The 56,002-nt window shown below is 60.7% G+C and carries 55 protein-coding genes (1 of these 55 cut by a window edge); 22 read left to right on the top strand and 33 right to left on the bottom strand.

What is annotated here, in order from left to right:
* The 6 genes from AB4Z20_RS11035 to rplM form a co-directional block, all read right to left on the bottom strand.
* Positions 1-350, bottom strand: the 5' portion of a protein-coding gene (locus AB4Z20_RS11035; protein WP_003178195.1) for a glutathione S-transferase N-terminal domain-containing protein. It extends 268 nt beyond the left edge of the window; only the first 350 of its 618 coding nucleotides appear in the window; it begins with the start codon at positions 348-350; the stop codon falls past the left edge of the window.
* A gap of 148 nt (positions 351-498) precedes the next feature.
* The gene (locus AB4Z20_RS11030; RefSeq protein WP_253477913.1) at positions 499-1,281 is read right to left on the bottom strand and encodes a cytochrome c1; all 783 of its coding nucleotides are present in this window, start codon (positions 1,279-1,281) and stop codon (positions 499-501) included.
* Positions 1,281-2,492: a cytochrome b gene (locus tag AB4Z20_RS11025; RefSeq protein ID WP_003205362.1), complete on the bottom strand. Its 1,212-nt coding sequence runs from the start codon at positions 2,490-2,492 to the stop codon at positions 1,281-1,283. Before AB4Z20_RS11025 ends, AB4Z20_RS11030 begins: the two co-directional genes overlap by 1 nt.
* Positions 2,492-3,085: a ubiquinol-cytochrome c reductase iron-sulfur subunit gene (gene petA, locus AB4Z20_RS11020; RefSeq protein ID WP_003205363.1), complete on the bottom strand. Its 594-nt coding sequence runs from the start codon at positions 3,083-3,085 to the stop codon at positions 2,492-2,494. Before petA ends, AB4Z20_RS11025 begins: the two co-directional genes overlap by 1 nt.
* Positions 3,086-3,341: 256 nt before the next feature.
* Positions 3,342-3,734 carry a 30S ribosomal protein S9 gene (gene rpsI / locus AB4Z20_RS11015; RefSeq protein WP_003205364.1) on the bottom strand — a complete coding sequence of 131 codons (393 nt, stop codon included), beginning with the start codon at positions 3,732-3,734 and terminating at the stop codon, positions 3,342-3,344.
* 14 nt (positions 3,735-3,748) lie between these two features.
* Complete coding sequence (gene rplM, locus AB4Z20_RS11010; protein ID WP_003178186.1) at positions 3,749-4,177, bottom strand: 50S ribosomal protein L13; 429 nt, start codon at positions 4,175-4,177, stop codon at positions 3,749-3,751.
* 245 nt (positions 4,178-4,422) lie between these two features.
* On the opposite strand from rplM, the gene AB4Z20_RS11005 reads away from it, so the two are divergent.
* Positions 4,423-5,463 carry an NADP(H)-dependent aldo-keto reductase gene (locus AB4Z20_RS11005; protein ID WP_442089878.1) on the top strand — a complete coding sequence of 347 codons (1,041 nt, stop codon included), beginning with the start codon at positions 4,423-4,425 and terminating at the stop codon, positions 5,461-5,463.
* 132 nt (positions 5,464-5,595) lie between these two features.
* On the opposite strand, the gene AB4Z20_RS11000 is transcribed toward AB4Z20_RS11005, so the two are convergent.
* Positions 5,596-6,732, bottom strand: coding sequence for an acyl-CoA dehydrogenase family protein (locus AB4Z20_RS11000; protein WP_442089877.1), 1,137 nt, complete (start codon positions 6,730-6,732; stop codon positions 5,596-5,598).
* 244 nt (positions 6,733-6,976) lie between these two features.
* On the opposite strand from AB4Z20_RS11000, the gene AB4Z20_RS10995 reads away from it, so the two are divergent.
* Positions 6,977-7,873, top strand: a complete 897-nt coding sequence (locus AB4Z20_RS10995; protein WP_172681420.1) for a GlxA family transcriptional regulator — start codon at positions 6,977-6,979, stop codon at positions 7,871-7,873.
* A 187-nt stretch (positions 7,874-8,060) separates the two neighbouring features.
* Here AB4Z20_RS10995 and zapE read toward each other — a convergent pair whose 3' ends face one another.
* From zapE to AB4Z20_RS10980, 3 genes are all read right to left on the bottom strand, one after another.
* Positions 8,061-9,155 (bottom strand): cell division protein ZapE, encoded by a 1,095-nt coding sequence (zapE, locus tag AB4Z20_RS10990; protein WP_041476132.1) that lies wholly within the window; start codon positions 9,153-9,155, stop codon positions 8,061-8,063.
* Between the two features lie 102 nt (positions 9,156-9,257).
* A complete protein-coding gene (locus tag AB4Z20_RS10985; RefSeq protein ID WP_214513013.1) occupies positions 9,258-10,613 on the bottom strand; it encodes a tryptophan--tRNA ligase in 1,356 nt (451 codons plus the stop codon).
* A gap of 24 nt (positions 10,614-10,637) precedes the next feature.
* On the bottom strand, positions 10,638-11,267 hold the full coding sequence (locus tag AB4Z20_RS10980) for an alpha/beta hydrolase (RefSeq protein ID WP_253478669.1): 630 nt from the start codon (positions 11,265-11,267) through the stop codon (positions 10,638-10,640).
* Positions 11,268-11,414: 147 nt separating this feature from the next.
* Between AB4Z20_RS10980 and AB4Z20_RS10975 the strand changes: the two genes are divergently transcribed.
* Positions 11,415-11,849 (top strand): YhcB family protein, encoded by a 435-nt coding sequence (locus AB4Z20_RS10975; protein WP_014340085.1) that lies wholly within the window; start codon positions 11,415-11,417, stop codon positions 11,847-11,849.
* A gap of 258 nt (positions 11,850-12,107) precedes the next feature.
* Here AB4Z20_RS10975 and AB4Z20_RS10970 read toward each other — a convergent pair whose 3' ends face one another.
* From AB4Z20_RS10970 to ehuR, 8 genes are all read right to left on the bottom strand, one after another.
* Positions 12,108-13,493: an aspartate aminotransferase family protein gene (locus AB4Z20_RS10970; RefSeq protein WP_442089876.1), complete on the bottom strand. Its 1,386-nt coding sequence runs from the start codon at positions 13,491-13,493 to the stop codon at positions 12,108-12,110.
* The gene (locus tag AB4Z20_RS10965) at positions 13,490-14,977 is read right to left on the bottom strand and encodes an NAD-dependent succinate-semialdehyde dehydrogenase (protein ID WP_253477927.1); all 1,488 of its coding nucleotides are present in this window, start codon (positions 14,975-14,977) and stop codon (positions 13,490-13,492) included. The genes AB4Z20_RS10970 and AB4Z20_RS10965 overlap by 4 nt, the downstream gene beginning before the upstream one ends.
* A gap of 130 nt (positions 14,978-15,107) precedes the next feature.
* The gene (locus AB4Z20_RS10960; protein WP_024616385.1) at positions 15,108-15,587 is read right to left on the bottom strand and encodes an Lrp/AsnC family transcriptional regulator; all 480 of its coding nucleotides are present in this window, start codon (positions 15,585-15,587) and stop codon (positions 15,108-15,110) included.
* A gap of 237 nt (positions 15,588-15,824) precedes the next feature.
* Positions 15,825-16,826 carry a N(2)-acetyl-L-2,4-diaminobutanoate deacetylase DoeB gene (gene doeB / locus AB4Z20_RS10955; RefSeq protein ID WP_320389412.1) on the bottom strand — a complete coding sequence of 334 codons (1,002 nt, stop codon included), beginning with the start codon at positions 16,824-16,826 and terminating at the stop codon, positions 15,825-15,827.
* Positions 16,827-16,829: 3 nt separating this feature from the next.
* Entirely contained in the window at positions 16,830-18,020 is a 1,191-nt protein-coding gene (gene doeA, locus AB4Z20_RS10950) for an ectoine hydrolase DoeA (protein WP_442089875.1), read from the bottom strand.
* Positions 18,021-18,059: 39 nt separating this feature from the next.
* Entirely contained in the window at positions 18,060-19,052 is a 993-nt protein-coding gene (locus tag AB4Z20_RS10945) for a cyclodeaminase (RefSeq protein WP_442089874.1), read from the bottom strand.
* A gap of 20 nt (positions 19,053-19,072) precedes the next feature.
* The gene (eutB, locus tag AB4Z20_RS10940; protein ID WP_258689310.1) at positions 19,073-20,044 is read right to left on the bottom strand and encodes a hydroxyectoine utilization dehydratase EutB; all 972 of its coding nucleotides are present in this window, start codon (positions 20,042-20,044) and stop codon (positions 19,073-19,075) included.
* A gap of 294 nt (positions 20,045-20,338) precedes the next feature.
* The gene (ehuR, locus tag AB4Z20_RS10935) at positions 20,339-21,733 is read right to left on the bottom strand and encodes a MocR-like ectoine utilization transcription factor EhuR (protein WP_258689312.1); all 1,395 of its coding nucleotides are present in this window, start codon (positions 21,731-21,733) and stop codon (positions 20,339-20,341) included.
* Between the two features lie 290 nt (positions 21,734-22,023).
* Between ehuR and ehuB the strand changes: the two genes are divergently transcribed.
* The 4 genes from ehuB (at position 22,024) to ehuA (ending at position 25,143) form a co-directional block, all read left to right on the top strand.
* Positions 22,024-22,878, top strand: a complete 855-nt coding sequence (gene ehuB / locus AB4Z20_RS10930) for an ectoine/hydroxyectoine ABC transporter substrate-binding protein EhuB (RefSeq protein WP_253477946.1) — start codon at positions 22,024-22,026, stop codon at positions 22,876-22,878.
* Between the two features lie 83 nt (positions 22,879-22,961).
* Positions 22,962-23,621 carry an ectoine/hydroxyectoine ABC transporter permease subunit EhuC gene (gene ehuC, locus AB4Z20_RS10925; protein WP_204127525.1) on the top strand — a complete coding sequence of 220 codons (660 nt, stop codon included), beginning with the start codon at positions 22,962-22,964 and terminating at the stop codon, positions 23,619-23,621.
* Positions 23,618-24,274: an ectoine/hydroxyectoine ABC transporter permease subunit EhuD gene (gene ehuD, locus AB4Z20_RS10920; protein ID WP_253477950.1), complete on the top strand. Its 657-nt coding sequence runs from the start codon at positions 23,618-23,620 to the stop codon at positions 24,272-24,274. The genes ehuC and ehuD overlap by 4 nt, the downstream gene beginning before the upstream one ends.
* 74 nt (positions 24,275-24,348) lie before the next feature.
* The gene (ehuA, locus tag AB4Z20_RS10915; protein ID WP_024616393.1) at positions 24,349-25,143 is read left to right on the top strand and encodes an ectoine/hydroxyectoine ABC transporter ATP-binding protein EhuA; all 795 of its coding nucleotides are present in this window, start codon (positions 24,349-24,351) and stop codon (positions 25,141-25,143) included.
* Between the two features lie 224 nt (positions 25,144-25,367).
* Here ehuA and AB4Z20_RS10910 read toward each other — a convergent pair whose 3' ends face one another.
* Together AB4Z20_RS10910 and AB4Z20_RS10905 are read right to left on the bottom strand one after the other, a co-directional pair.
* Complete coding sequence (locus AB4Z20_RS10910; RefSeq protein WP_253477953.1) at positions 25,368-26,102, bottom strand: OmpA family protein; 735 nt, start codon at positions 26,100-26,102, stop codon at positions 25,368-25,370.
* A gap of 152 nt (positions 26,103-26,254) precedes the next feature.
* The gene (locus AB4Z20_RS10905; protein ID WP_442089872.1) at positions 26,255-27,430 is read right to left on the bottom strand and encodes an aspartate aminotransferase family protein; all 1,176 of its coding nucleotides are present in this window, start codon (positions 27,428-27,430) and stop codon (positions 26,255-26,257) included.
* A gap of 99 nt (positions 27,431-27,529) precedes the next feature.
* On the opposite strand from AB4Z20_RS10905, the gene AB4Z20_RS10900 reads away from it, so the two are divergent.
* From AB4Z20_RS10900 to AB4Z20_RS10890, 3 genes are all read left to right on the top strand, one after another.
* Positions 27,530-28,432: a LysR family transcriptional regulator gene (locus AB4Z20_RS10900; RefSeq protein WP_442089871.1), complete on the top strand. Its 903-nt coding sequence runs from the start codon at positions 27,530-27,532 to the stop codon at positions 28,430-28,432.
* 235 nt (positions 28,433-28,667) lie between these two features.
* A complete protein-coding gene (locus AB4Z20_RS10895) occupies positions 28,668-29,681 on the top strand; it encodes a GGDEF domain-containing protein (protein ID WP_258689317.1) in 1,014 nt (337 codons plus the stop codon).
* Between the two features lie 104 nt (positions 29,682-29,785).
* Positions 29,786-30,490 carry a hypothetical protein gene (locus tag AB4Z20_RS10890; RefSeq protein ID WP_442089870.1) on the top strand — a complete coding sequence of 235 codons (705 nt, stop codon included), beginning with the start codon at positions 29,786-29,788 and terminating at the stop codon, positions 30,488-30,490.
* A gap of 199 nt (positions 30,491-30,689) precedes the next feature.
* On the opposite strand, the gene AB4Z20_RS10885 is transcribed toward AB4Z20_RS10890, so the two are convergent.
* The 9 genes from AB4Z20_RS10885 to hmpA all read right to left on the bottom strand — a co-directional run bounded on the left by AB4Z20_RS10885 (position 30,690) and on the right by hmpA (position 39,116).
* On the bottom strand, positions 30,690-31,004 hold the full coding sequence (locus AB4Z20_RS10885) for a helix-turn-helix domain-containing protein (RefSeq protein ID WP_442089869.1): 315 nt from the start codon (positions 31,002-31,004) through the stop codon (positions 30,690-30,692).
* Entirely contained in the window at positions 31,001-31,345 is a 345-nt protein-coding gene (locus AB4Z20_RS10880) for a toxin (protein ID WP_442089868.1), read from the bottom strand. The genes AB4Z20_RS10885 and AB4Z20_RS10880 overlap by 4 nt, the downstream gene beginning before the upstream one ends.
* Positions 31,346-31,484: 139 nt before the next feature.
* Positions 31,485-32,372, bottom strand: a complete 888-nt coding sequence (cyoE, locus tag AB4Z20_RS10875; protein ID WP_003178131.1) for a heme o synthase — start codon at positions 32,370-32,372, stop codon at positions 31,485-31,487.
* An 11-nt stretch (positions 32,373-32,383) separates the two neighbouring features.
* On the bottom strand, positions 32,384-32,719 hold the full coding sequence (gene cyoD / locus AB4Z20_RS10870) for a cytochrome o ubiquinol oxidase subunit IV (RefSeq protein WP_003205394.1): 336 nt from the start codon (positions 32,717-32,719) through the stop codon (positions 32,384-32,386).
* Complete coding sequence (locus AB4Z20_RS10865) at positions 32,720-33,346, bottom strand: cytochrome o ubiquinol oxidase subunit III (RefSeq protein WP_003205395.1); 627 nt, start codon at positions 33,344-33,346, stop codon at positions 32,720-32,722.
* A 3-nt stretch (positions 33,347-33,349) separates the two neighbouring features.
* Complete coding sequence (gene cyoB, locus AB4Z20_RS10860) at positions 33,350-35,380, bottom strand: cytochrome o ubiquinol oxidase subunit I (protein ID WP_003205396.1); 2,031 nt, start codon at positions 35,378-35,380, stop codon at positions 33,350-33,352.
* 3 nt (positions 35,381-35,383) lie between these two features.
* A complete protein-coding gene (cyoA, locus tag AB4Z20_RS10855) occupies positions 35,384-36,331 on the bottom strand; it encodes a ubiquinol oxidase subunit II (protein WP_253477985.1) in 948 nt (315 codons plus the stop codon).
* Positions 36,332-37,106: 775 nt separating this feature from the next.
* Positions 37,107-37,616 (bottom strand): disulfide bond formation protein B, encoded by a 510-nt coding sequence (locus AB4Z20_RS10850; protein ID WP_003205398.1) that lies wholly within the window; start codon positions 37,614-37,616, stop codon positions 37,107-37,109.
* 318 nt (positions 37,617-37,934) lie between these two features.
* The gene (gene hmpA / locus AB4Z20_RS10845) at positions 37,935-39,116 is read right to left on the bottom strand and encodes an NO-inducible flavohemoprotein (RefSeq protein ID WP_214512513.1); all 1,182 of its coding nucleotides are present in this window, start codon (positions 39,114-39,116) and stop codon (positions 37,935-37,937) included.
* Between the two features lie 152 nt (positions 39,117-39,268).
* Between hmpA and norR the strand changes: the two genes are divergently transcribed.
* The 4 genes from norR to AB4Z20_RS10825 all read left to right on the top strand — a co-directional run bounded on the left by norR (position 39,269) and on the right by AB4Z20_RS10825 (position 44,120).
* Complete coding sequence (gene norR, locus AB4Z20_RS10840; protein WP_442089867.1) at positions 39,269-40,825, top strand: nitric oxide reductase transcriptional regulator NorR; 1,557 nt, start codon at positions 39,269-39,271, stop codon at positions 40,823-40,825.
* Between the two features lie 198 nt (positions 40,826-41,023).
* Positions 41,024-41,926 carry a chemotaxis protein CheV gene (locus tag AB4Z20_RS10835; protein ID WP_014340109.1) on the top strand — a complete coding sequence of 301 codons (903 nt, stop codon included), beginning with the start codon at positions 41,024-41,026 and terminating at the stop codon, positions 41,924-41,926.
* Between the two features lie 261 nt (positions 41,927-42,187).
* Positions 42,188-42,937: a YkgJ family cysteine cluster protein gene (locus AB4Z20_RS10830; RefSeq protein ID WP_442089866.1), complete on the top strand. Its 750-nt coding sequence runs from the start codon at positions 42,188-42,190 to the stop codon at positions 42,935-42,937.
* Positions 42,938-43,148: 211 nt separating this feature from the next.
* Positions 43,149-44,120, top strand: coding sequence for a 2-hydroxyacid dehydrogenase (locus AB4Z20_RS10825; RefSeq protein ID WP_253477994.1), 972 nt, complete (start codon positions 43,149-43,151; stop codon positions 44,118-44,120).
* A gap of 53 nt (positions 44,121-44,173) precedes the next feature.
* On the opposite strand, the gene AB4Z20_RS10820 is transcribed toward AB4Z20_RS10825, so the two are convergent.
* Positions 44,174-45,070: a DMT family transporter gene (locus tag AB4Z20_RS10820; RefSeq protein WP_258689322.1), complete on the bottom strand. Its 897-nt coding sequence runs from the start codon at positions 45,068-45,070 to the stop codon at positions 44,174-44,176.
* A 136-nt stretch (positions 45,071-45,206) separates the two neighbouring features.
* On the opposite strand from AB4Z20_RS10820, the gene AB4Z20_RS10815 reads away from it, so the two are divergent.
* Positions 45,207-46,082: a helix-turn-helix domain-containing protein gene (locus AB4Z20_RS10815; RefSeq protein WP_253478001.1), complete on the top strand. Its 876-nt coding sequence runs from the start codon at positions 45,207-45,209 to the stop codon at positions 46,080-46,082.
* Between the two features lie 149 nt (positions 46,083-46,231).
* Here the strand turns inward: AB4Z20_RS10815 and AB4Z20_RS10810 are convergent, their stop codons facing one another.
* On the bottom strand, positions 46,232-46,642 hold the full coding sequence (locus tag AB4Z20_RS10810) for an HPF/RaiA family ribosome-associated protein (protein WP_253478003.1): 411 nt from the start codon (positions 46,640-46,642) through the stop codon (positions 46,232-46,234).
* A 507-nt stretch (positions 46,643-47,149) separates the two neighbouring features.
* On the opposite strand from AB4Z20_RS10810, the gene AB4Z20_RS10805 reads away from it, so the two are divergent.
* On the top strand, positions 47,150-47,467 hold the full coding sequence (locus AB4Z20_RS10805; protein ID WP_214512505.1) for a DUF3509 domain-containing protein: 318 nt from the start codon (positions 47,150-47,152) through the stop codon (positions 47,465-47,467).
* Here AB4Z20_RS10805 and AB4Z20_RS10800 read toward each other — a convergent pair.
* On the bottom strand, positions 47,464-47,964 hold the full coding sequence (locus tag AB4Z20_RS10800) for a phosphate-starvation-inducible protein PsiE (RefSeq protein ID WP_047699631.1): 501 nt from the start codon (positions 47,962-47,964) through the stop codon (positions 47,464-47,466). The genes AB4Z20_RS10805 and AB4Z20_RS10800 overlap by 4 nt on opposite strands.
* Positions 47,965-48,298: 334 nt before the next feature.
* On the opposite strand from AB4Z20_RS10800, the gene AB4Z20_RS10795 reads away from it, so the two are divergent.
* Positions 48,299-48,559, top strand: coding sequence for a YebG family protein (locus tag AB4Z20_RS10795; protein WP_003205410.1), 261 nt, complete (start codon positions 48,299-48,301; stop codon positions 48,557-48,559).
* Between the two features lie 75 nt (positions 48,560-48,634).
* On the opposite strand, the gene AB4Z20_RS10790 is transcribed toward AB4Z20_RS10795, so the two are convergent.
* Complete coding sequence (locus tag AB4Z20_RS10790; RefSeq protein WP_058543599.1) at positions 48,635-50,026, bottom strand: aminotransferase-like domain-containing protein; 1,392 nt, start codon at positions 50,024-50,026, stop codon at positions 48,635-48,637.
* Between the two features lie 342 nt (positions 50,027-50,368).
* Between AB4Z20_RS10790 and AB4Z20_RS10785 the strand changes: the two genes are divergently transcribed.
* The 5 genes from AB4Z20_RS10785 (at position 50,369) to glyA (ending at position 55,801) form a co-directional block, all read left to right on the top strand.
* Entirely contained in the window at positions 50,369-51,574 is a 1,206-nt protein-coding gene (locus tag AB4Z20_RS10785; protein WP_214512504.1) for a benzoate/H(+) symporter BenE family transporter, read from the top strand.
* Positions 51,571-52,743 (top strand): NAD(P)/FAD-dependent oxidoreductase, encoded by a 1,173-nt coding sequence (locus tag AB4Z20_RS10780; RefSeq protein ID WP_214512503.1) that lies wholly within the window; start codon positions 51,571-51,573, stop codon positions 52,741-52,743. The genes AB4Z20_RS10785 and AB4Z20_RS10780 overlap by 4 nt, the downstream gene beginning before the upstream one ends.
* 29 nt (positions 52,744-52,772) lie before the next feature.
* The gene (locus AB4Z20_RS10775) at positions 52,773-53,204 is read left to right on the top strand and encodes a Rid family detoxifying hydrolase (protein WP_003205417.1); all 432 of its coding nucleotides are present in this window, start codon (positions 52,773-52,775) and stop codon (positions 53,202-53,204) included.
* Positions 53,205-53,297: 93 nt separating this feature from the next.
* On the top strand, positions 53,298-54,551 hold the full coding sequence (thrC, locus tag AB4Z20_RS10770; RefSeq protein ID WP_253478006.1) for a threonine synthase: 1,254 nt from the start codon (positions 53,298-53,300) through the stop codon (positions 54,549-54,551).
* Between the two features lie 11 nt (positions 54,552-54,562).
* Complete coding sequence (glyA, locus tag AB4Z20_RS10765; RefSeq protein WP_214512501.1) at positions 54,563-55,801, top strand: serine hydroxymethyltransferase; 1,239 nt, start codon at positions 54,563-54,565, stop codon at positions 55,799-55,801.
* Positions 55,802-56,002 lie beyond the last annotated feature (201 nt).

Genomic DNA, 56,002 nt, shown 5'->3' with positions numbered 1-56,002 from the left:
CGAGAATCCAGGATCAGATCCACCAACCCGCACCAGTCACGCTGGATGCGATGGATCAGCAAACGGCTGTTGGCACGCGCGACAGGGTACACCGGCAGTAAAGGTGGATGCGGATAACGCTCATCCAGATATTCCATCACCACGGTCGACTCCCACAACGCCAGGTCACGATCGACCAGTGTGGGCAGGCTACCGTAAGGGTTCACCTCGATCAGCTTCGGCGGCTGACGGCCCGCTTCGACGTAAATGATCTCGGCGCTGACACCCTTCTCTGCCAGTACGATGCGTACCCGGTGGGAATAGTGGTCGGCGGGGTCGGAGTAACAGGCCAACCGATTGGTCACGCCCATGGCGATCCTCCTCGCTTGTTGAAATTATCGAAAAACGGAAAAACGAGCGCGCCCAGAGGGCGTCTCCCGTAACACCTGGCTGGCCAGGCTCGTTACATTAGAGACGCCCTTGGGCGCGCACGATTAACAGCAACGGCTTACAGCTTTATCAATGCACGTCTTTCCAGTATTCACGCTTGAGCAGGTAAGCGAATACGAAGAAGAACGCCAGGTACAGCAATACATAGGTACCGATGCGCTGATGCTCCAGCTTCACCGGGTTGGCCGAGTAGGCCAGGAAGGTCACAAGGTTCTTGACCTTCTCGTCGAACTGCTCCGGCGTCAGGCTGCCGGTGTTCGGCAATACAGTCAGCTGGTCGCAGGCTTCATGAGTCAAAGCGGTGCCGGTCAGCGGATCGAATTGCTTTTTGCCGCCCTCAACGATCTGAATCTGTTTGCAGCCTACCACCTGGCGCCCCTGGAGGCCGACCAGTACGTTAGGCATGCCGACGTTCGGGAAGACCTTGTTGTTCACGCCCCATGGACGTGCAGGATCTTCGTAGAACGAACGCAGGTAACCATAAAGCCAGTCAGTCCCACGCACACGAGCAACCAGGGTCAGATCCGGCGGCGCGGCGCCGAACCAGGTCTTGGCATCCGCAGGTTGCATACCGACGGTCATGTGATCGCCCAGCTTGGCACCGGTGAACACCAACTTCTCGAGCATCGTTTCATGAGGAATGCCCAGGTCATCGGCAACACGCTCGTAGCGCTGGAACTTGGCACTGTGGCAACCCATGCAGTAGTTCGCAAACGTACGTGCGCCGTCCTGCATGGCAGCTTTGTCGGAAACGTCGATGTCGACTTTTTCCAGCTCCGGACCACCGTGTTCAGCCGCGAAGGACAGTACAGGCATAGCAGCAAGAATCAGTACAGCAAATAGCTTTTTCATCAGCCAGTCACCCTTTCCGGAACCGGTTTGGTCTTCTCGAGCCTGGTGTAGAACGGCATCAGAATGAAGTAGGCGAAGTACAGGAAGGTGCAAACCTGCGACAGCAACGTACGCTCCGGTGTCGGGGCCAGTACGCCCAGCACGCCCAGGATCACGAACGAGATGCAGAACACCACGAGCCAGATTTTGCTCAGCCAGCCTTTGTAGCGCATCGACTTGACGGGGCTGCGGTCCAGCCACGGCAGGACGAACAGCACTGCGATGGCCGCGCCCATGGCGATAACGCCCATCAGCTTGTCCGGGATCGCCCGCAAAATCGCGTAGAACGGTGTGAAGTACCAGACCGGAGCAATGTGCTCAGGGGTCTTGAACGCGTTCGCCTGCTCGAAGTTCGGCTTCTCTAGGAAGTAACCACCCATTTCCGGGAAGAAGAACACGATGGAGCAGAAGATGAACAGGAAGACCACCACGCCGACGATATCTTTCACGGTGTAGTACGGGTGGAAGGCGATGCCATCCAGCGGTACGCCGTTCTCGTCCTTGTGCTTCTTGATGTCCACGCCATCCGGGTTGTTCGAGCCGACTTCGTGCAAGGCCAGGATGTGCAACACCACCAGGCCGAGGATCACGATCGGCAGGGCGACCACGTGCAGGGCGAAGAAGCGGTTCAGGGTAATGCCCGAGATCAGGTAGTCACCACGAATCCACTGGGTCAGGTCGTCACCGATGACCGGGATCGCACCGAACAGCGAGATGATCACCTGGGCACCCCAGTAGGACATCTGGCCCCACGGCAGCAGGTAGCCCATGAAGGCCTCGGCCATCAGCGCCAGGTAGATCAGCATGCCGAAGACCCACACCAGCTCACGAGGCTTCTGGTACGAACCGTAGAGCAGGCCACGGAACATGTGCAGGTAGACCACGATGAAGAACGCCGAAGCGCCGGTGGAGTGCAGCAGACGCAGGATCGAGCCGTACTCGACGTCGCGCATGATGTATTCGACGGAAGCAAACGCTTCTTCCGCCGACGGGGTGTAGCTCATGGTCAGCCAGACGCCGGTAACGATCTGGTTGACCAGAACGAGCAGCGCCAGGGAGCCAAAGAAGTAGAAGAAGTTGAAGTTCTTCGGAGCGTAATACTTGCTGAGATGGTCTTCCCACATTTTGGTCGCGGGAAAGCGCGCATCAACCCAATCCATGAATTTGCTCATCACGCTTTCTCCGTATCGACGCCGATGACAATGATGTCGTCGGTCTCATAGGAATGCGGGGGAACTGGCAGGTTCAGAGGTGCAGGCTGCGACTTGTAGACGCGACCAGCCAGGTCGTAGTGGGAGCCGTGGCAAGGGCAGAAATAACCACCGACCCAGTCCTTGCCCAGATCGGCAGGGGCCACTTCAGGACGGAACGTTGGCGAGCAACCCAGGTGCGTACAGATCCCGATCAGCAGCAAAACCTCTGGCTTGATCGAACGCGTTTCAGGATTGACGTATTCCGGTTGGACCGAGTTCTTGGAGGACGGGTCGGACAACTGACCCTCGATCTTTTTCAGATTCCCCAGGATTTCCTCTGTACGGCGGACGATGAACACCGGCTGGCCGCGCCACTCAGCAATCATCTGCTGGCCTGGCTCGATCTTGCTGACATTCACTTTCACCGGTGCACCTGCGGCTTTCGCCTTGGCACTGGGAAACCATGACCCCACGAACGGGACCGCAGCCCCCACCGCTCCTGCAGCACCCACCACGGATGTGGCTGCTACCAGGAAGCGACGCCGGCCTGCATTCACGCCGTCATTGCTCATTCAGTCCTCTCCCATCAGCTTTGTGGCCTGTTAGATCAGGCGTCTACTAAGTAAAAATCTGAACTTATAAAAATTTTGCCGAATGGTAATGAAAAGCCCCAATTCTGACAAGGTAATTACCAAGCGGCCAAACCGCCAAGCCTTGTAGTATAGGGGCTCTACGAATGTGGCAAGTTGTCACAGAGCAATTCTTTTGCCCATAAAAAAACGCCCAGCTCCGTGAGGAACTGGGCGCCTTTTGAAAGCGGAAGCGAAATTAACGCTTCGAGTACTGCGGACGCTTACGCGCTTTACGCAGACCGACTTTCTTACGTTCAACTTCGCGAGCATCGCGAGTTACGAAGCCGGCTTTGCGCAGAGCACCACGCAGAGTCTCGTCGTAATCCATCAGGGCGCGAGTGATACCGTGGCGGATTGCGCCAGCTTGACCACTTACACCACCACCGATAACGGTGACGTAGATGTCGAATTTTTCGACGGTCTCGGTCAGTTCCAGCGGCTGACGAACTACCATGCGGGCAGTTTCGCGGCCGAAGAAGTTATCCAGGGAGCGGTTGTTGATGGAGATGTTACCAGTGCCCGGACGCAGGAAAACGCGTGCGGTTGCAGTCTTGCGACGGCCAGTGCCGTAATTTTGAGTCGCCGACATAATGAACTATTCCGTTAAAACTTCAGTTCTTGGGGCTGCTGAGCAGTATGAGGGTGAGCAGCGCCCGCATAAACCTTCAGCTTACGATACATGTCGCGACCCAGTGGGTTTTTAGGCAGCATGCCTTTAACCGCGGTCTCGAGCACGCGCTCAGGGGCTTTGGCGATCAGCTTTTCGAAGTTGATCGACTTGATGCCGCCAGGAAAACCGGAGTGGGAGTAGTACATTTTGTCAGTGGTTTTAGCGCCAGTAACACGTACTTGCTCAGCGTTGATCACGACGATGTAGTCACCGGTGTCAACGTGAGGGGTGTACTCAGGCTTGTGCTTGCCACGCAGACGGCTCGCGATTTCGGTGGCCAGACGACCCAGGGTCTGACCAGCAGCGTCGACGACAAACCAGTCGCGCTTTACTGTTTCCGGTTTAGCAGTAAAAGTTTTCATTCTTTATAGCCTCAGGGGCCGCCCTGTAAATTAGACGGCGGATCTTACTGAATAGTGCGTACTTTGACAAGTCAAAGGCAGCCGGATACAGACGCTTTCGGGGGCTCGGGTCGGCGCGTCCGTTCAACGGCAAGATTCTTCGGCGGCGGCGCATCACTTCCACTGCAGAAAGAGGTGCGCAATTATGCAGATTGCGAAAAATATTTCAACCTGCTTTTATGATTGTTTTGCCCAAGGAGTACCCGATGGACTATCGCCCGCTAGGCCGTACCGACCTGAACGTGAGTGCCCTGTGCCTCGGAACCATGACCTGGGGTGAGCAGAACAGCGAGGCCGAGGCCTTCGCCCAGATCGAACGCGCCAAGGCTGCCGGCATCAATTTCATCGACACCGCCGAGATGTACCCGGTGCCACCCAAGGCCGAAACCTACGCCACCACCGAGCGTTACATCGGCAATTATTTCAAGAGTCGCGGCGATCGTGCCGACTGGATCCTGGCGAGCAAGATCGCCGGCCCCGGCAACACCATCGACTACATCCGCGACAAGAACCTCAAGCACAACCGCCGCCACATCGTCGAAGCCGTGGACGCCAGCCTCAAGCGCCTGCAGACCGACTGGATCGATCTCTACCAGCTGCATTGGCCCGAGCGCAGCACCAACTTCTTTGGTCAACTGGGCTACCAGCACAAGGCCGACGAAACGTTCACCCCGCTGGAGGAAACCCTCGAAGCCCTGGACGAACAGGTTCGCGCCGGCAAGATCCGCCACATCGGCCTGTCCAACGAAACGCCGTGGGGCACCATGAAGTTCCTTGCCCTGGCCGAGGCCCGTGGCTGGCCGCGGGCGGTGTCGATCCAGAACCCGTACAACCTGCTCAACCGCAGCTTCGAGATAGGCCTGTCGGAAATCGCCATTCGCGAGCAATGCGGCCTGCTGGCTTACTCGCCACTGGCGTTCGGCTTTCTGTCGGGCAAATACGAAAACGGCGCACGGCCAGCCAAGGGCCGCCTGACGCTGTACAGCCGCTTCATGCGTTACTTCAACCCGCAATCGGAAGCGGCGTGCAGCCGTTATGTGGCCCTGGCCCGCGAACATGGCCTGGACCCGGCGCAGATGGCCCTGGCGTTCGTCACCCGGCAGCCGTTCGTGACCAGCAACATCATTGGCGCCACCACGCTGGAGCAACTGGACAGCAACATCGCCAGCCTCGACCTGAAACTGTCGGATGAAGTGCTGACGGGGATCGAGGCGATTCACAAGGATCAGCCGAACCCGGCGCCTTGATTGATTCATAGCCCCCATCGCGAGCAAGCTCGCTCCCACAGGGGTTCGATGCTGATCACAAAATAGCGATCAAACACGAATCCATGTGGGAGCGAGCTTGCTCGCGATAGCGGACCCAAGCTCACCACTGCATCAAAGCGACCGCGCAATGATCTCCTTCATGATCTCATTGGTCCCGGCATAGATCCGCTGCACCCGCGCATCCGCCCACGCCCGGGCAATCGGGTATTCCCACATGAAGCCGTAGCCGCCATGCAACTGCACGCATTCGTCGAGCACCTTGCATTGCAGGTCGGTGCCCCAGTACTTGGCCATCGCCGCCGTCGGCACGTCCAGCTTCCCTTGCAGGTGCAATTCCAGGCAGCGGTCGACGAAGACCCGGCCGATCTGGATTTCGGTGGCCATTTCCGCGAGCTTGAAACGGGTGTTCTGGAAGTCCGCGATGGATTTGCCGAACGCCTTGCGCTCGCGGGTGTAGTCCAGGGTCCATTGCAGCGCCGCTTCGGCCGACGCCAGGCCGCCTATGGCGACGGTCAGGCGCTCCTGGGGTAGCTCCTGCATCAAGTAGGCGAAGCCCATGCCGGCCTGCCCGAGCAGGTTCTCCTTTGGCACACGGACATCCTGGAAGAACAATTCCGATGTGTCCTGGGCCTTCATGCCGACTTTTTCCAGGCGCTTGCCCTTTTCAAAGCCCGGTGTACCCGCCTCCACCAGGAACAGGCTGGTGCCCTTGGCGCCGGCCTTCGGATCGGTCTTGGCGACCACGATCACCAGGTCTGCCAGGAAGCCGTTGGTGATGAAGGTCTTCGAGCCATTGATGACATATTCATCACCGTCCAGCACCGCCGTGGTCTTCACCCCTTGCAGGTCGGAACCGGCGCCCGGCTCGGTCATGGCGATGGCCGTAACCATTTCGCCAGACACCAGCTTCGGCAGGTACTTGTGTTTCAGCGCTTCGCTGCCGTAATGCAGGATGTACGGTGCGACGATGTCGGAATGCAACGAAAACCCGATCCCCGTCAGCCCCAGGCGGCCGATCTCCTCGATCACCACCGTACTGTAGAGAAAATCTGCGTCCAGCCCCCCATAGGCTTCCGGGAGGTGCGAGCACAACACGCCCGCCTCCCCTGCCTTGTTCCAGAGCTGGCGATCGACATGTCCCTGTTTTTCCCACTGGCTGTGGTACGGCACCGCTTCTTTTTCAAGGAAGGTTCGTACGCTGTCGCGAAACAATTCGTGCTCGGGACTGAACAGTGTTCTTGGGATCATGGCGCACCTTTGGTTATTGTCGGGCGTGGTTATCCGACAGAGCCTAAGCCTGCGGGGTACGACAGGACACTGGACACATCCGACAAAAAATAAGACGATCCAGCCGTCTGATGACCACTTTCCCCTATAAAAATAAAGATGAATTATGTCTATGCACGCCTCCACGCCCTTGCGGCGCGTCAGCATCCTGGCAATCGACCGGGTCTTCGCCTCCACCCTCATGCAAGCCAAGGATTTTTTCCACCTGGCCAGCCTGCGCTATGGCAAACAACTGGGCCACGGCCTGACGCCGGCCTTTGAAACCCGGCTGGTCAGCCCCGATGGCAAACCGGTGAACAGCTTCAGCGATGTGATCATGCCGGTGGACGGTGGCCTGGAAAACACCGATGTCATCATCCTGCCGGCCTTCTGGGATGATTTCGCCACCCTCTGCCAACGTTATCCCCAGGTCCTGCCTTGGCTGCGCGAACAACACGCGCGCGGAGCGGTACTCTGCGGCGAAGCCACCGGGGTGTTCTGGCTGGCTGAGGCCGGGCTGCTCGACGGCAAGGAAGCCACCACCTACTGGCGTTTCTTCAATGCCTTCAAGGAACGCTTCCCCCAGGTATACCTGAACCAGGACAAGCACCTGACCGACGCCGACAACCTGTTCTGCGCCGGCGGCACGACCTCAGCCTGCGATCTCTACATTTACCTCATTGAACGCTTCTGTGGCGCCAACGTCGCCCAGGCCGTGGCGCGGGACATCTTGTATGAGGTGCAACGCAGCTATTCACCAGGGCGGATCGGCTTCGGCGGGCAGAAACTGCACCAGGACGTGATCATCCTGCAGATCCAGCAATGGCTCGAAGAGCACTTCGCCGATAAATTCCGCTTCGAGGACGTTGCCCGGGAACATGGCATGAGCATCCGCAATTTCATGCGCCGCTTCCAGACCGCCACGGGCGACAAACCGCTGCATTACCTGCAACGGCTGCGGATCGAAACCGCCAAGGGCCTGCTCTCCGGCAGCCGCAAGAGCATCAAGACCATCAGCTATGAAGTCGGCTACGACGACGCGAGCTTTTTCGCCCGGCTGTTCCGGCAACATACCGACCTGTCGCCGAACCAGTATCGGCAGCAGTTTCAGCAGGCGGCGTAGCCCGAGGACTTGGCAACGATCCACTGTGGGAGCGAGCTTGCTCGCGATGGCGGCTTATCAGCCGATATTTGTGCTGGCTGACACACCGCCATCGCGAGCAGGCTCGCTCCCACAGGGGTTAAGTGGGGAATCTGCACATACAAAAAAGGCCCGCAATCGCAGGCCTTTTTTGGTGTTGCGAATATCCCTACGGCTTATGCGCCCGCGCCAGGAATTCGTGGGACTGCATCTCCAGCAAGCGACTCAAGGTCCGCTGGAATTCGAAGGTCAAGCGACCGCCGGTGTAGAGGTCCTTGAGTTCGACTTCGGCTGAAATGATCAGCTTCACGTTACGGTCGTAGAACTCGTCGACCATGTTGATGAAGCGACGGGCGATGTCGTCGGTGGTGACGCTCATCTGCTCGACATTGCTCAGCAGCACGGCGTGGAAGATCTTGCCCAGTTCGATGTAGTCGTTCTGGCTGCGGGGGCCATCGCACAGTTCGCGGAAGTCGAACCAGGCCACGTCATCGCACGTACGCACGGCGCGGATTTCGCGATTTTCGATGACCAACACATCATTTTCCACGGCCTGGGTGCATTCCGGCGTCAGGGCGCGGAAGCTCTTGCGCAGGCTCTCCTGGGCAGCGGCATCCAACGGAAAGTGGAACAGCTCCGCTTGTTCGAGGTGACGCAGGCGGTAGTCGACGCCGCTGTCGACGTTGACGATTTCAGTGTGTTCCTTGATCAGCGCGATGGCCGGCAGGAAACGTGCCCGCTGCAGGCCGTCCTTGTACAGGCCGTCCGGCACGATGTTCGAGGTGGCGACCAGGGTCACGCCGTTCTTGAACAGCTCTTCCATCAAGGTGCCGAGGATCATGGCGTCGGTGATGTCGGAAACGAAGAACTCATCGAAGCAGATCACCCGGGTCTCGTCGGAAAAACGCTTGGCGATGATGGTCAGCGGGTTCTTCTCGCCGCCCAGGGTCTTCATTTCCTCGTGCACGCGCTTCATGAAGCGGTGAAAGTGCGTCCGTGTCTTCTCCTTGAACGGCAACGCTTCGAAGAAGGTGTCCACCAGGTAGGTCTTGCCACGGCCCACGCCACCCCAGAAATACAGGCCCTTGACCGGAGCCTGGTCTTTTTTGCCGAACAGTTTGCCCAACAGGCCGGGCTTGTTGTTCGCTGCCGCGACCAGGTCGTCGTACAGGCGCTGCAAATGCCGCACCGCCGTTTCCTGGGCTGCGTCGTGGAAGAACTCCGGGCGTTTCAGATCAGCTTGATATCGTTCTAGGGGCGTCATATTCGTTAGCAAGGCAACAAAAACGGGCCGTCACTGTAGCGACGGCCCAGAGGAATGGCAATCGGCCCTTATTCGGGCCGATGGTCGGGTGACGTGCCGGGATCAGTCCTGGGCAGGCGTCAAGGCAACGCGCAGCGCATCGACGGCGGCATCCCGCGCGGCGCTGTCAGCAAAGGCCGGGCTATTCGCCACGCACTCGCCGTCGAGCCAGACACTGAAACCCAGGTCGTCGCTGCGTACGTCCAAGGGCTGGCCGGACTGCAATTGCTTTGTCACCTGCCCGGCGGTCTTGCCGTCGGCAAAATTGTTCGACAGCAACAGCTGCTCGCCGTCGGCGGACAGCAGGCGGAAACGGAAACTGCCGTCGTCTTCGCGGAAACTGACGAAGCGTGCTGCCTTGGCGGCTTTCTTCTTGGTGCTGGCGGCCACCTGGACCTGGCTGACAAACGAACGCAAGCCAACGGCCTCGCGCAGTTCGTTGAGGAACGGCGTTGCCACGGCCCGGGCTTTTTTCGCGCCCAGTTGCAGGATGTCTTCAAGGTCCGCCGGACGCTCGATGAACTGGTGATAACGCTCGCGCGCTTCACCCAGCTCGCTGTCGAGCAACTGGAACAGGCGGTTCTTGGCTTCGCCCCAACCCAGCCCGTGCAGCAGTTCGCTGCGGAACTCGGCGGACTGTTCGGCAGTGGCGAAGGCCTGGAACAGGGTGAACAGATGCGAATTGTCCGGATCCTTGGCTTCGCCCGGGGCGCGGGAGTCGGTGACGATCCGCGAGATTGCGTCCTTCATGTCCTTGGCGCTGCTGAACAACGGGATGGTGTTGTCGTAGCTCTTGGACATCTTGCGGCCATCGAGGCCCGGCAGCGTGGCGACGCTTTCCTCGATCAGCGCCTCGGGCATGGTGAAGAACTCCTTGCCCTGGCCGAACAGGTGGTTGAAGCGCTGGCCGATGTCGCGGGCCATCTCCACGTGCTGGATCTGGTCGCGACCGACCGGCACCTTGTGGGCGTTGAACATCAGGATGTCAGCGGCCATCAACACCGGGTAGCTGTACAGCCCCATGGTGATGCCGGCGTCCGGGTCTTCGCCGGCCTCGACGTTCTTGTCCACCGACGCCTTGTAGGCGTGGGCACGGTTGAGCAGGCCCTTGGCGGCGACGCAGGTCAGCAGCCAGGTCAGCTCCGGGATCTCGGGAATATCGGACTGGCGATAGAACGTCACGCGGTCCACATCCAGGCCGCCGGCCAGCCATGTAGCGGCGATTTCCAGGCGCGAACGCTGGATACGCAGCGGGTCATCGCACTTGATCAGGGCGTGGTAGTCGGCCAGGAAGTAGAACGAATCGGCGTTGCTGTCGCGGCTGGCGAGGATCGCCGGACGGATGGCGCCGGCATAGTTGCCCAGGTGCGGAGTGCCGGTGGTGGTGATGCCGGTCAGGATACGGGTACGCGTCGTCATGGGTTATCGCTTGTCAGACTGCTGTCAATTCGAGAGGCGCGGCAGGATCAGATCCTTGAGATCGGTCAGCTTGCCATGAAAAAAGTGTCCGCATTCTGCCACTTTCAGCAGCTCATGGGGACGTTGGAGCGTGTCAGACCATTCGTAAACCAGCTGCGGATCGACGACTTCGTCGGTTTCCGGCTGGATCACGCTCAACTGGCCGCTCATCGGCAAGGTCGACTGCTCGTCCAGGCGCATCACCGCCGGGGCCACCATGAACAAGTGCTTGACCGGCTGACCCTGGGCTTCCAGGCGCCCGCCCAGGCTGGCGGCGACAAAGCCGCCGAAGGAAAAACCGAACAGGGTCAGGGGTAACTGCGGGTATTTTTCCCGCAGCCATTGGGCGACAGCCTGGGCGTCGTCCACTTCGCCGGTGCCCATGTCATGAGTACCGGCACTGGCACCCACGCCACGATAATTGAAACGCAACGTAACCAGGCCAGCATCGCGGGCAGTGCGTTGCAGGGTCGAGACCACTTTGTTGAGCATGGTCCCGCCCTGCACCGGGTTCGGGTGGCAGATCAGCGCCAGGCCACGGGGAGCCTCGCTGTCCAGGTACAAGGCTTCCAGTTGGCCCACCGGGCCATCGATGACTACAGGGGTTTCGCGCATAAGCAAGGGAAAGAACTCCGTGACCTCGAATTGGGTCGACTCGTCTAGCTAAAGTCTGTGCCTGGCATGATTGCGATGTTCTTCGCGGTATACAGCGCAGGTCCGAGCCGTTAACGTAAAGCAAAGCCGTTTATAGAGGAAGGACTCGTGGAACACTCGCTCTTAGTTTGGTTGTTGCCGACTCTTGCCCTGGTTGCCGGTGTCGCCATTGGATTCCTGCTTGCCCGACTGCTGCCCAACGCGGTGCCCAACAGCACGCAACGTCAGCTGGACGACATCCAGGAACGTTTCGACAGTTATCAGAATGAAGTGGTCACTCACTTCAACAGCACCGCGTCCCTGGTGAAAAAACTCACCCAGAGCTACCAGGAAGTCCAGGATCACTTGTCCGAGGGTGCCAATCGCCTGGCCCTGGACGAGCAGACTCGCCAACGCCTGTTGGCCGCCCTGCAAGCCGATTCGGCACAGACGCCACGGGAACGCCTGACCCCGCCAAAGGATCAGGAACCGCCCCGGGACTACGCCCCCAAGGCCCCGAATTCGCCCGGCATGCTCGATGAGCATTACGGTTTGAAGAAGTAATCTCCAGGCAACACCTAAAAGCCCGCCCGATCACATGATCGGGCGGGCTTTTTTATTGCCTCAAATTCCACTCACTTCAATGTCTGATCCATTGTGGCGAGGGAGCTTGCTCCCGCTGGGCTGCGCAGCAGCCCTTATAGCAGCGAACTCGATTTTCCTGGCACACCGAGTTGCCTGGTTTTGGGGCCGCTTCGCAGCCCAGCGGGAGCAAGCTCCCTCACCACAGGGTATTTTTGTCCTGAAGTATTTTTACTCAGCCTAAGCCAACACTTCACCCGCCACCTGATCGACAGCACCTTTAGTGATGTCGACGATCAGGTCCGCATCCTCGCGGGTCAGGATCAGTGGCGGGGCGAAGCCCAGGATGTCGCCGTGGGGCATGGCGCGGGCGATCATGCCGCGTTCCAGGCAGGCGGCCGAGACCTTCGGGCCGACTTTGAGCGCCGGGTCGAATGCCGTGCGCTGTTCACGGTCGGCCATGAACTCCACCGCTGCCAGCATGCCGTCACCACGCACCTCGCCCACCAACGGATGACCTTCAAGGGTTTCACGCAGGCGACGATTCAGGTAGCCACCCACATCCTCGGCGTTGGCCGTGAGGTTTTCGCGTTCAAGAATGTCGAGGTTCGCCAGTGCCGCCGCCGCGCAAATCGGGTGCCCGGAATAGGTCCAGCCATGGCCCATGGCCCCTTCGGCCTGGGAGGCTTTTTCAATCACGCTCCAGACCTTTTCCTCGATGATCACCGCCGACAAGGGTGCATAGGCACTGGTCAGGCCTTTGGCGGTGGTAATCAGGTCCGGCTTCATGCCGTAGCGCTGGCTGCCCATCTTCGAACCCAGGCGGCCGAACGCGCAGACCACTTCATCGGCAATCAGCAGTACGTCGTATTTTTTCAGCACGGCCTGGATCGCATCCCAATAACCGGCGGGGGGAACGATGATGCCCCCGGTGCCCATCAGCGGTTCACCAATGAACGCCGCCACGGTGTCCGGACCTTCAGCGAGGATCATTTTTTCCAGCTCGTCGGCGCAATACCGCACGAAGGTTGCTTCGTCCATGCCCGTCGGCGCCTTGCGATACCAGTGCGGGCACACGGTGTGCTTGACCCCTTCGACCGGCAGGTCGAAATGCTGGTGGAAGGTCGCCAGCCCCGTCAGGCTGCCGGTCATGATGCCCGAGCCATGATAACCACGGTCCCGTGAAATGATTTTCTTCTTCAGCGGCCGGCCCAGTACGTTGTTGTAGTAGCGCACCAACTTGACCTGGGTTTCGTTGGCATCGGAGCCGGACAAACCGTAATAGACCTTCTTCATCCCTTCCGGCGCCCAGTCCATGATGCGACTGGACAGCTCGATGATCGCCTCGCTCGAATGGCCGACGTAGGTGTGGTAGTAGGCCAGTTCCTTGGCCTGTTTATAGATGGCGTCGGCCACCTCGGTGCGGCCGTAACCGATGTTCACGCAGTAGAGGCCGGCAAAGGCATCGATGAACTCACGGCCTTCATGGTCGCGAATGCGAATGCCTGACGCACTCTTGATGATCCGGCCCTTGAGCGCGCCGCTGGCGTGGTCGTGGGCGTGGGTAGAGGGGTGCATGAAATGCGCACGGTCTTGTTCGAACAGCGTGTTGAGTTCTTGGCTCATGCGGGCTCTCCTGGGAACTGGCCTTGATGGTGCAGGCAAAAATATTTGGTTTCGACAAAGGGCTCGAAGCCCTCGCTGCCCCCCTCGCGACCGAGGCCCGAGGCTTTCATGCCACCGAAGGGAATCGGGTGGCCGGTGAACTTGACGCCGTTGACCGCGACCATGGCGTGGTCGAGACGGCGGATCAGCGGATAAATGAGGTCCAGGCGATTGGAACAAATATAGGCCGCCAGCCCATACTCGGTGTCGTTGGCCATTTCGATGGCTTCGTCCAGGGTGTCGAACGGCATCACCCCGGCAATCGGCGCGAAGTTTTCTTCACGGTAGATGCGCATTGGCGGCGTGACGTCGGCCAGCACCGTGGGCTGATAAAACAACCCGCCCAAGGCATGGGCCTCACCGCCCACCAGGCGTTGAGCGCCAAGGGCCAGCGCATCGGCGACACGGTCAGCGGTCGCATCGAATGCCGCCTGATGCATCAACGGCCCGACGTCCACGTCCTGCTCCTGTTGATCAACCATCGCCGGCCCGACGCGCAAGGCGCGCACCGCGGCGGCGAAACGACTGAGGAACGCCTGGTACACCGGGCGCTGCACCATGATTCGGTTAGCCGCACAGCAGTCCTGGCCCGAGGTCTGGAACTTCGCCTCCACGGCGACTTTCACCGCCAAGGCGAGGTCGGCATCGGCGCAGACAATGAACGGCGCGTTGCCGCCCAATTCCAGCGCGACTTTCTTCACGTCATGGGCCGCCGCTTGCAGCACCAACTTGCCGACCCGGGTCGAGCCGGTGAAGCTCACCGAACGTACGCGACGATCCTTGACCAGGGTTTCCATGGCCATTTGCGGCTCGCCCAATACCACGTTGAACACCCCGGCAGGAAAGCCTGCCTCCTCGGCCAGCTGCGCCAGGGCCAAGGCCGAGTAAGGCGTTTCGTGGGCCGGTTTGATCACCACGGTGCAGCCGGCAGCCAGGGCAGCGGCGGCCTTGCGGGTGATCATCGCCGACGGAAAATTCCACGGTGTGAGTAGCGCGCAGACGCCTACCGGCTCCTTGACCGTCCCCAGATGCGCATTCGGGATATGGCTCGGAATGTTCTGACCGTACAGGCGCCGGGCTTGCTCGGCGAACCACGGAATGAAGCTGGCAGCGTAGGCGATTTCGCCACGGGACTCGGCCAATGGCTTGCCCTGCTCCAGGCTGAGAATGTGCGCGAGGTCTTCGCGGTGTTCGACGATCAGTGCCGCCCAGCGCCGCAGGATCGCGCCGCGAGTCTCCAGGCTCTGCTCGCGCCACGTTGGGAAGGCGCGATGCGCAGCGTCCACCGCCGCGACGATCTGCGGCTGATCGAGCATCGGCACATGGCCAATGACGGTGCGGGTGGCCGGGTTGTGGACAGCCACACTGTGGCCGCTGTCGCTGTGGACCCAATGGCCGTCGATGTAGCAAAGCGCTTTGAACAGCAGCGGATGTTGGTAAGGCATGACGTTCACTCCAGAGCGTGTGCGTGAATCCATGCTAGGGCAGCGGCGCTTGGGGAATTGGAGGTTTACCGTGGGTCAAACCCTGGTTTTTTTCTGAATCGAGGGCGGCAAACCGGGTTTTCTGCGGTGCTCAGGACGGCTCGGCCAACTCCGCCGGCAAGGCACCAGCGGTCTTGATGATCTTGGTGACGATGTAGGTGAAGTAGCGTTCGATGCCGAGGTCTTCGAGCAGCAGTTGGTCGACGAAACGCTGGTAGGCATCGACGTCCGGCGCCTGGATCATCGCCAGGTAATCCACACCGCCGCCCGTGGCGTAACAGAACGCCACTTCTGGCGCGGCGATCATGCGTTGCTCGAAACGGCGCATGTCCTGGGCGGTGTGGCGGGCCAGGGTGATTTCCACCAGCACCTGCTGACGCTTGAACACCGCGCCCCAATCGATCTGCGCCCGGTAGCCGATGATCAGGCCCGCCGCTTCGAGCTTGCGCACCCGCTCCCAGGCCGGCGTCACCGACAGGTTGATGGCCTCGGCCAGGCTCGACTTGGTAATCCGCCCGTCCTCGGCGAGGATTTGCAGGATCTTGAGGTCGTAGCGATCGAGCTTGTGCATGGGCCGTGGACTCTCCAGACAATTCAGACATCACACCGATTACCGTGGCGAGGGAGCTTGCTCCCGCTGGGCCTGTAGGAGCTGTGTAGGAGCTGTCGAGTGCAACGAGGCTGCGATCTTTCCCCTGACGCTTGAGTCTCAAGCGAAAGATCAAAAGATCGCAGGCTTCGCCAGCTCCTACAGGGCCGAGCGGGAGCAAGCTCCCTCGCCACAGGGTGGTGTGTCAGTTGAGGTGTATCACGCCAACACATCCGCAATCACCGCCAAGGTATCGCCACACTGCACCAACCCGGGAAAGTGCCGGGCCGCCAGCAGGCCGCTGCGGGCGGCGCGGTATTCGACCGGGGCGACGCCGCTGCGGGTGGCGTCGTAGATGCGCGCCACCACCTCGCCCCGTGTCACGTGTTCCCCCAGGTCGCGGCACATTTCCAGCAAGCCGTCGTGTTCGCTGGCGATGAAACAACTGGCGTCCGGCATGTCGAGCACCAGCGAGGGCTGCAACTCGATCGTGCCCCGCAGGATGCCGGCATGGATCAACAGGTTGCGCACCCCACGCTCGGCAATCGCCACGCTACGGGCGGTCGACGAACCGCCGCCGCCCAGCTCGGTGGTGACGAACACCTTGCCTTGGGACTCGGCCGCCGTGTCGTACATCGCCCCGGCGTCCAGCTCCAGCATGCGCATGCAATACGGCGCGTTGAACGCCAGCATCCCGGCCTCGCAGCGCGCTTGCTGCGGTTTGTCCGGCAAGACGTGGCAGGCGGCAAACGGCAGGAAATCCAGGGTCCGCCCGCCGGAATGAATGTCCAGGACAATGTCGGCCAAGGGCAGCAGCGTGCGATTGAAATAGTCGGCGATTTTCTCGGTGACGGTGCCGTCCGGCCTGCCGGGAAAACTGCGGTTCAGGTTGCCCTTGTCGATGGGCGAAGTCCGGCGTCCGGCGCGGAAGGCCGGGGTGTTCATGAACGGCACGATGATCACCCGCCCGCTCACCTCTTCAGCCGTCAGTTGCTGTGCCAGTTTGCTCAGGGCCACCGGGCCTTCGTATTCATCGCCGTGGTTGCCACCGCTGAGCAGCGCCGTCGGACCGCTGCCGCGCTGGATCACGGTGATGGGAATCATCACCGCGCCCCAGGCCGAATCGTCCCGCGAATACGGCAGCTTGAGAAAGCCGTGCTGCACACCCTCGCGGGTGAAGTCGACCGTGGCGCTGATGGGATTATTAGGCAGATCGGGCATGGCTCAATCCTTCACGAACAATTGACGAGGCACGTCGCACAGCGCCTCGACGCCGGTCTCGGTGATCAGGATGCTTTCGGTGATTTCCAGGCCCCAATCGTCCATCCACAGCCCCGGCATGAAATGGAAGGTCATGCCCGGCTGCAACACGCTGTTGTCGCCGGGGCGCAGGCTCATGGTGCGCTCGCCCCAATCCGGCGGATAACTGATCCCGATGGGGTAGCCGCAACGGCTGTCCTTGTGAATGCCGAATTTCTCCAGCACCTTGAAAAACGCCACCGCGATATCGCCGGTGGTGTTGCCCGGCTTGGCTGCGTCCAGACCGGCGGCGATACCCTCGACCACGGCTTTTTCGCCGTCGAGGAAATGTTGCGGCGGCTTGCCCAGGTAAATGCTGCGCGACAGCGGGCAGTGATAACGCTTGTAGCAACCGGCGATTTCAAAGAAGGTGCCGGCGCCCTCCTCGAAGGGTGAATCGTCCCAGGTCAGGTGCGGCGCACTGGCGTCGGCCCCGGTGGGCAACAGCGGCACGATGGCCGGGTAGTCGCCGCCATGGCCGTCGGCACCGAGGATGCCGCAGCTGTAGATCTCGGCCACCAGTTCGTTCTTGCGCATGCCTGGTTCGATGCGCTCCAGGATCCGGCTGTGCATGTTCTCGACGATGCGCGCGGCGATGCGCATGTAGGCGATTTCCTGGGGCGACTTGACCGCGCGCTGCCAGTTCACCAGGCCCACCGCGTCCACCAGTTTTGCCTGGGGCAAATGCTTTTGCAGCGACAGGTAAGCGGCGGCGCTGAAGTAATAGTTGTCCATCTCCACGCCAATGGTCAGCGCGCCCCAGCCACGGGCGATGATCACCTCGCGGGACAGGTAGTCCATGGGGTGGCGCTCGCGGGACTGCACGTAGATGTCCGGGTAGCCGACGATGTTATCGGCCTGCATGAACACCGTGCGCTTTGCACCGTTGGCATCCTGGCCACGACCGAACCACACGGGTTCGCCCTCCAGCGCCAGCAGCACGCACTGGTGCACATAGAATGACCAACCGTCATAGCCGGTGAGCCAAGCCATGTTCGACGGATCGGTGACCAGCAGCAGCTCCAGGCCCTGGGCCTGCATGGCCGCGCGCACCTTCGCCAGGCGTTGGGTGTATTCCTCCCGCAGGAACGGAAGATTGACGACGATCTCAGACATCCACCTGCCCTCTGTTCAATGACTCATGAGAAAAATGATCTAGCGGCCGAACGCAAACCCCTTGCCCGCCGCCCGTGCCCGCTCGAACGCCAGGTTGGCGATGGCGGTGTCCTGGGCGCCGGTGCCGGTCAGGTCGCAAAGCGTCACTTGTGCGGCATCGGAACGCCCGGGGTGCTGTCCCGCCAGCACCTGTCCCAACTCCATCAACGCCAGGTCATCGCGAACGGCACCGGCCGCCAGGGCGTGGTGCAGTTCCCCGAGCACGCGGGTCTGGCTCAGGCGATCGGCGACATAACAGTCGACGGCCGCCAGGGCTTGCGGGGAAATTTCGTTCTTGTGTTCGGCGTCCGAGCCCATCGCCGTGATGTGCAGGCCGGGATGTAAATGGCGGGCTTGGATCAACGGCTCGCGACTGGGTGTGCAGGTGACGGCGATGTCCACGCCTTCCAGGGCATCGTCAATGGAGGCGCATGGCGTGACGGCAAGTCCAGTGTCACGCGCCAGCTCCTGACTGAACGCCTCGGCCTTTTGCGCATCACGCGCCCAGACCCGCACCTCGTCGATGGGTCGCACCAGGCGCAGTGCCTGAAGTTGCAACGCCGCCTGCTCGCCGGCACCGATCAGCGCGACGCTGCGGCTCTGCTCGCGGGACAGGCAACGCGCCGCCACCGCCCCGGCCGCGGCGGTGCGCACGGCGGTGAGGTAACCGTTGTCCAGCAGCAGGGCTTCCAGCAGGCCGGTGCGTGCCGAGAGCAACATCATCATGCCGTTGAGGCTGGGCAGGCCAAGCTTGGGGTTATCGAAAAAACCCGGGCTGACCTTGATGGCGAAGCGCTCCAGGCCCGGCAGGTAAGCGGTCTTCACATCCACTTCACCGTTGTGCTCGGGAATGTCCAACCGCAGGATCGGCGGCATCGCCACGGCGGCGGTGGCCAGGAGCACGAAGGCCTGTTCGATGGCGTCGATGCTGGCCAGGTCCAGGGCCACGCAGCTGCGCAGGTCGGCTTCGCTCAATAGGGTGACTTCACTCATGACTGGCTCCGTTAGGGTTATCAGGCGTTGGCGCCAGCGATCACGCGGGCATGGTGTGCGGTGTCGACGTTGCGCCCGCTGACCACCAGGACAATGGGGCCGCGTGGCTCGACCAGGCCGTCGAGCAGCGCCGCGATGCCCACCACGGCAGCGCCTTCGAGCACCAGGCGTTCGTGGTGATAGGCGTGGCGGATGGCATTGGCGATAGAGGCTTCCGAAAGCAGGTGCACGTCATCGCGCAGTCGGCGGGTCATGGCGAAGGTGTAGCGATTGTCCAGGCCGATGCCGCCGCCGAGGGAGTCGGCCAGCGTCGGCAGTTCTTCGACGTCCACCGGTTGCCCGGCCGCGAGGCTGGCGTGCATCGCGGCACCGCGGGCCATGCTGATGCCGTGGACTTGAATCGCTGGGTTCGCACTTTTGAGGGCCAGGGCAACTCCGGCGAACAGGCCGCCACCGGACAACGGCACCAGGACCTGGGCCACCTCCGGTTGCTGCTCGAGGATCTCCAGGCCGAGGGTGCCCTGCCCGGCGATAATCGCCGGATGATCGAAGGGCGGCAAAAAAGTCGCGCCCTGCTCCCGGGCGATGCGCTCGGCCTCGCGCTGGGCCTCGTCCTGGGACTGGCCGACGATGCACACCTCGGCGCCCAGGTCGCGGATCGCCTGCACTTTGTTGGCCGGCACCAGGTTCGACAGGCAGACAATCGCCCTGACGCCTTGTTGCGAAGCGGCATGGGCCAGTGCCCGACCATGATTGCCGGTCGAAGCCGTGACCACGCCCCGGGCCTTTTGCTCGGCGCTGAGCTGCGCCACTGCATTGCTCGCCCCGCGCAGCTTGAAGCTGCCGGTGATTTGCAGGGCCTCAAGCTTGAGGTACACCGCCACGCCCATCAACCGCGACAAACTCGGGGAATGCTCCATGGGTGTACGCCTGACCTGCGACTCGATGCGCTGGCGAGCACGGTAGATATCCTGAAGCTGCAACCCTGTCATGACTGCGTCCCGAGCGGATGTGTTGGGCGCAGTCTAAGAGGGCTGGATTGTGGTGATGAATGTACTAGGGCAATTTAGTTTGCATTCATTGCGGACTGAATGGGCTGAACAAATCCATGAAGATCACCCTATCCCTGTGGCGAGGGAGCTTGCTCCCGCTGGGCGCGTTGTAGGAGCTGTCGAGTGCAACGAGGCTGCGATCTTTCCCCTGGCAATTGAATCGAGAGCGCAAGATCAAGATCAAAAGATCGCAGCCTTCGGCAGCTCCTACAGAGTCCCAGCGGGAGCAAGCTCTCAGAAATCATGAATCTGCGGGTACTGGTTGAAGATCTGCCGCATGCCGATCAGCGCATGGCGCATTTCTTCGTCACTGCATTCAGCGCCGACGCAGACCCGCACCGCGCGGGGCCTGGGGGTGCCGCGGACGGTGAACGGATCGGGGGATGTCACGGCGATGTGCTTGTGCCGCAGCGCCCGCACCAGGCTGTCCACTTCCCAATGGGACGGGATGCCAACCCACGCATTCAAGGCATGCGGGTGCTGGCCCAGCAGATGTTCGCCCATGTACTCGGTGACCATCGCCTGGCGCCCGGCCAGCAGTTGACGTTGCAATTGCACCAGCGACTCGGCGCGGCCATCGCGAATCCAGCGGGTGGCGATCTCCGAGACCATGGGTGTGGCCATCCAACTGTTGACACGCAGGATGCTCTCGGTGCGCAGGGCCAGGCGCTTGGGCACCACCAGATAACCGGTGCGCAGCCCCGTGAGCACCGACTTGGTCATGCTCGTGCAGTAGAACGACAGCTCCGGCAGGTAGTGGCTGATGGGCGGCGCCCGGCGTTCGTCCAGCAGCGGGCCGTACACATCGTCTTCGATGATGTGCACACCGAAGCGCCGGGCAATCTCGGCGATTTCCCGGCGGCGGGCGTCGGGCATCAGGCTGGTGGTGGGGTTGTTCAGGTTTGGCGTGCACACCAGCGCAGTGATGCGCTCGTTGCTGCACATGTCTTCGAAATGTTCGGGGTCGATGCCATAGCGGTCCATCTCCAGGCCCTTGAGGGTGAAGCCCAGCACCTGGGAGTTGCCGATCACGCCGTGGTCGGTCAAGCCTTCGCAGAGCACCACATCATCGGGGCCCGCCAGCGAAGCGAGAGCCAGGAAAATCCCGTGGGCCGCGCCGTTGGTGATCAGCACATCGTTACGGTCGACTTTCAGCCCTTGCCGACCGATCCACTGCGCCGCCGCTTCGCGATGGGATTCGAAACCGGCGATGGGGCGAAACGCATGAATCCACGGCTGGTCTTCTTCAGTGCTCAGCGCCGCGCAGGTATCACGCCAGGCCTGGTCATGCTCGCGGGTGTGCAGGATGCGGGTGATGGAAAAGTCCACCAGCGCCCGCTCGGGACTGTCGAGAATGTACGTCGCCACCCGGTCGCTCATGCGCCGCGAGACGAAGCTGCCACGCCCGACCTCACAGCGCACCAGTCCCTGGCGCTCCAACTCCTTATAGGCGTTGGTGACGGTCTGCACGCTGATCCCCATGGCGTCGGCCACCTGCCGTTGCGGCGGCAGGCGCTGGTCATTGGCCAGGGTGCCCTGTTCGATATCGTCGGCAATGGCCTGCACCAGAATCTTGTATTTGGATTCACCGCTGCGGGCGAGGTCCAAGGCTGACTTCCACTTATCCATAACAGCTGCAACCGGCGTGTGTAGGGGTGCGCACAGCATTGCGCGGCCATCGCGGCAAAGCAATTGTCCTAGTGCAATACAATCGATGCCGGGGCTTTTGTATGCTCGGTCCAAGGTCGTCACCCAGGCGGGCTCATCGCCCTGACAAAAAGCCGGATCGACCTGTACCGGCGCCGTTCCCGATTCCAGGCCACGCCCGGATCCGCCGCTGTACGCTTTGCTCTTGTAACACTGCCTCCTACCACAGAGCCGTCAAACGACGGATCCACAAGAAACAGGAGATTTTATCGATGAGCAATTTTCTTCCCAGCACCGGTGCGCCCCTACGTCGGCTCTTGCTGACCTGTGCCGTACTGGGCCTGGCCGGCAGCGTTCAAGCGGCCACCCTGGATACCGTCAAAAGCACCAGTAGCATCCGGATCGGCTACGCCAACGAAACCCCGTTTGCCTTCACCGAAACCGACGGCACCGTTACCGGTGAGTCACCGGAAATCGCCAAGATCATCTTCGCCAAAATGGGCATCAAGCAGGTCAATGGCGTGCTCACCGAATGGGGCTCGTTGATCCCAGGCCTGCGCGCAGGTCGTTTCGATGTCATCGCCGCCGGCATGTACATCACCCCGGCGCGCTGCAAGCAAGTGTTGTTCACCGATCCGCAGTACCAGTTGCCCGATGCCTTGCTCGTGGCCAAGGGCAACCCGAAAAAACTCCACAGCTATGAAGACATCGCCAAGCAACCGGATGTGAAACTGGCAATCATGGCCGGCACGGTGAACCTGGCTTATGCCCGCGACTCCGGGGTCAAGGACGACCAGATCCTCCAGGTCCCCGACACCACCGCACAACTGCAAGCCGTACGTGCCGGACGCGCGGACGCTGCCGTCGGCACCCAACTGACCATGAAAGGCCTGGCCAGCAAGGGTGGCGACAAGGTGGAGGCGATGACCGAATTCAAGGACGACCCATCCCACATCGGCTACGGCGCCCTGGCCTTCCGCCCCGAAGACAAAGACTTGCGCGATGCGGTCAATGCCGAGCTGAAAAAGTGGCTGGGCTCCGAAGAGCATCTCAAGACGGTTGCGCCATTCGGGTTCGACAAATCCAACGTGACCAGCAAGACCGCGGCCGAGCTCTGCGCTCAGTAGTCGTCAAGACTGGCGTGCCGAAACGGGCATGACGCGCGGTGCGTGATGCCTGTTCCCTGCTTCACCGGACATTGGGTTGAACCATGGGCGAATTACTTCCGTTATTGATACAGGGGGCCTGGGTCACGCTCCAGGTGACCTTCTTCGGCTCGCTGCTGGCCATCGTCGCGGCGGTGCTGGCAGCTCTCGGGCGACTCTCGCCGTGGCGAGCGTTGCGCTGGTTTTCCATCACCTACATCGAAGTGTTCCGTGGCACCTCGCTGCTGGTGCAATTGTTCTGGCTGTTCTTTGTGCTGCCGCTGCCACCCTTCAACGTTGAGCTGAGCCCTTACGCCGTGGCGATTGTCGGCCTGGGCCTGCACATCGGCGCTTACGGGGCCGAGGTGATGCGCGGCGCCATCAGTTCGGTCGCCAAGGGCCAATACGAAGCCTGCACGGCGCTGAATTTCAGCGGCTTCACGCGCTTCAAGCGGATCATCCTGCCGCAGGCGTTGCTGGCGGCGATTCCACCGGGCACCAACCTGTTGATCGAGCTGCTGAAGAACACCTCGCTGGTGTCGCTGATCACTTTGTCGGACCTGAGTTTCCGCGCACGGCAGTTGGATCAGGCGACCTTCCAGACCCTGGAGATCTTCAGCCTGGCCCTGGTGATGTATTTCATCCTCGCCCAGGCCATCAACTTCGGCATGCGCCACGTCGAACGACGACTGAGCCGGGGCCGGATGCGTGGAGGTCTGTCATGACGCTGTTCGATTGGTCCTACGCCACACAAATCCTGCCGGACCTGCTGCGCGCCTCCCTCAACACCGTGGGCATTACCCTGATCGGCTTCCTGATCGCGATTGTCCTGGGGCTGTTCCTGGCGATTGGCCGGCGCAGTCGCAAATTCTGGCTGTCGTGGCCGGCCACCGCGGTGATCGAGTTCATCCGCAGCACACCGCTGCTGATCCAGGTGTATTTCCTCTACTACGTACTGCCCAACTATGGCTTGAGCCTGACGGCCATGCAGGTTGGCATCCTCGGCATCGGCCTGCACTACGCCTGCTACATCGCCGAGGTCTATCGCAGTGGTCTCGACGCGGTGCCACGGGCGCAGTGGGAAGCGGTGACGGCGTTGAACATCGCGCCGTACGACGCCTATCGCAACATCATCCTGCCCCAGGCGCTGCGACCGATCGTGCCGCCACTGGGCAACTACCTGGTGGCGATGCTCAAGGACACGCCGGTGCTGTCGGCGATCACCGTGGTGGAAATCATGCAGCAGGCCAAGAACATCGGTTCCGAGAATTTCCGCTACCTGGAACCGATCACCATGGTCGGCCTGTTCTTCCTCGCCCTGAGCCTTGCCCTGGCTTATCTGGTACGGCGCCTTGAAACGCGCATGGAGCTACGCTAATGACTTTACCTCTGTCCACGCCCACCGATTTGTCCCGGCGCAGCACGCTGGCGTCGCAGCAGGAGGCCCCGGCCATGCAAGATCCAACAACGTCCCGGCCGATCGTGAGTTTCCAGGACGTGACCAAAAGCTATGGCAGCTTCACGGTGCTCGATCATCTGAACCTGGATGTCGTTCCCGGTGAAAAGGTCGCGATCATCGGCCCCAGCGGCTCGGGCAAGTCCACGCTGCTGCGGGTGTTGATGACCCTGGAAGGCATCGACCAGGGCCAGATCCGCGTCGAGGATGACTCCCTGACCCACATGCCCAACCGCAACGGCGTGCTGGTGCCGGCCAACGACCGACACATCCGCCGGGTGCGCGGCAAGATCGGCATGGTGTTCCAGAGTTTCAACCTGTTCCCCCACATGACCGCGCTGCAGAACGTGATCGAGGCGCCGGTGCAGGTGCTGGGCATGAACCCGAAAGAAGCCCGGGAGCGCGCCGCCGACCTGTTGGAGCTGGTGGGGCTGGGCAACAAGCTCGACCATTACCCGTCGCAGTTGTCCGGCGGCCAGCAACAACGGGTGGCGATTGCCCGGGCGCTGGCGATGCGACCCAAGGTGATGCTGTTTGACGAAGTGACCTCGGCGCTCGACCCGGAGCTGTGCGGCGAGGTGCTGAATGTGATCCGCAAACTGGGGGCCGAACATAACCTGACGATGCTGATGGTGACCCACCAGATGGGCTTCGCCCGGGAGTTCGCCGACCGGGTGTGTTTCTTCTACAAAGGGCAGATCCACGAACAGGGCACCCCGGCGCAGATCTTCGAAAACCCGCAGCAGGAACGTACGTGTGCGTTCTTGAGTGCGGTAAAAGAGGCGAATTGATCCCCTTGTGAACACCTTTGGGCGAGGAGACTTGTGGGAGCAAGGCTTGCCCGCGATGAAAGCGATGCGGTCTTTCAAAAGATCGAGGCGCCTGTTTCGCGAGCAAGCTTTGCTCCCACAAATCCCCTCGCCACAAGTGGCGGCATCAGGCGGATAGAAACTGACAACCATAAAAAAACGGGGGCCCTGTTGCCAGAGCCCCCGTTTCATTTGCCGCCCAGCCGTTATGGGTACTGCTGGTAAGTCTGGCCCTGCTGCGCCGGTGCCTGGTACTGCTGGCCAGGAATGGCCTTGAGGTTGACCTCGACACGACGGTTTTGCGCACGACCATTGACGTCGCCGTTGCTGGCCACCGGGTTGTCCGGGCCGGCGCCGCGGGCCGACAGGTTGGCACCGCTCACGCCCTGGGACGTCAGGTAAGTCGCCACGCTCTGCGCACGACGCTGGGACAGGTCCATGTTGTGCTGGCGGCTGCCGGTGCTGTCGGTGTAGCCGACGATTTCGATCTGGTTCTGGTTGAACTCCTTGAGGGAGTTGGCCAGGTTGTTCAGCGGCTGGTAGAAACTGGAGGCGATGTTCGCCGAGTCGGTGGCGAAGGTGATGTTGCCCGGCATGATCAGCTTGATCTGGTCGCCCTGGCGCTGCACTTCAACGCCGGTATTGGCCATGCTGGCGCGCAGCTTCTTTTCCTGCTGGTCGGCGTAGTAGCCGTAACCGGCCGCGGAAGCCCCCACCACCGCTGCACCAATCAACGCACCCTTGCCGCGGTTATCGTGACCGATGGCCGCACCGGCCAACGCCCCCGCCAGTGCACCGAGGCCACCATACTTGGCGGTTTTGCTCATGCCCGAAGATTCGGTAGAGGCCTGGCCCTGGTTGTCATAGGGGTTAGGCGACGCACAGCCGGACAACAGGGCCACAGCAGTTGCGACAACGATCAAGCGACGCGAGGTGAACATGAAGATGCTCCTGGGTTTTCAGTCTGAATGCCAAAGTGTAGGCAATCGACTCTGGCAGGCGTTGGAACGCGGCAATCGTTAAAAATTCCGTCGCGCTGCGTTGCGCTTCGCCCGGCTGACCGATAAAAAACCGGCCTCCGGGCGAACGCCCCTCACCCCTGCGCCAGACAGCGGCTCACGCCCCGGACAATCATCTCCACTTCCCGCCCATCGATCGTCAACGGCGGCAGCAGGCGGATGGTCTGGCCCCGAGTGATATTGATCAGCAGGCCGTGGTCTCGGGCGGCGCGAAGGGCCAGGTCGCGAACCGGTTGCTTGAGTTCGATGCCGATCATCAACCCCTGGCCGCGAATAGCCAAGACATTCGGGTTGTCCGCCAACTCGGTGCGCAGCCGGCTCAGCAACTGTTCGCCCTGATGCCTGGCGTTGTCCACCAGCGCTTGTTGCTCAATGATCTCCAGCACCGTGCAGCCGACCCGACAGGCCAGTGGATTACCGCCAAAGGTGCTGCCATGGCTGCCAGGGGTAAACAGCTCGGCAGCCTTGCCCCGCGCCAGGCAGGCACCAATGGGTACGCCGTTGCCCAGGCCCTTGGCGAGGGTCATGACGTCCGGCACGATGCCCTCGTGCTGGAACGCGAACCATTGGCCAGTGCGACCGATGCCGGTCTGGATCTCGTCGAGCATCAACAACCAGGCGCGCCGGCTGCACAGTTCGCGCAGGGCCTTGAGATAGCCCGGCGGTGCGAGTTGCACACCGCTTTCGCCCTGGATCGGTTCCACCAGTACTGCGACGATGCGCTCGGCATGAGCCTGCTGGATCGCTTCCAACGCCGCCAGATCACCGAACGGCACCTTGATGAAATCCCCCGGCAAGCGGTTGTAGCCCAGCCGCACGGACGGGCCGTCACTGGCGGACATCGTGCCCAATGTGCGCCCGTGGAACGCATTGTCCATGACCACCACCAACGGCTGCTCAATGCCCTTTTGCCAACCATAGAGGCGCGCCAGTTTCAGCGCGGTTTCGTTGGCCTCGGCGCCTGAGTTGCTGAAAAACGCCCGCTCCAGCCCCGACAACTGAGTGAGCTTTTGCGCCAGGCGTTGTTGCCAATCGATGCTGTACAGGTTCGACGTGTGCAACAGCAGGCCGGCCTGCTCGCTGATGGCGGCCACCAGCCGCGGGTGGGAGTGGCCGACATTGGTCACCGCCACGCCCGCCACCGCATCGAGGTATTCGCGACCGTCCTGGTCCCACAGGCGCGTCCCCAAGCCGTGGGTGAAACTCAGCGCCAGGGGTTGGTAAGTGGTCATCAGGCAGGCAGCGGTCATGGCATCAAGCTCCATTGGGTTGGTTTTTTCCAGTATGGTTAGCCACCAAGGCTGGATAAACGCTGCTTTACTTCAATCATTTAAAAGCTGAGCTTGATAATGGACGTGTTCCAGGCGATGACCGTGTACGTGAAGGTGGTAGAAACCGGAAGCCTGACGGCGGCGGCCCAGGCGTGCGAAATGTCCACCACCATGGTGGGCAATCATCTTCGTGCACTGGAGCAACGTCTCGGCGTGCGCCTGATCAACCGTACGACGCGGCGCCAGCGCCTGACCGAGTTCGGCTCGACCTACTACCAACGCTGCCTGGAAGTGCTGGGGCTGGTGGCCGATTCCGAGCGCCTGGCCGAACAGACCCAAGGCGAGCCCAACGGCACCCTGCGCATCACCGCGCCCCTGACCTTCGGCACCGAGCGCCTGGCGCCGGCACTGGCCGAATTCAGCCAGCGCTTCGCCCAGGTCAAGCTCGACGTGGTGCTGACCAACCAGCGGTTGGACCTGCTCGAACATGGATTCGATGTCGCCATCCGCCTCGGCCATCCAGACCCGAAACTGATTGCCCGTCCGTTGATGGACTACACCCTGACCATCTGCGCCTCCCCTGCCTACCTGGCTCGGCGCGGCACACCGGAAAAACCTGCGGACCTGCAGCAGCACGACTGCCTGTCATTCGCCTATTCGGCAGCAGACGAATGGCGCTTCGCCCAGGATCACTGGCCGATCAACGGCCCGGAAGGCGAGATCAAGGTCCCGGTAAACGGCCCGATGCTGATCAACAGCTCCTCGGGCCTGCATCGCGCCGCCCTGGCCGGGATGGGCGTGGTCATGCTGCCCGATGCGCTGGTGGCCCAGGACCTGAAGGATGGACACCTGATGGCGTTGTTGCAGGACTACCAGTTGCCACATCGTCCAATGAGCCTGATGTACGCGCAGGATCGCTACCGTTTGCCGAAACTGCGCAGTTTTGTCGAGTTCGCCCTGGAGAAATGGGGCAAAGCCTGAGGGTGGGCTCGATGAGCGTTGGATGAAGACAAATCCCGTGGCGAGGGAGCTTGCTCCCGCTGGGGCGCGAAGCGGCCCCGCTTTGGGGCTGCTACGCAGCCAGCGGGAGCAAGCTCCCTCGCCACAGTTCAGGTGTTCACCCGAAGCGCCTCCCCGCTAGTGACCCCGCCCCCCATCAACTACTCTTCCTCCTTGGACGCGCATTTTGATATCAAGGCTGATTGAGGGAACGACGATGGGAGATGCCTCGAACATCGATATGCTGCGGTTCGACCTGTCCGATCTGGACGAAGGCGTACTGCACACAATCCTGGAACTGGTCAGCGATGGCATCTGGGACTGGAATGCCAACACCGGCTTCGTCTACCGCAACCCCGGCTGGTACACGATGCTTGGCTACCTGCCTCATTCTCTGGACAACACCGTGCTGACCTGGGAGAGCGTGATCCACCCGGATGACTATCCACGGGTCATGGCGTTGTTCGACGACTACCTGGAACACCGATCCCACGTCTACCAGGCCGAATACCGCTGCCGCACGCGCGATGGGGCCTACATCTGGATCGAGGATCGCGGCTATGTAATCGCCCGTAACCCGGACGGCACGGTGGCGCGCATGATCGGCGCCCATCGCAGTATCGATGACAAGAAACGCCTGTTCGAACAGCTGGAACGGCGCAACAAATCCCTGGAAGCCGTGATTGAAGAACGCACCCGCGAACTGTCCCGGGTCAACCATCAGTTACAGATCCAGCTCGACGAAAACCGCAAGCTTGCTGAAACCGACGCCCTGACCCGGGTCGCCAACCGTTATCGCCTGGACCAGGCGCTGCCGCTGGCCTGTGAGCGCGCGCAGCGTTTTCGCGAACCGTTGTCGCTGATCGCCATGGACGTGGATGATTTCAAGGACATCAACGATCGCTACGGCCACGCCTTTGGCGACGCAGCGTTGATACAAGTGGTGCAGAGCGTCAAGCGCTGCGAGCGCGGCGGCGACTTGCTGGTGCGCTGGGGCGGTGACGAATTCATCATGATCTTGCCCAACACCAGCCTGGCCGACGCCCGCCTGCTGGCTGAGAGCATTCGCCGGGGCCTGTCCGACCTGCTGCCGGTGGGCGACTTCCAGATCACCATGAGTTTTGGCGTGGTGCAGCGACTCGAGGACGAACAGCACGCGGTGTTGCTGCACCGGGCGGACCAGGCGCTGTATCGCTCCAAGATGTCGGGCAAGAATGTGATTTGTGAATGAGCTCCGACCGTGACAACACCGCCCGCGTCCAATAGATTAGGCGACCGGAAAAAAGCTCAATGCCTTTCTCGCCTCATCCCGCTAACAGAAGTAGTGAAATTTCAATGTCCGATTCCAACACCGCTGAATCCGTAGTCACCCTGTCGTCCAAAGCGGAATACGAAAACTCCATCAATCTTTCACAGCATCTGCCCCAGGCCAAAACCATCAGCGAAATGGTCCTCGATGCGTTCCAGTCGAATCGCGAAAGCGACCAGATCCGCGAACTGCGCAACGCCATCCGTCAGGCTCACGATGCGTTCGACGACGACAAGGCCTACGAACTGATGGGCCAGCTCAAACAACTCAAGGACGCCGAAACCGCCGATTTCGCGGCCCTGGAAGACCTGAGCAGCCGCTTCCCGATCAGCCGCATCCTCTCCAGCTACAAGGACGATCCGTCGTTCCAGGAACTGGTCTACGGCCTGGCCCTGAAAGTACTGAACCAGACCCACCAGGCCATCAGCAACCCAAGCGGCAGCAAGGGCAAGACCTCGCGGGCCAAGAAGGAAGCCGAAGTGTTTGTCATCAGTAAGGACGGCATCAGCGTCACCCTGCCCCTGCGCACGCCACGCTCCAAGCCGAACGTCGACCGCGAGGCCTTCGAGTTCCTGGGCTTCAATTTCGTAGGCGAAGGCGACGAAGCCGAGCTGGAAAGCGAAACCTTCCTGGACAATGACGGCACCGAACAACAGGCCACCCGCAAAAGCATCGTCACCGCCCTGCAACAGCAAAAGGCATTCGACGGCTACAGCATCGCCCAGCAATAAGCCCAGGTTGAGTTTCCCCTGTGGGAGCGAGCTTGCTCGCGATAACGCCGGCACATCCAGCATCCAGGCAAGCTGACCCACCGCTATCGTCGGATCGCCGCCCGGAGCAAGCTCGCTCCCACAGAAATCCGAAGTAACACCCAAGAAAAAGCCCCGCGCTTCTCTCGAAGGCGGGGCTGTTTTCATGTATATGAGCTGATCAAACAGCGCCAAGCCGTTCGACCATATCTGGAAACTTCTCGACCAGTCTGATCAACAAAGCCGCCTGGGCGTTAGGCTTGGACTTCTCCTGCTCCCAGTTCCTGAGCGTACCTGGACTGGTCCTGATGCTCTTGGCGAAAACGGCTTGAGACATGTGGAGCTTGTCGCGCAACGCCACGATTTCCTGGGCCGACACCTGGGGAACCGGTTTGTCTTCGATCGATATCTGGCGAAGGGTAATCTTGTCCTCCCGATGAGCGGTCATCTCTTCGACGCCTTGCATCATCTCGGCAAACAGATCGCGCTTTTTCATAAGGTACCTCGTACTTTCAACTCAGCTTCTATGGCGCGCTTGAGCGTCTTCTCTTGCTCGGAGGTCAGGTTTTCCAACTCGTCCTCGTCGTAAATCGCGAACATCCAGAACTGACGATCGTTCATGAGCCAATAGTAAATGACACGTAACCCACCTCGCTTCCCTTTGCCACGACGTTCATCGAACCAGCGCAGCTTACGAAAGCCGCCGGTACGTGACATGACGTCACCAACCTCTGGATGCTGCAGCATATAGGACTGAAGCAGGCGATACTCATCATCAGTCAGGTAATGGCCAACCGTGGCGGTGAATGTAGTCGTTTCAAAAAATAGGGTACGCATGACGGAAACTATAGGCAAATTGCGTATAGTTCAACAAACCATAATCTATTGCGACGAATGACAGCCAATCCACACCTCACCTCAACAAAAAGCCCCGCACTTCTCTCGAAGGCGGGGCTTTTCTTGTGGCGCCTGAAGCTTAAGGCGCGTAGGTCAGCAGCAGCTCACTTGGCACCTTGAAGTCCAGGGACATCATGACGCTCAGGGCGGTGATGGTGAAGATCGAGAACACGAACAGCTTGCGTGCCCAGACCGTGTCATCCACCGCCTTGTAGCCGGTCCAGGCCATGTACAGCCAGTACATGCCCATGGCGGCGGCGACGGCGAGGTAGCTCATGCCGGCGTAGCCGCTGAACGTCAGCATCAACGTCGCCACGAGGAAGGCCAGGATGTAGAGCAGGATGTGCTTCTTGGCCACCCGGATACCGCGCTTGACCGGCAACACCGGAATCGAGGCCGCCAGGTAGTCGTTGAAGCGGAAGATCGCGATGGCGTAGGAATGCGGCATCTGCCACAGGCTGAACATCACCAGCAGCGTCAGCGCAGCCATGTCGAAGCTGTTGCTGACCGCCACATAGCCGATCACCGGCGGCATCGCCCCCGACAGGCTACCCACCAGCGTGCCGTGGACCGACTTGCGCTTGAGGTACAGGCTGTAGAGGCCGACGTAGATGACAAAACCGATCACCGCGAACAACGCCGCCAGCGGATTGGCCACCCAGTACAACAGCGCCACGCCGGCCACGCCCAGCACCGTGGCGAACGCCAGGGCCAGTTGCACCGGAATCAGGCCCTGGACCAGCGCCCGATTCTTGGTGCGTTCCATCTTGATATCGATGTCACGGTCGATGCAATTGTTGAACACACAACCGGACGCCACCACCAGGGAAGTGCCGATCATCGCCGCCAGGAAGATGGCCAGATCGACATGCCCTTTCGAGGCCAGGAAAAACCCGCCTGCCACAGAAAGCACGTTACCGAAAATGATCCCCGGCTTGGTGATTTGGATAAAGTGCTTCAGGGACATCCGGACTTTCCTCAGTGCGCCATCATGTTGGTGTGGATGCTGAACATGATCCACAACGACAGGCCAACCAGCAGGACAATCACGATCGCGGCAAAGACAAACGCGACCACGTTGTTACGTTGGGCGGCGGAGCGGTCCAGGTGCAGGAAGTACACCAAGTGCACCAGTACCTGGACCACGGCGAAGATCAGTACGATCCACAGGGTCAGGCTCTTGGGCAGCGATGGGTACATCACCAGGCCGAACGGAATGACGGTCAGGATCACCGACAGAATGAAACCGATGGCGTAGGACTTGACGCTGCCGTGGCCGGCGTCGTGGCCATCATGGGAATGTGCGTTAGCCATTTACAGGGTCCCCATCAGATAAACAACGGTGAATACGCAGATCCACACCACGTCCAGGAAGTGCCAGAACAGACTCAGGCAGCTCAGGCGCGTCTTGTTGGTGGCGGTCAGGCCGTTTTTCTGGACCTGGTACATCATGATCGCCATCCAGATCAGGCCGCTGGTCACGTGCAGGCCGTGGGTGCCGACCAGGGTGAAGAACCCGGACAGGAAACCGCTGCGGTTAGGGCCGTAGCCCTCGGAGATCAACATGTGGAACTCGTTGATCTCCATGCCGATGAAGCCGGCACCGAACAGGAAGGTCATGGCCAGCCAGCCCAGTACCTGGGTTTTCTTGCCCTTGAACAACGCCAGCATGGCGAAGCCGTAGGTGATCGAGCTGAACAGCAGCAGCGCGGTTTCGCCCAGTACGTACGGCAGTTCGAAGATGTCGTGGCCCGATGGGCCACCGGCGACGTTGTTAACCAGCACCGCGTACGCTGCGAAGATCGACGCAAACAGAATGCAGTCGGTCATCAGGTAGAGCCAGAAACCGAATACGGTCATCTCGCCCGAGTCGTGGTGATGGTCATCGTGCCCATGGTCATGACCATGGGCGTGTCCAACAGTGGTCACTAAGTTCGACATGGTTTAAGCCTGTTCCAACGAGGTTTCAACACGGGTGGCGGTGGCAGGGACTTTCCCGGCCGCTACCAGACGTTTGTGCTGCTCGGCTTCGATGCGCTCGATGACATCCACCGGCACCATGTAGCCCTGATCGTCACGGGCAGCATGGATAGCGAAATACACCACGGTGCCGACCAGGCTGGCGATGGCCAGCCACCAGATGTGCCAGATCATCGCGAAACCGAACACGGTCAGCAGCGCGCCCATGACCACACCGGTAGCAGTGTTGTTGGGCATGTGGATCGGCTCGTACTTGGCCGGGACCGGGTACGCGGTGCCGTTTTCCTTGGCTTCGGTGAACGGGTCGATGACGTCTGCTTTTGGCAGCACGGCGAAGTTGTAGAACGGCGGTGGCGAAGAGGTCGACCACTCCAGGGTATGGGCATTCCACGGGTCACCGTGGTCGCACATGTTCTCTGGCTTGTTGCGATCGCGCACGCTGACATACAACTGGATCAGCTGGCAGGCGATACCAACAGCGATCATCACCGCACCGAACATGGCGACGTACAGGTACGGCACCCACTCAGGGTTGGTGGTGGTGTTCAGGCGACGGGTCATGCCCATGAAGCCCAGTACATAGAGCGGCATGAACGCGACGAAGAAGCCGGTGATCCAGAACCAGAACGCTGCCTTGCCCCAGCCTTCGTGCAGCTTGAAGCCGAACGCTTTCGGGAAGTAGAAGGCGAAACCGGCGATGTAGCCAAACACGGCGCCACCGATGATCACGTTGTGGAAGTGCGCAATCACGAACAGGCTGTTGTGCAGCACGAAGTCAGCACCCGGGATGGCCAGCAATACGCCGGTCATGCCGCCGATGGCGAAGGTCACCATGAAGCCCAGGGTCCACATCACGTGGCTGGTGAAACGCAGACGGCCCTGATAGATGGTGAACAGCCAGTTGAACAGCTTCACCCCCGTCGGGATCGAAATCAGCATCGTCGCCAGGCCGAAGAAGGCGTTGACGCTGGCACCCGAGCCCATGGTGAAGAAGTGGTGCAGCCAGACCATGAAGCCCAGTACCGAGATCGCGCCGCTGGCGTAGATCATCGAGTGGTGGCCGAACAGTTTCTTGCCGGAGAAGGTCGAGATGACTTCGGAGAAAATCCCGAATGCCGGCAGGATCAGGATGTACACCTCAGGGTGACCCCAAGCCCAGAACAGGTTCACGTACATCATCGGATTGCCACCAAGTTCATTGGTGAAAATGTGGAAATCCATGTAGCGGTCAAGCGTCAGCAGGGCCAGGGTAGCGGTCAGGATCGGGAAGGAAGCGACGATCAGGACGTTGGCCCAGGTGCAGGTCCAGGTGAAGATCGGCATGTCCATCAGCTTCATGCCCGGGGTACGCATCTTGACCACGGTGGCCAGGAAGTTGACCCCCGTCAGCGTCGTACCCAACCCGGATAGCTGTAGCGCCCAGATGTAGTAATCCATCCCCACGCCCGGGCTGTATTGCAGGCCCGACAGCGGCGGATAGGCAACCCAACCGGTCTTGGCGAATTCGCCAACGCCCAGGGACAGGTTGATCAACACCACGCCGGATACCAGCAGCCAGAAGCTCAGGGAGTTCAGGAACGGGAAGGCAACGTCACGAGCACCGATCTGCAGTGGTACTGCAAGGTTCATCAGGCCGGTGAAGAATGGCATCGCCATGAAGATGATCATGATCACACCGTGGGCGGTGAAGATCTGGTCATAGTGTTCAGGCGGCAGGTAGCCAGGCGAACCCTCGGTGGCCATGGCCAGCTGGGTACGCATCATGATGGCGTCGGCAAAACCACGCAGCAGCATGACCATGGCGACGACGATGTACATCACGCCGATTTTCTTGTGGTCGACCGACGTCAGCCACTCGGTCCACAGGTAGGTCCACTTCTTGAAGTAAGTGATCCCCGCGAACAGCGCCAGACCGCCGAGTGCGATGATGGCGAGGGTCACCATGACAATCGGCTCGTGGAACGGGATCGCTTCCCAACTTAATTTACCAAACATCGTTTACTCCTCTGCCCCGGCAGCTGAATGCGAACTCATGTCCATCCCTTCCATGTTGTCGGCCACTTCCTTCTCGTTCTTCTCGTGGTGCATCGGCTTGCCCGGATTCATCCCTTCATACTTGTCGATGATGGTCTGGAACAGGTTCGGCGTAACCGACGAGTAGAGTTCGACTGGGTTGTTCTGGCTCGGTTTGGAAAGGGCTTCGTATTCAGCTTTTTCAAGCTGTTTAGGTGCCTTCTTCACATCGTTGACCCAGGCGTCGAAATCTTCCTGGGTCGTGGCGATTGCTTTGAACTTCATGCCGGTAAAACCCGCGCCACTGTAGTTGGCGGAGATACCGTCGAGTTCGGCGTTCTGGTTGGCGATCAGGTGCAGCTTGGTCTGCATGCCCGCCATCGCGTAGATCTGGCCGCCCAGGCCCGGGATGAAGAACGAGTTCATCACGGTGTCGGAAGTGACCTTGAAATTGATCGGCGTGTGGGCCGGGAACACGATCTTGTTGACCGTGGCAATGCCTTGTTCCGGATAGATGAACAGCCACTTCCAGTCCATGGAGACCACTTCAATGGTGATCGGCTTGACGTCGGAATCCAGCGGACGATACGGGTCCAGGGCGTGGGTCGACTTGTAGGTGACGTAACCCAGGGCAATGATGATCAGCACCGGAATGGTCCACACCGCGACTTCGATCTTGGTCGAATGCGACCACTTCGGCGTGTAGGTGGCGTTGGTATTGGTTGCGCGGTACTTCCAGGCGAACAGGAAGGTCATGACGATGACCGGCACAACGACCAGCAACATCAGCAGCGTAGCGGTGATGATCAGGTTTCGTTCATCCAGGCCGACCTGGCCCTTGGGATCGAGCAAGGTCATGTTGCAGCCTCCCAGCAGCAACGTGCCGAGCAGCGGCAACAAGCCTAGTAATCGGGGGTACCTGTTTTTACTCATCTCACGACCTCTAAAGCAGCTTGCGCAATGCAGTTGGGTTTTGATCGCCAACACTTCACCCTGCCAAGGGTTGGCATTTTCTTGGATTGAATAAGGGCTGCCCGTCGAACGTCAGCGGCTGTTCGACACATCCTGGGCCAGCAGTGAGTTCTTATTCGTTGGTCAAAGGCCTAGTTCAAGCCCAATTCCATTTGGTGCGGGTAGTTGGAGGCACCGACACCTGGGGTCGCATGGGGCGCTGGCGCCCTTCGACCACTCTCGTGCTCAAGCTTGAGCCGGGTCGGAAAATCGGTGCGGGCGATTGTAGTGAGCTGAGGCGCTGTAGACCATGTCTCATCTCGAAATAATTTTTATCCGATCCGGCAACAATCTTTCGCAGATATTGCAACAAGCCAGCATGTTATCGAAATTAATTCTCAACAAGAACCCCAAAAAACGTAGGGCTACTATGCCCGATTTAGACAGTTCGGGAGGATCGCGAGGAGGTTATTTACCCGGCAAGCGCCCAGTTTTCGGGGGCTCTGGCACCTGACGCTTCGCTGTTAGAAATGCCTGCTGCAGGTAATAGGCAGGTTGCGAAACCAGACGGTTTTTTATTACAGGAAGGAGCGTCTAATCGCCCCTGAAAAGGCTGAGCGCCTCAAGATATGTGACAACATGTCGCACATTGTCGCAGGCTATTCTTGCCTCGGATCAAGGACGGTCCGGCTCAAGAGTGAAACGCAAAACGCCCCGGTTCTCCAGGAGAGAAACCGGGGCGTTTCATCAAGGCGCTTCAGCGAATCTGTTTGCGGTTACGTGACACCAGCAACGGCACCAGCACCACCGTCAACACGAAGGCCACCAGTGCCCACTGCGCCAGGGACAGCCCCAGGATCGGTGGGTAGGGGGTGGAGCAAAAACCATCGACCTGGAACCCCAGCGGAAAGATCTTCGCCAGCGGCAGGTCATCGACAATCGGTTGCAACACGTCGATGCCACAACTGACCGCCGGGAAGAACTGGGTGTACACGTGATGCCCTGCCACACCGGCACCGGCCAGGGCGCTGAGCACCACCAGGCCTTCGAAGATCGTCAGGCTGCGGCGGGTGCGCATGGCGGCACCGATGAAGGCGAAGATCGCGATCAGCAACAGCGCATAGCGTTGCAAGATACACAGCGGGCACGGCGCCTCACCGAGGGCCACCTGCATATACAGCGCGCCGCCGATCAGCGCCAGGCAGATCAGCCCCAGCAGCACCAGATAGCGCCGCTCACGGCCTAAGCGCATCATTTCCTCACTCATTGCGTTTCCCTTTGTCTGCATGGATCGACGCGCGGCACGGCAACACTCGGGCGCGCGGTCGGATGCCCGAAGTCTACACGCAGACCATGACAGTGAACGAGCAGCGGGCGTCGACATTGAAGGGGAATAGACCGCAAGAAGGTTAAGTGCGGATTAATTCTGGCAGTTGGACAAGGATGGACTTGCCGCCGCCATCGCGAGCAAGCTCGCTCCCACAAGGGATCTGTGGCGGATGCAGATTTTGTCACCCGCGCAGATCCAGGGTGGGAGCGAGCTTGCTCGCGATGAAGGCAACCCGGTCTCCCGGTTAGCGCGACCTTATTCCAGCGCCGCCGCCGGGCCGAAGAATTCGTAACGGCTCTGCTGGTCCGGCACGCCCAAGGCCTTGAGGTGGCGTTTGACGGCGCCCATGAAGCCCTTCGGCCCGAGGAAATAGGCATCCAGGTCACGCTGTTGCGGCAGCCATTGCGCCAGTTGCTCCTGGCTCAACAACCCCACCTTGTCGGCGGCCGGGCTCAAGCCGTCGTCTTCGTCGTAGCAGTAGAAGCGCTTGAGCTGCGGATGCCGCTTGGCCAGGTCGTCGATCCAGTCGCGGAAGGCATGGGCACGGCCGTTGCGCGCGCAATGAATGAAATGCACCGGCCGCTCGGTTTGCAGCGCCGCCTGCAACATGGCCAGGGTCGGGGTGATGCCAACGCCGCCACTGATCAGCACCAGCGGTTTATCGCTGGCAGTCAGGTAGAAATCCCCGGACGGCGGGAACAACTGGATGCGGCTGCCGACGTCGAAATGATGATGCAGGTGATTGGACACCCGTCCGCCCGGCTCGCGCTTGACGCTGATACGGTATTGACCATTGTCCGCCAGGGCTGACAGTGAATAGTTGCGGCGCACTTCCTCGCCATCAAGCATGAGCTTCATGCCGATGTACTGGCCCGGCTCGGCCAACAGGATCGGGCCCTTGTCCGCCGGTTCAAAGTAAAACGAAGTGATCTCCGAGCTTTCCTGCACCTTGGCCGTCAGGATGAATTCGCGCTCGCCACGCCAGCCGCCCGGCGCCTCGGCCTTCTTGTCGTACATGCCAGCTTCGGCGCCGATCAAGATATCGGCCAACTGGTTGTAGGCCGCGCCCCACGCCGCAATCACTTCGGGTGTGGCGATCTCCGCGCCCAGCACTTCGGCGATTGCTCGCAGCAGGCACGAACCGACAATCGGGTAATGTTCCGGCAGGATCTGCAGGGCAACGTGCTTGTTGACGATCTTCGCCACCAGGTCGCCCAATTCATCGAGTTGGTCAATGTGCCGCGCATACATCAACACACCGTTGGCCAGGGCCCGCGGTTGATCGCCACTGGCCTGGTGAGCCTGGTTGAACAACGGGCGCACCTGCGGGTATTCGGACAGCATCATGCGATAGAAGTGAGTGATCAGCGCCTCACCACCACTTTCAAGCAACGGAACGGTGGAGCGAATGATGGCGCGTTCTTCTCGACTGAGCATAAGGTGACTCCTGGCGTATGACCGATAACAGTTAGATACGCCTTATCAGTTTTCATGCCATAAGTTTTTTCCTTGAAGATCAGTAAGTTAAAAACAACGTAGTCATATCGACACGGCCAGTCTTATAGTCGTTACGACTACATGGAGTCATTATGACCGCAACCGCCCTGCTGACCTCCCTGCTGCCACTGGTGGCCGATCTGTCCCGCGAACTGCCTGAAGGCGAACGTTATCGGCGCCTGCTCGGCACCTTGCGAACCCTGCTGCCTTGCGATGCGGCGGCGTTGTTGCGCCTGGACGGCGACTGCCTGGTGCCGCTCGCCGTGGATGGCCTGAGCACCGATACGCTGGGCCGGCGATTCCGGGTCAGCGAACACCCGCGCTTCGAAGCGCTGCTGGCCAACCCGCAGCCCACCCGCTTCGCCGCCGACAGCGGCCTGCCCGATCCGTACGACGGACTGGTCGAGGGGCTCGCCGAGCATCTGGAAGTTCATGACTGCATGGGTTGCCCGCTGTTCGTCGACGAGCGGCCCTGGGGCCTGCTGACCCTGGATTCGCTGGATCCGGAGCGCTTCGAGCCCATCGACCTGAGTGCCCTGCAAGCCTTCGCCAGTCTCGCCGCCGCCACGGTCAGCGCCGCCGAGCGCATCGAGCGCCTGGCCCTGAAGGCCGAGGACGAGCACCGTCGCGCCGAGGTCTATCGCCAGGCCAGCGGCCAACAACCTCGCGACATGGTCGGCCAGAGCAAGGCCCACAAACGCCTGGTGGAAGAGATCGCGCTGGTGGGCAGCAGCGACCTGACGGTATTGATCACCGGCGAAACCGGCGTGGGCAAGGAACTGGTCGCCCAGGCCATCCATGCCGCGTCGAAACGTGCCGAGCAGCCACTCATCAGTCTCAATTGCGCCGCCCTGCCCGATACCCTGGTGGAAAGTGAACTCTTCGGCCATGTACGAGGTGCCTTCACCGGGGCCACGAACGACCGGCGCGGCAAGTTCGAACTGGCCGACGGCGGCACCTTGTTCCTCGACGAAGTGGGCGAGTTGTCCCTGACCGTCCAGGCCAAGTTGTTGCGGGTACTGCAAAGCGGCCAACTGCAACGCCTGGGCTCGGACAAGGAACACCGGGTCGATGTGCGCCTGATCGCGGCCACCAATCGCGACCTGGCCGAAGAAGTGCGCAACGGTCGTTATCGGGCCGACTTCTACCATCGCTTGAGTGTGTATCCGCTGCAGGTGCCGGCGCTGCGCGATCGCGGACGGGACGTGCTGCTGCTCAGCGGTTTTTTCCTGGAACACAATCGCTCGCGCATGGGCCTGGGCAGCCTGCGCCTGACCAGCGACGCCCAGGCCGCACTGCTGGCGTACGACTGGCCGGGCAATGTGCGCGAACTGGAACACCTGATTGGCCGCAGCGCCTTGAAGGCCTTGGGCCGGTGCGCGACGCGCCCGAAAATCCTCAGCCTCAGCGCCCAGGACCTGGATTTGCCCCAGGCACCTGTGGACAACCCCACACCTTCGTCCATCCTCCCGGTGCCGACCGCGCAGGGCGTAACGGGGGACTTGCGCGAAGCGGTGGACGCGTTCCAGCGCACGCTGATCGCTGCCAGCCTGGAGCGTCACCAACACAACTGGGCCAGCGCCGCCCGGGAGCTGGGGCTGGACCGGGCGAACCTGGGACGGATGGCAAAACGGCTTGGCCTGAAATAGTGGCTGGGGGTGCTTTTGTGGCGAGAGAGCAAGCTCCCTCGCCACAAAAGCTATCCCGCACAAGGATCTTGTTACAACGATCCATGCTATCGACAAGCTTTCGTCCTAAAGCCTGTCCCCGACAAGTCGATAACCCAATATCACAAGCTGTTCTGGCGATCGCTATGCTCGCCCCACCTTTTTCCACAGAAGGTTTTTATGTCTTCCAACAAAGCCCGCGCAGATTCACTTTCGCTTCTGCTGTTTACTTTGCGCAGCGGCAAGCTGATGGCAATCAACCTGCTCAAGGTCAGCGAAATCATTCCCTGCCCACCCTTGACCAAGCTGCCGGAGTCGCATCCGCACGTCAAAGGCATCGCCACCCTGCGCGGGACATCGTTGTCGGTGATCGACCTGAGCCGCGCCATTGGCGAACGACCGCTGGAAGACCCGGATGGCGGCTGCCTGATCGTCACTGACGTCAGCCGCTCCAAACAGGGCCTGCATGTGCAAGCGGTGAGCAAGATCGTGCATTGCCTGACCACAGACATCAAACCGCCGCCCTACGGCTCCGGCGGTGTGCGCTCGTACATCACCGGCGTGACCTCGGTGGACGGCACGCTGGTGCAGGTGCTGGACATCGAAAAGGTCATCCACGGCATCGCACCGGCACAGATCGAAACCGCGCCGACCGAACTGAGCATGGAAGACGCCGAGGTGCTGGGCAACGCACGGATCCTGGTGGTCGATGACAGCCAGGTCGCGCTGCAGCAATCGGTGCACACCCTGCGCAACCTGGGCCTGCAATGCCACACCGCCCGCAGCGCCAAGGAAGCCATCGAATGCCTGTTGGACCTGCAAGGCACGGCCGAACAGATCAACCTGATCGTCTCGGACATCGAGATGTCGGAGATGGACGGCTACGCCCTCACCCGGACCCTGCGCGAAACACCGGACTTCGCCCACCTCTACGTGTTGCTGCACACCTCGCTGGACAGTGCCATGAACAGTGAAAAAGCCCGGCTGGCCGGCGCCAACGGCGTGCTCACCAAGTTTTCCTCACCGGAACTGACCAAGTGCCTGATCACGGCGGCCAAGGCCGTTGCCGAGCAAGGTCACTGAGTCATATCGGTTGCTCGCTTCTGCGTTCCAGCGCGGGAGCGATCAGCGTCCGACAACCTCGGGCATACTCTTGTCCTGGCTTCCCGGAACAAGGCACCGAGTTGTGCCTCTACCGCAAAAAAACCAAAACCGCCTACGTGACCGAGTGGGACTCGATCGGCCCTGCCGCTACCGACCGGTGAGTGGCGCATAACTTGCTTCGCACGGTCCATCACGGCGTTTTTCTGTCGCCGTCCCCAGCCTTCTGCGACCGGGCGCTCAATGAACACAACGTTTTCCTGTGTAGGGTGCGGCAAATGCTGCACCGATCACCACGTCCCCCTGACCCTCGACGAGGCCCGGATGTGGGCGGACGACGGCGGCCAGGTGATTGTCCTGGTAGAAGCCTTCCTGCCCAACGGCCTCGGCCTGCCGGCAGGGCAACGCGAGCATGCCGAGCGCCGCTCGGCGGTGGTCCGCAGCGGCAGCACCGAGGCCCTTGTGGCGATCACCTTTGCCGCCTACAACGTCGGCCGTTGTCGGAATCTTGACGAAGAAAACCTGTGCCGCATCTATGAGCGTCGCCCCTTGGTGTGCCGCATCTATCCGATGGAAATCAACCCGCACATCCCCCTCAATATCGCCGTCAAGGAATGCCCTCCAGAGTCATGGGAAACCGGGCCACAACTGATACTCGGCGGTGAACTGGTCGATCAGGAATTGGTTCGGTTGATCGAGCGTTCACGCCAGGCCGACCGTGAAGAGATCGCCATCAAGGACCGCATCTGCGCCGCCCTGGGCATCCGCACCACCGCGCTCAAGGGCGACGGCTTCACCGCGTATCTGCCGCAGATGAACGCATTCGTGGCCGCCCTCGATCAGGCACGCCTGCAACCTGCACAACAACACATCAGTGAGTGGCAGTTCCACCTGTCTGGCGATGACGTGGCCCGCCAGGTATTGGCCAGCGGCGCGCGGGTGGTCACTGAGGCACCGGTCAATTACGCCTTTATTTCGCTGCGGGCGGCGTAGATATCCAAAGGATGAAGTAGAGCCCCTGTGGGAGCGAGCTTGCTCGCGATGGCGGACTGGCAGCCGACATCCATGTTGAATGGTCTACAGCGATCGCGAGCAAGCTCGCTCCCACAGGGGTTGGCTACATTCCCAATCAAACTCCCCCTCGCCTAACCCTCGCCAGGAATGTTAGCGTGCTTGGTATATTCTCCCCGATGAGCCTTGCACGATGAAAAAAACCGTACTTGCCTTCAGCCGTATCACGCCCCAGGTGGTCGAGCGCCTGCAACAGGACTTCGACGTGATCGTGCCAAGCCCGTCCAAGGGCGATATCAACGCACAGTTCAACGAAGCCCTGCCCCACGCCCACGGGCTGATCGGGGTCGGTCGCAAGCTCGGGCGCGAGCAACTGCAAGGCGCCGCGAACCTGCAAGTGGTATCCAGCATATCGGTGGGCTACGACAACTATGACCTGGCCTACTTCAATGAGCGCGGGATCCTGCTCACCAACACCCCCGACGTACTCACCGAAAGTACCGCCGACCTGGCCTTCGCCCTGCTGATGAGCAGCGCCCGGCGCGTGGCCGAACTGGACGCCTGGACCAAGGCTGGCCAATGGCAGGCGACAGTCGGCCCGCAACTGTTCGGCAGCGATGTCCATGGCAAGACCCTGGGTATCGTCGGCATGGGCAACATCGGCGCGGCCATTGCCCGGCGTGGCCGGCTGGGGTTCAACATGCCGATCCTCTACAGCGGCAACAGCCGCAAGACCGAACTGGAAAACCAATTGGGCGCACAATTTCGCGAACTGGACCAGTTGCTGGCCGAAGCGGACTTCGTCTGCCTCGTCGTGCCATTGAGCGAGAAGACCCGCCATCTGATCGGCCAGCGCGAATTGGGCCTGATGAAACCGAGCGCCATCCTGGTCAACATTTCCCGGGGCCCGGTGGTGGATGAACCGGCGCTGATCGAAGCCCTGCAGAACAATCGCATCCGCGGCGCCGGGCTGGATGTCTACGAGAAAGAACCGCTGGCCGAATCGCCGCTGTTCCAGTTGAAAAACGCCGTCACCCTGCCCCACATCGGCTCAGCCACCCACGAAACCCGCGCCGCCATGGCCGATCTGGCTGTGGATAACCTGCGCAGTGCATTGCTGGGCGAGCGACCGCAGAACCTGGTCAATCCGCAAGTCTGGAAATAGAACACACTGTGGCGAGGGAGCTTGCTCCCTCGCCACGGGATTATCACTAGACGTTATGTCAGCGCGACTTTCGCGGCCACTGGCCGAGGCTTGCGAAACACCAGCACGTTACCCAGCATCACCAACACCAGCCCCACCAATGCCGGCGCCGTCCACTGGTAGCCCTCGACAAACGCCGAGACGTTCAACGCCACCACCGGGAACAACACGGTGCAATACGCCGCCCGTTCCGGCCCCATGCGTCCCACCAACGTCAGATAGGCCGTAAAGCCGATCACCGAACCCGGGATCACCAGGTACAACAGCGAGCCGATGTAGCGCGTGTTCCATTCCATGTCGAACGGGATGCCTTTGAACGCACACCACACCGCCAGCATCGCCGCGCCATAAGCCATGCCCCAGGCATTGGTGGTCAACGGCTTGAGACCGGCCTTCTGTTGCAGGCTCGACAGCATGTTGCCTGCCGAGAAACACAAGGTGCCCAGCAACGCCAGCGCCAAGCCAAGCAAGGTTTGCGGGCTTGCGCTATGGCCGGCCAGTTCCGGCCAGAACAGCAGCGCCAGCCCCGAAAGCCCCAGGGCGCCACCCAACAGCACGTTACGGGCAATCCGCTGACCGAAGAACACGCGGGCATTGAGGGCGTTCCAGAGCGTGGCGGTGGAAAACACCACAGCGACCAACCCACTGGGAATCCACTGGCTGGCGGTCAGGAAGCACATGAAGTTGATGCAGAACAGGCACAGACCCTGGGCAACGCAAATCAAATGGCCGCGCCGGTTCATCACCTGCAAGCGCCGGCTGAGCAAGAGCATCGCAAACAGGATCAGGGCCGCAAGGCCGAAGCGATAGACAATCGACACGGGAATGGCGACGACGCCCAACTGCAATTTCAGGGCAATCCAGGTGGTGCCCCAGATGAGCACCGTAAGCAGATACAACGAGAGGTTCATGGGGACGGCTCCTGACAATGACGTTCAGTGTCCCGCTGCCATTGACCCGGCGCTTGCATAAACTTGCGGTTTTTTCCGCAGGCTGGCTGGCGTGGATCGGCCGACGGAGTAGGATGCAAGCGTTGGAGAACCGATCATGTCCACACTGCAAACCCTGCAAGTCTTTCAAGCCCTCAACAGCTCGCCCAATGCTCGCCTGGAGCACAGCGCCGAACTCGGGGACGGCTTGGCGGCCGCTTTGTGGAGCAATCACCACGACGCCCAGGACTACGAGGCGCCGACTCACCATACGCTGTCATGCTACATCGCGGGCGGCACCGGTACGTTTCGCCGCGAGCGGCCCGACACCACGGGCGCGCCGGGCAAACTCTGCGTACTGCCCGCCGGACATCAATCGGCCTGGGTCATCAACGGCGACATTCGCCTTGCCCACCTGTATTTCAGCGCTGAACAATTCGCCCTGGGGTGCGTCACGCTGCTGGACCGCGAACCGCGGCAGGTGCAACTGCACGAGGAGACCTTCCTCGACGACCCGCGACAGGCACAGCGTTTTCGCCAGTTGATCGCGCTGAACTGGGACGAGCCCGGTGAACGCCTGCTGACCACTAGCCTGGCCCATGACTTGCTCAATCATCTGCTGCTCAGCCAGGTCGGCCAACGCCAGGGGCTTCGCCTCAAGGGCGGCCTGGCGGCTCACCTACGGCGGTTGCTGGTGGATTACGTCGACAGCCACTTGGCCGATGCCATCAGCCTCGGCCAATTGGCGGCGCTGTGTGCGTTGTCCGAATACCACTTCGCGCGGATGTTCCGCGAAAGCTTCGGGCTGCCTCCTCATCAATATGTGCTGGCCAGACGCTTGACCTGCGCGCGGCATTTGCTGCGCACCACTTCACAACCGTTGGGCGAGGTGGCATTGGCCTGCGGATTTGCCAGCGCCAGCCACTTCACCAATCGATTCCGTCAGGCCCTGGGCGCAACGCCTGGGGAGTATCGGCAGGCGTTCTTGCGCTAGCGCCGGCTATTGCCATCGCGAGCAAGCTCGCTCCCACAGGAGAATGCGATCAATGCAGGTGGGTTTGCTTGCCACACTGGACCGATAAAACCAAAACGGGCCTGCGATTGCAGGCCCGTTTTTCAGTCGCAAGTGAAATGAACGAGGTTTCAGCCGTGAAGCGCGGCCCGTTCGTTCTCCAGGAATTCTTCTTCCAGCAGCGCATCGGCCAGGGCTATGGACTCAGTCGGCGTCGAATCGACGGCGCGCTTGCCGCGCAGTTTGCCGAACAAATGCTCCAGGGCATTTTCAAGTTTGGTGGCCGCGCCTTCGATCGCCAGTTCCAGCGATTCGGCCTTGTGCGTGACGGAAATCGGCTGATGGCCCTTCGGCCGTGCTTCAAGCTGGCAACGCAGATCATGGGGACCTGGCTTGTCGCCGTTCTCGTCCCGCAAATGAACCTCGACCCGTGTCAGGTCCTCTTCATAACGTTCGAGCGTGCTTTCGATGGTAGTACGTACCCACTCCTCCAGTCGGATGCTGCTTTGAATATGGTTGTCGCTGTTGACTTGGATTTGCATAGTTCATCCCTTATTTCAGCTAGCTCGCCGGGGGCCGTCGACGTTGATGCAACGGCCCCTTGAATACAGAGTCGGGCTGGCGGAAGAACAATTCAACCCCTAAAAAAAGATAAATATTCATACGCAAATAAAGCCAGACAACAGGCAAAAGCGCTGTTAATGTCGGGAGTTACCCCTGCCCTGCCTACCCACCGTAAATCGCCTCCCCTCCTGCACCGTCAGCGAACATCCGCGCTTTATTGCCCCGAAACGGGCAGCGACCACAGCCGCATTCCAGAGCGTTCGGCGCCCAGGCTCCGTGATCATTGTCCGACAGTTTTTCCGGCATGCCACTTGCTAACTCCCTGCAGGAGCTGCCGCAGGCTGCGATCTTTTGATCTTGGGCCTGCCTGGCCCCTGGAATCTTGAGCTGAACACGATCATGGAATGGCCGGTGGTCCGGTGTTGCGAACTAATCCCGATCATGGCCGGTCAACAACTGCACGTTCAATCAGGCGGTGACGCATCATGGACAACCCTTTTCAGATCATTACCGACGCCTTTGCGCCGCATTATCAAATCAACCTGAGCATTCAGGGCCTGGACGGCAGCATCATGCTGACCCTGTCCAAGAGCGGGCGCATCGTCGCCAAACGCATGATCAGCGCCTTGCAGCGCAACGACCCGGAGCGCCTCAAGCGCCTGGTGCAAAGTATCCAGTTCGGCATCGCCATCGAGCAGGGCCACAGCGCCGTGGCCATCCTCGAAGCCATGACCGGCGGTGACAGCATCAAGCTGCCACCACCGCACGCGCAGGGGCCGGCGTCCTCTGCCGCCGGGATCTAGATTTCTCCTTTCTCCACCTCGGCATGTTCGCTGGAACCCGCGCCGACCTTACGGTGCGGGTGCTCGATCTTCACCGAGGGGAACTGCGACGAAGCGTAGCGCACCACCAGGATCGAAAACGCCAGCAGCAGGATGCCACCGCACAAGTAGATGATCCCCAGGTCTGGCGGGCTGTGATGGGAAACGTTGGAAATCAGCAGCCGCGTCAGCGCCGTGATCGCCACGTAGATCAGAAACCGCACCGGCATGTGGTTGGTCTTGAAGTAGATCCCGACCATCGCCCCCAATTCCAGGTAGATGAACAGCAGCAGGATGTCATCGATCTTGATGTGTCCTGCTTCGATCATCTGCAAGAATTCCATCACCGCCGCCCACGCGGTCACCGCACCGATGGCGAACAGCGCCAGGTAGTGGAAGGTCTCGACGAACAGGTTTCCCAGGGATTCGGCCAGTTGATGGACGTTCTGGCGCAGGTTCTCGGCCCAGTTGATTTTCACGATGTAGTTTCCTTAGGTCGGCTCGACCGGATGATGCGGGTTGGACGTGACGGTTGTTCTGCATGCAGAAAAAAGGCCAGCGACTGGGGTGAGATGGCGATAGGCTGGTATTCGGCACTTTGGGGAGCTTCATGCGCCTGATCGCGAGCAAGCTTTGCTCCCACACAAGCTTTACTCCCGCAAGCCTTGCACCCACAAGCTTTGCTCTCACATGCCGAAACCGGTCTACATTAAAAAGCCACTATCCAAAGCAAGAGGATTCGCTTATCCTTTTGCCTGTATATAAATACAGTAGTCACAAAGACAACCAATGTGAAGGCATGTGAGGTGGTGAATGGCCGTCGAAGTGGTATACCGCAGCAGCCGAGATCTGGAGCGCTTGTTCATGGATAAAGCCGAAGCTGACCGTCATGACAAAATGCTGGAACTCGCCGAATTGCTGGCAGAGGTGTTGCAAAAAGCCGTTCCATCGCTGAGCGAGCAACAGGTCGAGGAAGCCGGGATCTATATGGCGAAGAATCGTGATGTGTTCGCCAAGGCATTCAAGAGCCAGCCGGACGCCTTGTCCGAACTGCTCAATCCGTCGGACGAATAACTAAAAAAGATCGCAGCCTTCGGCAGCTCCCACATGGAATACACCGTGTAGGAGCTGCCGAAGGCTGCGATCTTTTTAGTAATAACGGCGCGGATCTGAATCGATCAGGCTCGCCAGTTTGGTCAGGGCGAAACGCAGTTCGTCCTGGCTGGTAGGGGACATCAACACCAGCCGTACACAGCGGGTGGTCCCTGAGCGCTCAGCCTGGAACTGGGTGCCGCTGAGCACCAATACGCCGTTGGCCCGGGCGAGCATGGTGAACTCGTCGCTGGTCCATGGCTCCGGCAGCGTCAACCAGACGTGATAGGAATATGGCTGGGTCTTGAGCTCGAAATTGGCAAAGATTTCCCGGGCGATCGCTTGTCGCCCCGCCGCCTCGTTGCGCTGGATGCGAATCAGTTTCTTGTCCAGGCCTTCGGTAATCACATTGCTGGCCAACTGCGCGGTCAATGGCGACGGCATCCAGACGCTGCTGCGCACCATCGAGGTCAGGCGCGACAGCAGTTTCGGCGGGCTGTAGATATAACCGACGCGAAGCGCCGGCATGACCGATTTCGACAGGCTGGTCAGGTACACCGAACGGTCCGGCGCAAAGGCCGACAGTGGCTTGATCGACGGATCGGTGGCCAGGAAGCCATAGATATCATCGTCCAGGATGATGAAGTCGAATTCCTCGGCAAGCGCGGCAATCTGGGCCCGACGCTTCTGCGACATGATCGCCGCCGTCGGGTTCTGGCAGGTCGCCACGCAGACCAGCATCGCCGGCTTCTCTCGCAGGCACAGTTCGCGCAACGCTTCGGGAATGATGCCTTCGTCATCCATTGGCACGCCACGCAGGCGACGCTCAAGACCGTGGGCCAGTGAAATGATGCCCGGGTAGCAAAGCGCTTCGCAGAGCACCAGGTCGCCGGCGTTGGTCAGGGCGCTCATCGCCACCATCAAGCCATGCTGGGCCCCTGCGGTAATCACCACTTGCTGCCATTGTGCGTCGGGCAATGAATGACGCAACCATTGCGCTCCCGCCTCGCGATGCGCCGGGTGACCGCCATCCGGCGCGTAATCCAGTGCGCGAGCGAAATCGGTGCTCTTGGCCATGCCCACCAGGGCGCCACGCAACCAGTACTCCAGGGTTTCGCTGTAGGGCTTGATGATCGAAAGATCGAGCAGTTCGGATTGCCCCAGGTTCAGTGGCGCGGCAGCACTGTTGCTGGCCGGCAGCTCCAGCTGCTTCTGGTTGAGCACGTAGGTGCCACGCCCCACTTCCCCCTGCACCAACCGACGCCGATGAGCCTCGCTATAGGCCCGGCTGATGGTGCCCGGCGTGACATTCAAGGTAGTGGCCAGCTCCCGCAAGGTCGGCAGGCGATCGCCCTCGTTCAGCACGCCGTTGTTGATATCGCGCGCCAACGCATCGGCAATCGACAAATACATCGGTTGGCTGAACTCGCTTAGCTGGGGAACCCACATGAATGATCACTGCCCATCGTAGAAATGATGAATATCCGAGCATATCACATGGAGGTTAGGCAACTAATAATTCGACACAATCGACACATTGAATCGATTGATACGATTATTGAATCGTTTCTCAATGCAACATTGAGAATTTTTTACAATAAAAAATATCAATTAAAATCAAATAGTTAACTCATGAAAAGCGCGAAAAAAGCCCGTCATAGCAGAAAAATATCTCGTAACAATCCCGCCCCCTATTGAATCAACTCAATTCATTCAAATACACTGATCTCGAATCGAAGCAATCGACTCAATCATTCACTGCGCGCTCCTGTCGCGCCAAGTCGAGACATCATGGACACATTCAGAAAGGATCTATCCCTGTCGGCGATCATCGCGGGCTTCATCGCCGTGATCATTTCCTACGCCGGCCCGCTCATCATCGTGTTCCAGGCAGCCAAGGAAGCGCACCTGCCCAACGACGTGGTGTCCTCATGGATCTGGGCCATTTCCATTGGCAGCGGGATTACCGGCCTGTTCCTGAGCTGGCGCCTGCGTGTTCCGGTCATCACCGCGTGGTCGACACCGGGTGCAGCGTTACTGGTGTCGATGCTGCCCACCGTGACCCTGCCCCAGGCTATCGGTGCCTATGTGGTGGCGTCGGTGATCATCGCGCTGGTCGGCCTGTCCGGTGCGTTCGACAAATTGATGAGCCGCCTGCCCAAGGCCATTGCCGCCGCCATGCTCGCCGGGATCCTGTTCCGCTTCGGCGCCGAGCTGTTCACCTCGATCAAACTGCAGCCGGCGCTGGTGTTGGCGATGATCGCGGCGTACCTGATCTTCAAGCGCTTTTCGCCACGCTACGCGATCCTGTCGGTGCTGATCGTCGGTTGCGCGGTGGCCGCCTCGTTCGGTGAACTCAACAGCACCTCGATCACCATCGCCGTGGCCCAGCCGGTCTTCATCGCCCCTGAATGGAACTGGCACGCAATCATCAACATCGGCCTGCCACTGGCGCTGGTGACCTTGACCGGCCAGTACGTGCCAGGCATGGCCGTGTTGCGCACCTCGGGCTACAACACGCCAGCACGCTCGATCATTTCGGTCACCGCGATTGGCTCGATCCTGATGGCCCCATTCGGTTCCCACGGTTTGAACCTGGCGGCCATTACCGCAGCGATCTGCACCGGCCGCGAAGCCCACGAAGACCGCGACAAACGCTACATGGCCGGGATCGCCTGCGGGGTGTTCTACATCCTGATGGGCACCTTTGGCGCCACCCTGGCCTCGGTGTTCTCGGCTCTGCCGAAAGAATTGATCGCCTCCCTCGCCGGTCTCGCCTTGTTTGGCGCGATCAGTGCCGGGCTGACCGGCGCCATGGCTGACGAGAAACAACGCGAAGCGGCACTGATCACCTTCCTGGTGACGGCTTCGGGCATGAGCTTCCTCGGCCTGGCCGCCGCATTCTGGGGCTTGATCTTCGGCCTCGTGGCGCACTTCGTGCTGAGCTACACCCGCGAACGCAAAGCCGCCGTTATCGCCGAGGGCAGCCGACCATGACCGCTCGTTACGACTTCATTGTAGTGGGTGGCGGCATCGCCGGCGTGTCTGCCGCTTATGAATTGGCAGCCCATGGCAGCGTCTGCCTGCTCGAACAGGAACAGCAACTGGCCTATCACACCACGGGGCGTTCAGCCGCGATCTCGATGGAAAGCTACGGCAACCAACAGATCCGCTCACTGACTTGTGCGTCCCGGCGCTTCTTCGAAAACCCGCCCGAGGGCCTGGCCGAGCATCCGCTATGGTCGCCCCGGGGCGCGCTGATCGTGGCCCAGGCGGCACGGGTGGACAAACTCAAAGCGCGTTTCAGCGCCGTCCTGGGGCAAGTGCCCACGGCCGAGCTGCTCGACGACAAGCAAGTGCAGGAGCTGGTCCCCTACCTCGCCGAAGGCGCCTGGAGCGCCGGGATCTACGAGCCCAGCGCCTTCGATCTGGATGTGCATGGCATCCACGGCGCCTACCTCGGTGGGCTGCGGGCCCGCGGTGGTGTGATCAAGCGCGAGACCGAAGTGCTGCGTGGCGAATATCGCGACGGGCACTGGCGCTTGCACACCCAGGACGGCCAGCAATTGCAAGCAGCCATCGTGGTCAACGCCGCCGGTGCCTGGGCCGATGAATTCGCCGAGCGCTGCGGCGTGCCCAAGGTCGGTGTCCGACCATTGCGGCGCACCGTGCTGGCGGTCGATCCACAATGCGACGTGCACCACACGCCTTACCTGGGCACGGTCGACGAGGACATTTTCATCAAGCCTGAAGCCGGGCGGCTGATCGTCTCCCCCTGCGATGAAAGCCCTTCATTGCCCTGCGACGCACTGCCGGAAGAACTTGACCTGGCCATCACCATGGATCGCCTGCAAAACACCACGCGCCTGCGCCCGCGCTCGATCATCAACAAATGGGCGGGCCTGCGAACCTTCGTCGCCGACCGCTCGCCGGTACTCGGCCAGGACCCACAGCAAGAGAGTTTTATCTGGCTCGCCGCCCTCGGTGGCTACGGCATCCAGGCCGCGCCCGCCATTGCACGCCTGTGCAGCCATGCGGCGCTGGGCATCGCCATGCCGGACGACCTGGCGGCGCTGCAACTCAACTACCAGCATTTTTCCCCGGCCCGTTGCCGCGACGAGGAATTTTCCAGCCTGGCCGTCAAGCAGGTTGCCGATTTGCACTAACCCCCATCCACTTAACAAGGAACGTCACTATGCAAACCACCGCTCAAATCCAGCCCGCCGCCAAACCTTTCCTGGGCGAAGAGAACGTCATTTTCACCGACAAGGCACCATTGCCGCTGGGTACCTATTCCCAGGGCATCAAGGTCAGCCACGGGCAGACCATCTACCTGTCGGCACAGACCCCGGTCTCGGCGCTGAACAACGAAGTGCTGGCCAAGGATTTCGAAGGCCAACTGCGCCAGACCCTCGACAACCTGGTGCAAATGGCCGAAGCGGCAGGTGGCACCCTGGCGAACGTGGTCAAGGTCACGGCGTTCATCACTGACTTGAGTGAGTTCCCGACCCTCAACCGCGTCATGGAAGAGTACTTCACCAAGCCCTACCCGGCCCGCACCACCGCCGGCGCCAGCGCACTGGCACGCAACACCCTGGTTGCCATCGACGCCATCATGGTGATCTGAAACACCTTCTGTCAGCGGAGTGCCCGTCGGTCTGGTGAGCTGGACCGACGTTGGCAAGGAAAGCACCAGCACAGCGTACTTTCAGAGGGTGACATGAAAAATTCGTACAGAGAGTATGTATTGCAATGCCTGGTTTGCGATCGAAGCTACCAGCCCCATGAGGTCAGCTATTACTGCCCTCATTGCAAAGTCGATGGTGCCCTGGACGCGCTTTACGATTACCCGGCACTCAAGCGCGAATGGTCCCGGGACAGCCTGGCCCATGACCACGCCCGTGGCATGTGGCGCTATGACCGCTTGATGCCGTTGAGCTCGACGCAGTTCATTCCACCGTTACTGGTGGGCAACACGCCGCTGTACTCGCGCCCGGAATTGCTCGGCAAGGGCGCCCGGATCAAAGTCTTCGTAAAAGACGAATCGCGACAACCGACCGGGTCGTTGAAGGATCGCGCCAGCGCCCTGGCGGTGGCCCACGCCATGCAGTCCGGTGCACGCACCGTGGCAGTGGCCAGCACCGGCAATGCCGCTTCGGCATTGGCCGGGATGAGCGCCAGCCTGGGCTTGCACAACGTCATTTACCTGCCCAAGAGCGCGCCACGGGAAAAGCTCGCGCAGATGCAGGGCTACGGCGCCGAGATCGTGCTGGTCGACGGGCAATATGACGAAGCCTTCGAACAATGTCTCAACGCCTGCGAAGAGCACGGCTGGTACAACCGCACCACCGGGATCAACTCGTACATGAGCGAAGGCAAGAAAACCGTCGCCTTCGAGATGTGCGAACAGCTCAACTGGCAAGTGCCGGACCTGGTGTTCGTGCCCGTCGGCAACGGCTGCATCCTGGGCTCGGTCTACAAAGGCTTTTTCGACTTGCTGCAATTGGGCTGGATCGAACGCATCCCACGCCTGATCGGCGTGCAGGCCGAGCACAGCAACTTCATGTACCGCGCCTGGCGCAACGACCGCTCGATGCAGAAAACCGAACGCCGCCCCCCCACCAGCCTGGCCAGCAGCATCAATGTGGCGCTGCCGCGTGATCGCCTCAAGGCCATGCGTGCGGTCACCGCCAGTGCCGGCGAGTTCATTTGTGTCAGCGACCCGAGCATTGTCGCCGCCGCCTCGAGATTGGCCGCCAGCACCGGGGTGTTCCCAGAAGCCGGCGCAGCCAGTGCCTTCGCCGGCCTGCTCAAGTACGCCGAAACACACCCCGACACACCGCAAACCGCCGTGATCCTGATCACCGGCAGCGGTTTGAAAGACACCTCCATTTTTCTATCCGACTCGACCAAAAGCCAGCCACGGGTGTTGCCGCATCACGTGACTGCGCCGCTGGCCGAGGCGCTTATCTAGGGAATCACACCATGAGCCTGCAAAATTTCGACCCCACCATTGCCCGCCTGATCGACCGCGAGCGCAACCGCCAGGAAACCCACCTGGAGCTGATCGCTTCGGAAAACTATGTCAGCGAGGAAGTGCTCCAGGCCCAGGGTTCCGTGCTCACCAACAAATACGCCGAAGGCTATCCGGGCAAGCGTTATTACGGCGGCTGCAAGGTCGTCGATGAAATCGAGAACCTGGCCATCGAACGCGCTCGCAAGTTGTTCAACTGCGAATACGTCAACGTGCAGCCGCACTCCGGCTCCCAGGCCAACCAGGCGGTTTTCCTGGCGGTACTTGAACCCGGCGATACCATCCTGGGCATGTCCCTGGCCCATGGCGGCCACCTGACCCACGGCGCCTCGGTGAATTTTTCCGGCAAGATCTACCGGGCATTTTCCTATGGCCTGGACACGGAAACCGAAACCCTCGACTACGAAGAAATGGAAGCCCTGGCCAGGGAACACCGGCCGAAGATGATCATCGCCGGGGCCTCGGCCTATTCGCGGACCATCGACTTCCAGCGCTTTCGCAAGATCTGCGATGAAATCGGTGCCTACCTGATGGTGGACATGGCGCACTACGCCGGGTTGATCGCTGCGGGCGTATATCCGTCGCCGGTTGGCATCGCCGACTTCATCACCTCCACCACCCACAAGACCTTGCGCGGCCCGCGCGGCGGTCTGATCCTGGCCAAGGCGCAATATGGCGCCCTGCTCGACAAGACGATTTTCCCGGTGTACCAGGGCGGCCCACTGATGCACGTCATCGCCGCCAAGGCCGTGGCGTTCAACGAAGCCTTGGGCGATGGGTTCAAGCATTACCAGCAGCGGGTGATCGACAACGCCCGCGTCATGGCCGACGTCCTGACCCGACGCGGCTTGCGGGTGGTGTCGGGCGGTACCGATTGCCACATGTTCCTGCTCGATCTGCGCTCGATGAACATCACCGGCAAAGACGCCGAAGCGTTGCTGGAAAGCGCCCATATCACCTTGAACAAAAACGCGATCCCCAACGATCCGCAGAAACCGGCCATCACCAGCGGCATTCGCATCGGCACGCCGGCCCTGACCACCCGTGGCTTTGGCGAAGCGGAATGTGCCGAAGTGGCGAACTTGATCGCCGACCTGCTGGAACAGCCGGACAACGCGGCGCGTCTGGAAAACACCCGACGCCGAGTGATGCATTTGTGCGAGTGCTTTCCGGTGTATCTGCTGAGGTAATGGCTGGATAAGGACAGCACGAAGCGCATATAGCGGCGAGCACAAACTGTGGCGAGGGAGCTTGCTCCCGCTGGGCTGCGAAGCGGCCCCATTGGATCGCTGCGATCATTCAGGCAGACCGCATCAGCCGGTTTACGACGGCTGCGCCGCCGAGCGGGAGCAAGCTCCCTCGCCACAGGGTGAGTGTTTGCCTGAAATGAT

This window comes from Pseudomonas sp. KB_12, from assembly GCF_052114545.1.
GTDB classification, from domain to species: domain Bacteria; phylum Pseudomonadota; class Gammaproteobacteria; order Pseudomonadales; family Pseudomonadaceae; genus Aquipseudomonas; species Aquipseudomonas brassicacearum.
Note: the sequence above shows the minus strand (reverse complement) of the source record. Positions and strands in the feature narration are given on the sequence as shown.

Excerpts from the sequence above, each read along its gene's own strand:
- AB4Z20_RS11030 (WP_253477913.1), bottom strand. The coding sequence starts at position 1,281 with ATGAAAAAGCTATTTGCTGTACTGATTCTTGCTGCTATGCCTGTACTG.
- AB4Z20_RS11025 (WP_003205362.1), bottom strand. The coding sequence starts at position 2,492 with ATGAGCAAATTCATGGATTGGGTTGATGCGCGCTTTCCCGCGACCAAA.
- petA (WP_003205363.1), bottom strand. The coding sequence starts at position 3,085 with ATGAGCAATGACGGCGTGAATGCAGGCCGGCGTCGCTTCCTGGTAGCA.
- rpsI (WP_003205364.1), bottom strand. The coding sequence starts at position 3,734 with ATGTCGGCGACTCAAAATTACGGCACTGGCCGTCGCAAGACTGCAACC.
- rplM (WP_003178186.1), bottom strand. The coding sequence starts at position 4,177 with ATGAAAACTTTTACTGCTAAACCGGAAACAGTAAAGCGCGACTGGTTT.
- AB4Z20_RS11005 (WP_442089878.1), top strand. The coding sequence starts at position 4,423 with ATGGACTATCGCCCGCTAGGCCGTACCGACCTGAACGTGAGTGCCCTG.
- AB4Z20_RS11000 (WP_442089877.1), bottom strand. The coding sequence starts at position 6,732 with ATGATCCCAAGAACACTGTTCAGTCCCGAGCACGAATTGTTTCGCGAC.
- zapE (WP_041476132.1), bottom strand. The coding sequence starts at position 9,155 with ATGACGCCCCTAGAACGATATCAAGCTGATCTGAAACGCCCGGAGTTC.
- AB4Z20_RS10985 (WP_214513013.1), bottom strand. The coding sequence starts at position 10,613 with ATGACGACGCGTACCCGTATCCTGACCGGCATCACCACCACCGGCACT.
- AB4Z20_RS10980 (WP_253478669.1), bottom strand. The coding sequence starts at position 11,267 with ATGCGCGAAACCCCTGTAGTCATCGATGGCCCGGTGGGCCAACTGGAA.
- AB4Z20_RS10970 (WP_442089876.1), bottom strand. The coding sequence starts at position 13,493 with ATGAGCCAAGAACTCAACACGCTGTTCGAACAAGACCGTGCGCATTTC.
- AB4Z20_RS10965 (WP_253477927.1), bottom strand. The coding sequence starts at position 14,977 with ATGCCTTACCAACATCCGCTGCTGTTCAAAGCGCTTTGCTACATCGAC.
- AB4Z20_RS10960 (WP_024616385.1), bottom strand. The coding sequence starts at position 15,587 with ATGCACAAGCTCGATCGCTACGACCTCAAGATCCTGCAAATCCTCGCC.
- doeB (WP_320389412.1), bottom strand. The coding sequence starts at position 16,826 with ATGCCCGATCTGCCTAATAATCCCATCAGCGCCACGGTCGACTTCACC.
- doeA (WP_442089875.1), bottom strand. The coding sequence starts at position 18,020 with ATGTCTGAGATCGTCGTCAATCTTCCGTTCCTGCGGGAGGAATACACC.
- AB4Z20_RS10945 (WP_442089874.1), bottom strand. The coding sequence starts at position 19,052 with ATGAGTGAAGTCACCCTATTGAGCGAAGCCGACCTGCGCAGCTGCGTG.
- eutB (WP_258689310.1), bottom strand. The coding sequence starts at position 20,044 with ATGACAGGGTTGCAGCTTCAGGATATCTACCGTGCTCGCCAGCGCATC.
- ehuR (WP_258689312.1), bottom strand. The coding sequence starts at position 21,733 with ATGGATAAGTGGAAGTCAGCCTTGGACCTCGCCCGCAGCGGTGAATCC.
- ehuB (WP_253477946.1), top strand. The coding sequence starts at position 22,024 with ATGAGCAATTTTCTTCCCAGCACCGGTGCGCCCCTACGTCGGCTCTTG.
- ehuC (WP_204127525.1), top strand. The coding sequence starts at position 22,962 with ATGGGCGAATTACTTCCGTTATTGATACAGGGGGCCTGGGTCACGCTC.
- ehuD (WP_253477950.1), top strand. The coding sequence starts at position 23,618 with ATGACGCTGTTCGATTGGTCCTACGCCACACAAATCCTGCCGGACCTG.
- ehuA (WP_024616393.1), top strand. The coding sequence starts at position 24,349 with ATGCAAGATCCAACAACGTCCCGGCCGATCGTGAGTTTCCAGGACGTG.
- AB4Z20_RS10910 (WP_253477953.1), bottom strand. The coding sequence starts at position 26,102 with ATGTTCACCTCGCGTCGCTTGATCGTTGTCGCAACTGCTGTGGCCCTG.
- AB4Z20_RS10905 (WP_442089872.1), bottom strand. The coding sequence starts at position 27,430 with ATGACCGCTGCCTGCCTGATGACCACTTACCAACCCCTGGCGCTGAGT.
- AB4Z20_RS10900 (WP_442089871.1), top strand. The coding sequence starts at position 27,530 with ATGGACGTGTTCCAGGCGATGACCGTGTACGTGAAGGTGGTAGAAACC.
- AB4Z20_RS10895 (WP_258689317.1), top strand. The coding sequence starts at position 28,668 with ATGGGAGATGCCTCGAACATCGATATGCTGCGGTTCGACCTGTCCGAT.
- AB4Z20_RS10890 (WP_442089870.1), top strand. The coding sequence starts at position 29,786 with ATGTCCGATTCCAACACCGCTGAATCCGTAGTCACCCTGTCGTCCAAA.
- AB4Z20_RS10885 (WP_442089869.1), bottom strand. The coding sequence starts at position 31,004 with ATGAAAAAGCGCGATCTGTTTGCCGAGATGATGCAAGGCGTCGAAGAG.
- AB4Z20_RS10880 (WP_442089868.1), bottom strand. The coding sequence starts at position 31,345 with ATGCGTACCCTATTTTTTGAAACGACTACATTCACCGCCACGGTTGGC.
- cyoE (WP_003178131.1), bottom strand. The coding sequence starts at position 32,372 with ATGTCCCTGAAGCACTTTATCCAAATCACCAAGCCGGGGATCATTTTC.
- cyoD (WP_003205394.1), bottom strand. The coding sequence starts at position 32,719 with ATGGCTAACGCACATTCCCATGATGGCCACGACGCCGGCCACGGCAGC.
- AB4Z20_RS10865 (WP_003205395.1), bottom strand. The coding sequence starts at position 33,346 with ATGTCGAACTTAGTGACCACTGTTGGACACGCCCATGGTCATGACCAT.
- cyoB (WP_003205396.1), bottom strand. The coding sequence starts at position 35,380 with ATGTTTGGTAAATTAAGTTGGGAAGCGATCCCGTTCCACGAGCCGATT.
- cyoA (WP_253477985.1), bottom strand. The coding sequence starts at position 36,331 with ATGAGTAAAAACAGGTACCCCCGATTACTAGGCTTGTTGCCGCTGCTC.
- AB4Z20_RS10850 (WP_003205398.1), bottom strand. The coding sequence starts at position 37,616 with ATGAGTGAGGAAATGATGCGCTTAGGCCGTGAGCGGCGCTATCTGGTG.
- hmpA (WP_214512513.1), bottom strand. The coding sequence starts at position 39,116 with ATGCTCAGTCGAGAAGAACGCGCCATCATTCGCTCCACCGTTCCGTTG.
- norR (WP_442089867.1), top strand. The coding sequence starts at position 39,269 with ATGACCGCAACCGCCCTGCTGACCTCCCTGCTGCCACTGGTGGCCGAT.
- AB4Z20_RS10835 (WP_014340109.1), top strand. The coding sequence starts at position 41,024 with ATGTCTTCCAACAAAGCCCGCGCAGATTCACTTTCGCTTCTGCTGTTT.
- AB4Z20_RS10830 (WP_442089866.1), top strand. The coding sequence starts at position 42,188 with ATGAACACAACGTTTTCCTGTGTAGGGTGCGGCAAATGCTGCACCGAT.
- AB4Z20_RS10825 (WP_253477994.1), top strand. The coding sequence starts at position 43,149 with ATGAAAAAAACCGTACTTGCCTTCAGCCGTATCACGCCCCAGGTGGTC.
- AB4Z20_RS10820 (WP_258689322.1), bottom strand. The coding sequence starts at position 45,070 with ATGAACCTCTCGTTGTATCTGCTTACGGTGCTCATCTGGGGCACCACC.
- AB4Z20_RS10815 (WP_253478001.1), top strand. The coding sequence starts at position 45,207 with ATGTCCACACTGCAAACCCTGCAAGTCTTTCAAGCCCTCAACAGCTCG.
- AB4Z20_RS10810 (WP_253478003.1), bottom strand. The coding sequence starts at position 46,642 with ATGCAAATCCAAGTCAACAGCGACAACCATATTCAAAGCAGCATCCGA.
- AB4Z20_RS10805 (WP_214512505.1), top strand. The coding sequence starts at position 47,150 with ATGGACAACCCTTTTCAGATCATTACCGACGCCTTTGCGCCGCATTAT.
- AB4Z20_RS10795 (WP_003205410.1), top strand. The coding sequence starts at position 48,299 with ATGGCCGTCGAAGTGGTATACCGCAGCAGCCGAGATCTGGAGCGCTTG.
- AB4Z20_RS10790 (WP_058543599.1), bottom strand. The coding sequence starts at position 50,026 with ATGTGGGTTCCCCAGCTAAGCGAGTTCAGCCAACCGATGTATTTGTCG.
- AB4Z20_RS10785 (WP_214512504.1), top strand. The coding sequence starts at position 50,369 with ATGGACACATTCAGAAAGGATCTATCCCTGTCGGCGATCATCGCGGGC.
- AB4Z20_RS10780 (WP_214512503.1), top strand. The coding sequence starts at position 51,571 with ATGACCGCTCGTTACGACTTCATTGTAGTGGGTGGCGGCATCGCCGGC.
- AB4Z20_RS10775 (WP_003205417.1), top strand. The coding sequence starts at position 52,773 with ATGCAAACCACCGCTCAAATCCAGCCCGCCGCCAAACCTTTCCTGGGC.
- thrC (WP_253478006.1), top strand. The coding sequence starts at position 53,298 with ATGAAAAATTCGTACAGAGAGTATGTATTGCAATGCCTGGTTTGCGAT.
- glyA (WP_214512501.1), top strand. The coding sequence starts at position 54,563 with ATGAGCCTGCAAAATTTCGACCCCACCATTGCCCGCCTGATCGACCGC.